General features: G+C 39.9%; 32 protein-coding genes and 1 pseudogene. 3 read left to right on the top strand and 30 right to left on the bottom strand.

The window, feature by feature from the left end; all coding sequences use genetic code 11:
- Positions 1-223: 223 nt before the first annotated feature.
- The 11 genes from VRK28_RS11665 to VRK28_RS11715 all read right to left on the bottom strand — a co-directional run bounded on the left by VRK28_RS11665 (position 224) and on the right by VRK28_RS11715 (position 14,773).
- Positions 224-1,981: a HEAT repeat domain-containing protein gene (locus tag VRK28_RS11665; protein ID WP_062564986.1), complete on the bottom strand. Its 1,758-nt coding sequence runs from the start codon at positions 1,979-1,981 to the stop codon at positions 224-226.
- Positions 1,982-1,999: 18 nt separating this feature from the next.
- On the bottom strand, positions 2,000-3,841 hold the full coding sequence (locus tag VRK28_RS11670) for a hypothetical protein (protein WP_138519670.1): 1,842 nt from the start codon (positions 3,839-3,841) through the stop codon (positions 2,000-2,002).
- Between the two features lie 500 nt (positions 3,842-4,341).
- Positions 4,342-5,346 carry a hypothetical protein gene (locus tag VRK28_RS11675; RefSeq protein ID WP_062564984.1) on the bottom strand — a complete coding sequence of 335 codons (1,005 nt, stop codon included), beginning with the start codon at positions 5,344-5,346 and terminating at the stop codon, positions 4,342-4,344.
- 684 nt (positions 5,347-6,030) lie between these two features.
- On the bottom strand, positions 6,031-6,363 hold the full coding sequence (locus VRK28_RS11680) for a DUF6488 family protein (RefSeq protein WP_332393980.1): 333 nt from the start codon (positions 6,361-6,363) through the stop codon (positions 6,031-6,033).
- Between the two features lie 27 nt (positions 6,364-6,390).
- On the bottom strand, positions 6,391-6,915 hold the full coding sequence (locus VRK28_RS11685) for a hypothetical protein (RefSeq protein WP_332393981.1): 525 nt from the start codon (positions 6,913-6,915) through the stop codon (positions 6,391-6,393).
- A 43-nt stretch (positions 6,916-6,958) separates the two neighbouring features.
- Positions 6,959-7,654: a HupE/UreJ family protein gene (locus tag VRK28_RS11690; RefSeq protein ID WP_128583186.1), complete on the bottom strand. Its 696-nt coding sequence runs from the start codon at positions 7,652-7,654 to the stop codon at positions 6,959-6,961.
- Positions 7,644-10,787, bottom strand: a complete 3,144-nt coding sequence (locus tag VRK28_RS11695) for an efflux RND transporter permease subunit (RefSeq protein WP_332393982.1) — start codon at positions 10,785-10,787, stop codon at positions 7,644-7,646. Before VRK28_RS11695 ends, VRK28_RS11690 begins: the two co-directional genes overlap by 11 nt.
- Positions 10,788-10,797: 10 nt before the next feature.
- A complete protein-coding gene (locus VRK28_RS11700) occupies positions 10,798-12,030 on the bottom strand; it encodes an efflux RND transporter periplasmic adaptor subunit (protein WP_332393983.1) in 1,233 nt (410 codons plus the stop codon).
- A gap of 16 nt (positions 12,031-12,046) precedes the next feature.
- A complete protein-coding gene (locus VRK28_RS11705; RefSeq protein WP_332393984.1) occupies positions 12,047-13,384 on the bottom strand; it encodes a TolC family protein in 1,338 nt (445 codons plus the stop codon).
- Positions 13,385-13,397: 13 nt separating this feature from the next.
- A complete protein-coding gene (locus tag VRK28_RS11710; RefSeq protein ID WP_028834939.1) occupies positions 13,398-14,387 on the bottom strand; it encodes a M56 family metallopeptidase in 990 nt (329 codons plus the stop codon).
- A gap of 2 nt (positions 14,388-14,389) precedes the next feature.
- Positions 14,390-14,773: a BlaI/MecI/CopY family transcriptional regulator gene (locus VRK28_RS11715; protein ID WP_028834938.1), complete on the bottom strand. Its 384-nt coding sequence runs from the start codon at positions 14,771-14,773 to the stop codon at positions 14,390-14,392.
- Positions 14,774-14,857: 84 nt separating this feature from the next.
- Here VRK28_RS11715 and VRK28_RS11720 point away from each other — a divergent pair, with 84 nt between their 5' ends.
- Positions 14,858-15,211, top strand: coding sequence for a DUF3147 family protein (locus VRK28_RS11720; protein WP_028834937.1), 354 nt, complete (start codon positions 14,858-14,860; stop codon positions 15,209-15,211).
- A 398-nt stretch (positions 15,212-15,609) separates the two neighbouring features.
- Here the strand turns inward: VRK28_RS11720 and VRK28_RS11725 are convergent, their stop codons facing one another.
- From VRK28_RS11725 to VRK28_RS11770, 10 genes are all read right to left on the bottom strand, one after another.
- A complete protein-coding gene (locus VRK28_RS11725) occupies positions 15,610-17,805 on the bottom strand; it encodes a DEAD/DEAH box helicase (protein ID WP_332393985.1) in 2,196 nt (731 codons plus the stop codon).
- Positions 17,802-19,121: an ATP-binding protein gene (locus tag VRK28_RS11730; RefSeq protein WP_332393986.1), complete on the bottom strand. Its 1,320-nt coding sequence runs from the start codon at positions 19,119-19,121 to the stop codon at positions 17,802-17,804. Before VRK28_RS11730 ends, VRK28_RS11725 begins: the two co-directional genes overlap by 4 nt.
- A gap of 4 nt (positions 19,122-19,125) precedes the next feature.
- Complete coding sequence (locus VRK28_RS11735) at positions 19,126-21,387, bottom strand: tellurite resistance TerB family protein (protein WP_332393987.1); 2,262 nt, start codon at positions 21,385-21,387, stop codon at positions 19,126-19,128.
- Between the two features lie 84 nt (positions 21,388-21,471).
- Complete coding sequence (locus tag VRK28_RS11740; protein WP_332393988.1) at positions 21,472-21,648, bottom strand: hypothetical protein; 177 nt, start codon at positions 21,646-21,648, stop codon at positions 21,472-21,474.
- A 1-nt stretch (position 21,649) separates the two neighbouring features.
- Positions 21,650-23,098: a TnsD family Tn7-like transposition protein gene (locus tag VRK28_RS11745; RefSeq protein ID WP_290442236.1), complete on the bottom strand. Its 1,449-nt coding sequence runs from the start codon at positions 23,096-23,098 to the stop codon at positions 21,650-21,652.
- Positions 23,095-24,057: a TniQ family protein gene (locus tag VRK28_RS11750; RefSeq protein WP_332393989.1), complete on the bottom strand. Its 963-nt coding sequence runs from the start codon at positions 24,055-24,057 to the stop codon at positions 23,095-23,097. The genes VRK28_RS11745 and VRK28_RS11750 overlap by 4 nt, the downstream gene beginning before the upstream one ends.
- A complete protein-coding gene (locus VRK28_RS11755; RefSeq protein ID WP_251604174.1) occupies positions 24,050-25,501 on the bottom strand; it encodes an ATP-binding protein in 1,452 nt (483 codons plus the stop codon). The genes VRK28_RS11750 and VRK28_RS11755 overlap by 8 nt, the downstream gene beginning before the upstream one ends.
- A complete protein-coding gene (locus tag VRK28_RS11760; RefSeq protein ID WP_332393990.1) occupies positions 25,491-27,674 on the bottom strand; it encodes a hypothetical protein in 2,184 nt (727 codons plus the stop codon). The genes VRK28_RS11755 and VRK28_RS11760 overlap by 11 nt, the downstream gene beginning before the upstream one ends.
- A complete protein-coding gene (locus VRK28_RS11765; protein ID WP_332393991.1) occupies positions 27,671-28,495 on the bottom strand; it encodes a TnsA endonuclease N-terminal domain-containing protein in 825 nt (274 codons plus the stop codon). The genes VRK28_RS11760 and VRK28_RS11765 overlap by 4 nt, the downstream gene beginning before the upstream one ends.
- Positions 28,496-28,900, bottom strand: a complete 405-nt coding sequence (locus tag VRK28_RS11770; RefSeq protein ID WP_332393992.1) for a hypothetical protein — start codon at positions 28,898-28,900, stop codon at positions 28,496-28,498.
- Between the two features lie 414 nt (positions 28,901-29,314).
- On the opposite strand from VRK28_RS11770, the gene VRK28_RS11775 reads away from it, so the two are divergent.
- Positions 29,315-29,656 (top strand): hypothetical protein, encoded by a 342-nt coding sequence (locus tag VRK28_RS11775; protein WP_332393993.1) that lies wholly within the window; start codon positions 29,315-29,317, stop codon positions 29,654-29,656.
- 153 nt (positions 29,657-29,809) lie between these two features.
- Here the strand turns inward: VRK28_RS11775 and VRK28_RS11780 are convergent, their stop codons facing one another.
- The 9 genes and pseudogenes from VRK28_RS11780 to VRK28_RS11820 all read right to left on the bottom strand — a co-directional run bounded on the left by VRK28_RS11780 (position 29,810) and on the right by VRK28_RS11820 (position 40,707).
- The gene (locus VRK28_RS11780; RefSeq protein WP_332393994.1) at positions 29,810-30,721 is read right to left on the bottom strand and encodes a hypothetical protein; all 912 of its coding nucleotides are present in this window, start codon (positions 30,719-30,721) and stop codon (positions 29,810-29,812) included.
- Positions 30,721-31,914 carry a DUF3644 domain-containing protein gene (locus VRK28_RS11785; protein WP_332393995.1) on the bottom strand — a complete coding sequence of 398 codons (1,194 nt, stop codon included), beginning with the start codon at positions 31,912-31,914 and terminating at the stop codon, positions 30,721-30,723. The genes VRK28_RS11780 and VRK28_RS11785 overlap by 1 nt, the downstream gene beginning before the upstream one ends.
- 113 nt (positions 31,915-32,027) lie before the next feature.
- Positions 32,028-32,771, bottom strand: coding sequence for a hypothetical protein (locus tag VRK28_RS11790; RefSeq protein WP_332393996.1), 744 nt, complete (start codon positions 32,769-32,771; stop codon positions 32,028-32,030).
- 8 nt (positions 32,772-32,779) lie between these two features.
- Complete coding sequence (locus tag VRK28_RS11795) at positions 32,780-34,417, bottom strand: RNA-directed DNA polymerase (RefSeq protein ID WP_332393997.1); 1,638 nt, start codon at positions 34,415-34,417, stop codon at positions 32,780-32,782.
- Between the two features lie 84 nt (positions 34,418-34,501).
- Positions 34,502-34,909: pseudogene (locus tag VRK28_RS11800) on the bottom strand (tyrosine-type recombinase/integrase); the annotation flags it as partial.
- A gap of 172 nt (positions 34,910-35,081) precedes the next feature.
- Positions 35,082-37,973 (bottom strand): aminomethyl-transferring glycine dehydrogenase, encoded by a 2,892-nt coding sequence (gene gcvP, locus VRK28_RS11805; RefSeq protein ID WP_062564961.1) that lies wholly within the window; start codon positions 37,971-37,973, stop codon positions 35,082-35,084.
- Positions 37,974-38,403: 430 nt separating this feature from the next.
- Positions 38,404-38,793 carry a glycine cleavage system protein GcvH gene (gcvH, locus tag VRK28_RS11810; RefSeq protein WP_054551324.1) on the bottom strand — a complete coding sequence of 130 codons (390 nt, stop codon included), beginning with the start codon at positions 38,791-38,793 and terminating at the stop codon, positions 38,404-38,406.
- Positions 38,794-38,844: 51 nt separating this feature from the next.
- Positions 38,845-39,927 (bottom strand): glycine cleavage system aminomethyltransferase GcvT, encoded by a 1,083-nt coding sequence (gene gcvT / locus VRK28_RS11815; RefSeq protein ID WP_062564960.1) that lies wholly within the window; start codon positions 39,925-39,927, stop codon positions 38,845-38,847.
- Between the two features lie 180 nt (positions 39,928-40,107).
- Positions 40,108-40,707 carry a hypothetical protein gene (locus VRK28_RS11820; protein WP_054560756.1) on the bottom strand — a complete coding sequence of 200 codons (600 nt, stop codon included), beginning with the start codon at positions 40,705-40,707 and terminating at the stop codon, positions 40,108-40,110.
- A gap of 124 nt (positions 40,708-40,831) precedes the next feature.
- Between VRK28_RS11820 and VRK28_RS11825 the strand changes: the two genes are divergently transcribed.
- Positions 40,832-41,677 (top strand): LysR family transcriptional regulator, encoded by an 846-nt coding sequence (locus VRK28_RS11825; RefSeq protein WP_054551321.1) that lies wholly within the window; start codon positions 40,832-40,834, stop codon positions 41,675-41,677.
- Positions 41,678-41,911 lie beyond the last annotated feature (234 nt).

A 41,911-nucleotide genomic window follows, 5' to 3' on the forward strand; every position in this document is an offset into this window, starting at 1 on the left:
ACGACTGATACCTAATATCTCCATTTTTTGTTCGGCGTTAAAACGCCTCCTACAACTCGTATCTCGTTCCTCGAAACTCGTACCTTTACCCTTTCCCCTTGTAACTCGCTAACTTGGGTATTTTAAATTTGAGAACGCGGGGTAAACCCTCTGCTACCTGTTCGGCGTTAAAACGCCTCCTACAACTCGCCCCTCGTATCTCGTATCTCGCTAACTTATGCTTTTACGAACCATACAGCGCTTTCATCAATTGGCGCAGGTTCTTTTGATTAGTTTCCGTCTTAACCAGCGCTTTTAAACGGCTTTTAACCTCTGGTTTTGACTTCGCTTGTTGACTTAACGCCGATATAGCGGCGCTGCGAATATCTCTTGGGTGACTAGGGTCAGCAAAGGCATAAATACTATCGACTTGTTCTGCGTCTAACTCATTATTACCCATAGCCTTTAATATCGCCCCTTGCGTTTTACTATCAGTTTCTTGATTTAGTTGATTACTCAAGTAATTCAAACTGGTTTTACTTGGCATTTTTGCCAAGGCCTCTGCCGCATTTAGTCGTAATCTTGCACTGTCGCCAGCTAAATAATCACCAATAAGCTGTTGATGATCATAGTCTCCACTATTACCTAGTGCGGTGATTAGGGCTGATGCTTTTTGCTCCGTTGCACTAGAGCTCAATGAATCAGCTAATTTTTGGGTTAACTGAGTTGAAAACTCACTGCCCTGCTGATTTTTTGCTATTGCCCCCATTACCATTAAAGCACTATGAGCCAGCTTTGAATTTTCTTCATCAAGACCATATGACATGGAATACTCAAAAATCGCCTCAACCTGTAAGTCAGTTAACGGTTTTTCACTGTATTTTAGTGCCATTAAACTTCTAAAGCGCTGATTTGGAGAAAATAAACCAGGCTCAACAAATACCTCTGTCAGTAATTGTTTTGAATTAACTGAGTCATGCTTACCTAGGTACATAAACAATTTACTTTCCAAAGGATCTGCAATTGATTTAGTTGAAATAAGCTCTTTTAAGCTCATCAAATACTGATCATTGTCATAAAGAAATTGCAGAAGCGTTTTTCGGTCTCCCTCTAGCCAATCCATACTTTTTAAAGCTGTGATAAACGTTTCAGTATTTTTTAAGGGTTGAGGCGGCGCTTTAGGGTAAACCCAATCTGTGCTTAAATTCTCCCATTGATTAGGGTCTTCAGGTAATTGTAGTAATCTTGCATCACTGGGTATCGATTGATTCGAGCGATTTAAACTTAGTGTTTGCAGTACTTCAATATTCATACTTCCATCACTACTACTGACTTGAATATGACTATTTCCGAGGGTTTTTGTTAACCAGCATTTATCGTTTTCAAAGATAAACTCATCACTAATAATGTTCGCCGTTTCTAACTGCATTAGCTTTTTCGCTGCGTTAGTACTTTGCCTAGAGTCAGTTGGTTCTAAATAACTGAGTTTATTTCGCTTTAGTTTGTTATCAGCTAACACTGTGTAGAGTGATTTGTACTGACCGATATCGTCACGCTCTTTAACCCAGTACTTATCCCCCTGTAAATTTTCAGGGGGTTTTGCACGGTGAAAGGCACGGTATAAAGCAATCAGCTTTTGTTGATCGGCCACTTTTAATTTAGCGTTAAACCGATAATCTAAAACTTCACCTGAGTTATTGCTAATTTTCACAGCAAAAGGCACTGCATACTCATTGCTGGTACTCACTGTTTTATTCAACTTTGCTTGAGCTTGGTACAGCTCAAAACCCAACCAGTGAAATTTCTCTGCAACTAACAAAGGCCGATAAATTAACCGCCCTAGCAAGTCAAACTGGCTTTTTGAGGGGCTATTCATCGAAACAATATTAGTATCTGCTTTTGATTGAAGTTCACCCCAAACAGTACAATGAGGCACTGCATAAGCGGCCGAAGCATAGCCTAATAAAGTGCCAAATAATAAACTCAGTTTAATTAAACGCATTATACCTTTGCCTTCATACTAATAATTTAAGGTTGCTGATTCGTCTAAAATTGTCCAGCTTTTATCGTACAAGGTACTGGTATCGTAGATAGTTTGAGTTTTGGTTTTTGTCTTAATCTTGCAACACCACTTGTATTTAGGGTATTTCACATAAACATAAAATTCACCGGAAATAGCCTCAATATCATTTGTTACATCAATTCCTAAGGTTATTTTAGAATCAGTGATAGCTTTAGCTAAATCCGCATAAAGTGTGGCATTAAATGTATCTGCAATAATCAAAAAGTCTATACCAACACCGCCACTTGCAACGCCCAAATTTATTTCTGCAGTGGCATACGCATCCATGCTGGCAGTAACAATATCTCCCCCTAAGTCAATTCGGCTATTGCTATAAGTTAAACCAACTCCTAAATCCAAGCTGCCAGTGACGCCAGCCTCCACTGTAACCGGAACAATTACAATGGTGAACGTCGTTTCAACCACTTTTTGCTCTTCGCTCCAGCTATATCCTAAAGACTTGTCTAAGGCCGTTAACGTGTCGCCCTCGTCAATTAAAGTGTCACCCAGCACACTAAAGTTTGCTGCATAAGTAATCTCACCATCACTTACATTTGCACTCGCTTCAGCACTGGCACTAACCAAACTCGCTGATTTATCAAATAGGTAAAGATCTAAATCTGCTTCAACTAGCCCCTCAGCAGAACCACCATTACTAGAAGAAACATTCATATAGCTATAAAAAGAAGGACTGATTGCTACAGCGTCACTGTCACCATAAGTAGCACTCCAACTGCCAACTTTTGCCAACGTTGTTGCTGTAGCAGCAGTAGTCTGCATCGCTGATGCTGAAGCTATTGTTGTTTTATTACTATTTAGCTCTACCGATTCTGCAGTACTCACTTCATCATGATAAAGCGCATAAGGTACTTCAACAGTAATACTATTATTTTCGCTATGAGCTTCAATTTCATCAGAGTTGTCGTGGAAGGTAAATGTCATGCTAAAGCTGTTTTCGCCACCATCGTGATCAAAATTATCGTGTATCGCTTTGAGCAATACGCCATTTACTGCAACATCCCAAGGAAAGTAATGAGATTGCTCATGATCAGGAAACTTAATACGCATCGTCTCCATATAAGCTTGCGCTTGCTCATTCCATAAGTGAGCATGATAAGTCGTTTCGCCGATGGTTATTGTTGCACTGATGTCAGCCTCGTTTACTGAATTACCAAATTTGGTGGCATTAATAAAACCTATTAAATCAGGTACTTTCTGTGTTGGTTCACCAGTACCTGTGGTATCTCTTTTACCCGGGCCAGGAAAAATAGCAAAGCCGTCGCCTACTTTAAGTTTATCTAAAACAAAATCATGGTAATGACCATCGCTAATGGTTACTGAGCTGTAGGTTGTTTCGTCACCAGACTCAATGCCACGCGACTTATTATCTGTAACATCAACTTCACTTGAGATCACACCACTTGTATCAACAAAAGCGGCAATAATAAATTCACCCGCAGCGAGATCTTCATTTGGCAAAATTAGTGTTGCCGTATGATTTTGCTCGCCTTCTTGTAACTGCTCAATATAAAACTCACCCAAATCGTAGCCATCAGGCTCATCTTCAGTTTCGAGCTCAGCGACTTTACTTCTTTCAATTAAAATAAATGAAACACCAACATGTTCATTCGTTAATAAGGCTGTTTCGGTACTGAAATCAACTGTGATCTGTTGTCCTGGTTGATAAACGTCATCAGAGACTGGGCTCATAGATTTCAACGCTACATTAGCAACAGCTTCTTGTTCGGTAGAGTCATCATCAGAACACCCAACTATTGAAAGTAGGGATAAAGCCAACACAGCACTAATCCTTTTACACTGATTCATATTACGATTCCTAATTATTGATTGTAATTTCGACAAACTATTAATTAATAAAACTCATACTTCTACTCAAAGTCCGACCGACTTATTTTCGAAACGGTTAAGCTTTAACCCACCCAAACTGGGGTACAAAAGGTTCATATTTCAAAGGGTAAATCACAATAATGGATGAATTATGGAGGGATAAAAATTTTTAATAGGTGCGAGGGACGAGGAAGGAGATAATAGATATCAGTCGTTAGAAGTCAGATTAGATTGTGCCTACGCATACTTAAATTGGAATGCTCATCCGTAGGCGTGAAATTTATTTCGCGCGATGAACATAAGAGCATCAGCTTGTAGGTTGGTTAGAGCGGAGCGAAACCCAACATTTGTAGCTATCAGATTACGAACACAAGTTTGCGAGTTCGGGGAACTTTCCCCTTTACCCTCGCTAACTTATCGAGTTTCGCTGTGCTCTGCCCAACACGCTGTTATTAATACCCTTCAAACCTTGTTGCACAACCTATGCCTATGCACTCAACACCACTGTCGAGTTCTAACAGCTCTAAATTATAGCTTTTGCTTACATCTACTTTTTTTAGTGGATTATTAAAAAGGCTGATATCTACTAAATTTGCATGTTCACGTAAATCAATGTTTTTTAATTTGTTATTTGACAAAAAGAGCACTTGAAGCATGGGGTTTGCTGTTAAATCGATAGTGCTTAAGTGGTTATTACTGGCGTAAAGTGCAGTTAACTTTTTATTATGGCTTATGTCTAAAGAGCTAAGCTGGTTGGCATCTAGGTTTAGTTCGCTGAGCATCTTGAACTTGCTTAAATCTAGGTTTTTTAACTGATTATTTGCAAGCTCAAGGTTACGAATGCCACTCGGTATATTTACTTTTGTGAGCTTATTGCCCGACAGGTTAAGTTGATATAGTTCAGAATTAACAAGCGTCAATTCGCCTGTCAGCTTATTATCTTTAAGATCAATCCATGTAAGTTTACTGTTATTGCTTACATCAAGCTTTGAAAGCTTATTGCCACTCAGCATTAAAGTCTCTAACTCTTCGTTGTTACTTACATCAATACTCGTAAGGTTGTTTTGGCTTAAATCAACAAGGAAAAGCTGGCTGTTACGGCTTATGTCGATTTCGGTCAGTTGGTTTGGCACTTTCTTATCGGCAGGCCTACTTGTAATGCCGCCAATTTCACCAACTATGAAGCTATCCCCTTCATTACTGAGGACGAGTTTTGTTAAGTTACTAAAATGCTCAATCCCTTTGGCTGAAGTAATACCTCGATCTCTGCAATGTATTTTTGTCACCTCACCCACAGTTTTATAGCCACTTTCTTGTAAACACGCTAAGAAATTAGCATCTGCAACCACGTCCTCTGTTGGTGTATCGTCATTAGCCGAAGCACTAGCAACCCCAAGATTTAATACAAACAAACAGGCCAAAGCCATGTTCATGCTCACAAAGTTCCCTTTTAGCATTATTTCACCTTAAATTTTCAACAACATAATCAGGTGGTTAAGTAAGAGGTTTCGCCACCCAACAACAAAGCATGCATAATACAGGTTTTTTGATGGTTGTACCCATATAAATACACAGGTTGTTTCAAAGTTGTCATTTAAGGCTTTTCGCGAGAAATAAATTTCACGCCTACAGTATCGAGTTTAACCGCAGCAATATGCAGGCACGTCTAACTTCAAACTTGTGGCTTAAAGCTCCTTTACTCTTTCCCCTCGAAGCTCGCTAGCTTGAGTATTTTTAATCTAACTTCTAATCACTGATATCTGATAACTCTTTTTTCAGCGTTAAAACACCTCCTACAACTCGCATCTCGTTCCTCAAAACTCGGATCTTTCCCCTCGCAACTCGCTAACTTGTGTTTTTAATCTGACAGCTGACGGCTGAAAGCTGATAGCTTTTCTCCAACAAAAAAGCCGTTACATTGCTGCAACGGCTTTTTGGCATTTGAATTTAATTGTCGTGCTCGAATAAAGTTTGTGAGTCGGGTGTCTAATTTATAAGGCTTTCTTGAGGCCAAAAATTGAATAGAGTTTGTGACTATCCCAATAACTCAAAAGGTTTTGACCCAACTTATTTTAATAAAGTTTGTGAATCACGGCAGGTTCAAGGCTTCTCTTATGTTGCAAAGAGGAGCCTCTTGTTCATCAAAATTCGTTTTTATCTTTAACAGCTATAACTTGACCGTTTTTAGCAATTTGGAAATAAAGCTTATTTTCATTGCTAGGATTAGACGCACTAACAACGTAGAAATTGTCTTCAACACTAGTAATCGAAAGTTGCGATTTATCAATGTTTTTCCATGATTCATCTAACTTACCAACTTCAAAGCCCGCGTCTTTAAATGTCATTTTTTTGATCAATGTCGCTGATATATTTATCGCTCTCTGACCACTAATAACGCCATGACCATCATGTGCCTGTACATTACTAGTAAGCAAGGCACCACAAAGTGCAACGATTGATATTAGCTTGTTCATTTTAGTCTCCATTTCTTGTTGAATTCGTTATTTTTTAAGGCCAATAACTTCATATTGCCCTTTGACCAGTAGCTGCACTGAAACAGGCTTATCTGATTTATTTTTCCAGTACCAACCATGAGAGCCACTAAATGGCGTGGTATAGCTGCCTTTCATTTCATTAGTTGTAGCAATGGCGTAGCTCTCAAAATATCCCGTTGTGTCGCCTTCAGGCTCACCATGTAAATCGAAGTACAATGAAGCACCGTCGGTTAACCATTCATAGGTCATTTTTTCATGCTGTTTCATATAAAATTTATATTCGATGCCGCGTCCCGCTGGAACGGTCACTTCTATTGTTTGAAACTCATCGGTGCCTTTAGTCGTCTCTAATGACGTTGTTTCCATTTCAGCCGCTTGTGCAAGTGCTGTTAAACCTAACTTGTTTCCAATACCTGTCGGATCGATGTTGTACTCTGCTGGTAAGATAAAGGTAACCAGTGCAATAGCCGCGACAACGACTGCTGAAATACTCGCTTTAACGAGTGTTTTGGTACTAACTGTATGTTGCATAAAATTCTCTTTTATTTCTGTATTTCTATAAGTTAAAAATCGATTAAATAGTAAAGTAACCAGTAAGTTGTAAGCCCATCAACATCACACCAGCACTCATTAGTGCAGTATTCGTGACTGTCGAAAAATGTTGAAATGACGGCAGTTTTCTCCATGCATTTATCATGATCAAAATAAGTGCGAGCGCAGCAAATTGACCAAGTTCAACACCTAAGTTAAAGGCAATCAGGTTGGTAATAAGACCTTCATCAGCTAGGCTAAATTCTTGTAATTTGGTAGCTAAACCAAAGCCATGAAATAGACCAAAAATCAGCACCGCCCATTGGGTATTAGGCTGCCAATTAAAACAACGCTTAAAGCCACCTAGATTATCGAAGCCCTTGTAAATTACGGAAAAACCGATAATGGCATCAATTAAATAAGCGTTGACCTGTATGTCACTTAACACACCAAATAACAGAGTTGTACTATGTCCAATAGTAAACATGGTGACGTACAACAGTACGTCACGGCTACGATATAAAAAGAAGATAACACCCACTAAAAACAATAAGTGGTCATATCCCGTTATCATATGTTTAGCGCCTATGTATAGGAATGGAATAAACTGAACACCTGTATTCTGTTCCAAAAACGCTCTGGTTTTATCATCAACACCGTGAGCAAAGGCTTCAATGCTAACAAGTGCCAGCAACGCAACTGCCAAATAGGTTAACGCTTTAATCATATTATTTGGCATCTTGAGACTCCAATACTTCAACATCAGTCAAAATAGACTCCTTTTCTTTGTGTAAAATTCTGTATAAGGCAGGAATGACAAACAGAGTCAAAATCGTTGACGAAATAATGCCACCAATGACTACTGTTGCGAGAGGTCGCTGAACCTCTGAGCCAATCCCTGTATTTAAAGCCATCGGAATAAAACCTAATGATGCGACCAAGGCGGTTGTTAATACAGGGCGAAGTCGAGTAAGTGCACCGTCAAATATTGCTTTATCAAGTGCCAATCCATTTTTACGTAACTCTCTAATGAACGACACCATAACCAGTCCATTTAGAATTGCTATGCCCGATAAGGCAATAAAACCAACGGCTGCCGAAATTGAGAACGGAATATCACGTAACAATAGAGCAGCTATACCACCTGTTAATGCTAATGGAACACCTGTGAAGATGATCATTGCATCTTTAAATGAGCTAAGCGCTAGTATCAACAATCCGACAATCATAATTAAGGTGACTGGTACAACAATACTCAGTCGCTCAGAAGCGGATTGCAGTTTTTGGTAGGTGCCGCCATATTCCACCCAGTAACCAGCCGGAATTTCAACACTTTCATTAATTGCAGTTTGGATATCCGCAACAAAACTTCCTAAATCTCTTCCGCGAACATTGGCAGTAACCACAACCCTACGCTTACCATTTTCGCGGTTAATTTGGTTAGCACCAGATACAAGCTCAATTTCAACAAGTTCTTGCAGTGGCACTGAATGACCGTCAGCCAACATAATCGGTAAATAAGGAAGTTCATCAATATTATTTCGTTTTGATTCTGCTAGGCGTACTACAATATCAGAGCGCACATCGCCTTGATAAAACTTACCTGCGACAGTACCACCCATCGCAGTTGCCACTTGAGATTGCACTTGGCTAATACTAATACCAAACTGCATCAATTTTTCACGCTTTGGTACTAAGTTAAGCAGTGGTAATCCCGTTGTTTGCTCGACTTGAATGTCTGCAATGTTATCAACTTGCGAAATAGCACCTTCTATCTCATCACCTAATGCGGTTAAAGTTTCAAAATCATCACCAAATACTTTAATGGCAAGCTCGGCTCTAACCCCAGCTAATAGCTCATTAAAACGCATTTGAATGGGCTGTAAGAACTCATAGCGGTTGCCCGGAATTGGCTCTACTAGCGCGGCCAGCTCTTCTACGATTTGTACTTTAGTTTTGTCAGGATCAGGCCATAACTCGCGAGGTTTCAAGATAATAAAGTTATCAGCGACACTTGGCGGCACGGCATCGGTTGCAACATCGGCTGTTCCTATTTTGGCAAAAACGCGCTCAACTTCTGGCATTTGCTTAATTTTATCTTCTAAGGATTCCTGAAGCGCGATTGCTTGAGACAGTGATGTACCCGGAATCCGCAGCGCGTGCATGGCAATATCACCTTCATCCAGATTAGGCGCAAATTCACTACCTAACTTAGTCGCTTGATAGCCAGAAAATATAACTAAAAGTGATGCCGCAATTATCACTAACCAACGTGCTTTCAATACCCATTTCAAAGCAGGTTTATAAAGGACCGCAGCGCCACGAATAAGTGGACTGTGCTTTTCTTTTACTGGCTTTTTAAATAGTAAGGCAACCATTGCTGGTACGAAGGTTACCGAAAGCAACATAGCACTCAGTAATGCAATAACTACAGTGATCGCCATTGGATGGAACATCTTTCCTTCTACGCCTTCAAGAGCGAAGATAGGCAGATAAACTACGGTGATAATAAATACACCAAATAATGCGGGACGTATCACTTCTCTTGTTGCTTCGAACACTAACTCTAAGCGTTCTTTTAGCGATAACGGGTTATTTCCAGCCTGACTTAGCCTGCGGAGACAATTTTCTACGATAATAATGGCACCATCGACTAACAAACCAAAATCTAACGCCCCCAAACTCATCAAGTTTGCACTCACCCTTGTATGCACCATACCTGTTACTGTCATCAACATGGCAAATGGGATCACTAATGCGGTTAAAAATGCAGCCCTGAAATTGCCTAGTAGTACAAAGAGCACAACAATAACCAAAATGGCCCCTTCAATTAGGTTGAGCTGTACGGTTTTTAAGGTTTTATCAACTAATTTAGTGCGGTCATAAACAGCGGTTGCGACAATCCCTTCTGGTAAAGTGGCGTTAATTTCTTTGAGCTTTTCTCCCACGGCATGGGCAACGGTGCGGCTGTTTTCGCCAATAAGCATGAACACTGTACTCATCACCACTTCACGACCATTTTGTGTAGCAGCACCAGTTCTTAGCCCTTTACCGTTTTCAATATCGGCTACGTCTTTTATATAAATTGATGAACCATCAAGCGACTTAAGCGGAATATTACCAATGGCAGTCATATCAGTAACCTGACCGGGCAGCCTTAATAACCACTGTGCGCCATTTTGCTCTATAAAGCCTGCGCCTTGATTTTGATTGTTTTGTGCGATGGCATTAACCACATCGGCTTGTGATAGTCCAAAAGCAAGTAGCTTTTCAGGTTTAAAGGCGACTAAAACCTCCCGTTCAAATCCGCCTATAGGGTTCACCTCTACAACACCGGGTACACGCATTAACTGTGGTCTTATGGTCCAGTCATGTACGGTTCGTAAATCCATTGGTGTAATAGGCGTGCCATCAGCATGTGTTGCATCAGGCTCAGCATCAACCGTGAACATAAAGATTTCACCAAGACCTGTAGCTATTGGCCCAAGTTGAGGCTCTAAGCTTTGAGGCAACTCAGCTCGTGCCGCAGACAAACGTTCATTGACTAGCTGACGGGCAAAATAGATATCCGTATCATCGCTAAATATCGCTACCACTTGCGATAAACCGTAGCGAGAAACCGAACGCGTATAGGTTAAGCCCGGTAAACCTGATAACGCAGTTTCTAACGGAAAGGTTACTCTTTGCTCAACTTCTAACGGAGTAAAACCAGCCGCTTCGGTATTGATCATGACCTGCACATTGGTGATATCGGGCACTGCATCAATGGGTAGTTTGGTAAAGTTCCAGATACCAAGCCCTGAAACAGCAAGTACCATCACCATCACAAGGAATTTGCGCTTTATTGAAAAGCGTAAAATTGATTCCAACATTGTTACGCTCCTAGTGATCGTGTGATGCGCCAGACTTTTCAATGTCGGCTTTTAATATGTAGCTATTATCGGTCACGTATTCGGTTCCCGCTTTTAAGCCACCTAATACTTCAATCCATTCGCCTCCAGCGCGGCCCAACTCAAGCATACGAACTTCATACTGCTCACCCACTTTGGCGTAAACGACAGTAAAATCTCTAAATCCTTGCAAGCCAACACGTTTAACTGCCAGTGGCACATCAATAGTGGCAATTTCTATGTCAGCTTTAACAAAACTGCCTTCAGAAAAGAGGCCATCAGCTAATTCGACCCAAACTATTCTTGCCTGATCATCTCTCACGCTAGGCTCAATAAATGACACCTGACCTGCAAGGGTTTCCTCATGACCTTCAACGTTTAACGTTACTGGCGTTTCCAGTTTCACCTTGGAATAATCCGAGGGATAAACCGCTAATTTGGCAATATGGCGATTAAAATTGGTAATGGTGAGTAAGGTTTTACCATTGGTTTGCTCACCCGCGTTTGCGAATAACTGGGTAATAACACCATTAATGGGCGCTTTAATAACGTAGGGCTTAAGACTTTCATTACTTTCTACTGTGAATAGCGTTTGCCCTTTTTTAACGATTTCACCGAAATTGACGTGTAATTTGGTGATTTCACCATCAAAACGCGCTGCAATGTTTCGCTTAGCGCCCACAGGTAAACTTAATTTTCCATAAGCAGGAATGGTTTGATGAATTGTCGCAGGGCCTGCAATTTCAGTGTTGATTTCCATTGCATCGGCAACTGCCTGTTCAATTGTGGTGCGACCCTCGAAGTTGTCATATCGCCAATTGTACTTTTTACCCTGATAAGTTGCTTCAATGGCAACGACAAAAGAGTGAGGCTCATAAATCACCATATCACCGCGAAGAAAGTCACCTTGGGCATTGAAGTTAATATCATCAGTGCCATCGCCTAGACGGATTAACTTTACGTTTAAACTAACTTTCGCTGGGTCAATAGGTTGCCCTTCATTTGTTGCCCAAACACGAAATTCTGGCGGCACGCCTGTTTCAAAAATAGAGAGTTCAATTGCAAAATCACCTTCTCGTAACATGCGCCCACGGTGTGGACCTTTCTCTGGTTCAGCTTGCTCAGCCGCAGGTGATGATGCCGCAACAGCATTAGGTGCGACGACGCCTGTTAATGAGATAAGTATCGCCAAACTCAATGACGACAGGATATTTTTATTTTTCATAAGTTTGCTCACGGTTCTACTCGCTATCACTAACGGACACGCCAGTTAGGCGTTGAATTTCAATATGTTGTAAGTGCAAAGATTGATAAGAATCAAGTAACTGATTTTGGGCGCTGAGTAGCTCTCTACGGATATCACTCCACTGGTTGTAGCTAAGTTTGCCGATATCAAATGCCTGACTTGCTTCAGTCAATGCGGTTTCTAGTACAGGAATAATTTCAGCTTGAATCGTTTCAATGACATGGTGGGAATGCGCCATTTCTTGCAATAGCACATAAAGCTGTGCATCAAGTTTCTGCATTAACGCTTGTTGCTGACTTGCCAGAACATCTTGTTTTGCGCGTAAGGCAGCTATTGTTCCTGCATTTCTATTGTCATTCCCCCAAGGAATAGAGACACCCGCCACTAAACCAAAATCATTGGTCGTTTCATATCGTCTTAGTCCAGCAGTGAATTGCCACTGAGGTTTGGCTTCAATACGTGCGAGTTCCATTTGAGACTGGGCGATACGTTGTTCATTAGCAAACTGCTGTATTTGCGGGATTTGCTTAAGCTTGTTTAGTTGGCTTTCTACAGATGGAATTTCCGGCTTAAGCATTAAATTCCCCGTTAACTTAAGCTCTGCCTGAGGCTTACCCCATAAGGATGACAGTTGATAATGGCTGGCTTTTAATTCGTGCTCTAAATCTTCGACAGCGAGATTTCTTCGAATTAGCTCAGCTTGAGCCAAGCGCATTTCAACAGTAGAACTTTTGCCTGCTTTTACTCTTTTGGCAATAGCGTCAACCACTTCCTGTGCCTGAGATACCGCTAATTGATTGAGTTTCAGGCGCTCTTGTTTTATCAAGATTTCAACAAACTGCTTAGCAACAATCGCAGATAAATCGAGGGCTTTTATTTTTTGCTCGACTATTACTGCACTTGCTTGGCTTTTTGCCGCATTAACTCTGCCATCAATTTGATCTTGTTGAAGCAACCAAGAGTAGGTGAGCGTTGATTGCATACTTTTTAATGCACTATGCTCACCAGTCCCTAACGCATCTTCAATCATTAAACCTATTTGAGGACGCTCTCCAATTCCAGCTTGCTCGATATTACCTTGCCACAAGGCTTCTTGAGCTATCAAGGCTTTTAATTCAGGATGACTTTGTAGAGTCATGGTCACAGCCTTGCTTAAATTTATAACCTGATGTGATGACTGTGATTGCTGCTGGATTTGCGCATTAGCCAAAAAGGGAGTTGATGTTACTAAACCAGCCCCCGTTGTTAAAAATAGACCAACAGCCAAAAACCGATTGCCGGTCGGTTTTTTTCTGTTGCTTTTACTCTTGTTTTTATATGGGTTAAATCTCATTCCATATCCTTAATTAATGGATGAAAAAAGTTTCGATAAAGTGATGAAAACTATCGACAGTGGATGCCGCTAGTACTGGCATAGTTGCCAATAATGCTAGAGTAATGATGAAAGTAGTAAGTGACGGTTTATTAATTGGATTTAATAAACCTTCAACACGAAGACTCGTGTAATCATGTCCGAAGTAGCTAACAGACGCCTGATCGCAATCCGTAGGAAGTGCTTTTTGAAGTCTAGCGACATCAATTAATGTCTGTGCGATATCAAGGTGGTCGTATTCTTTTGTGACCTCATTGTCGGCCATCTTTTCCGTCATTAAGACATATTGCTCGATTAGGGTTTGTTTTATACGTGACGGATAGAAGCTGGCAAGTGCCGTGAAAAGCACTTTAAATAACGGGTCTCTTGCCGTTACATGAGCCAGTTCATGATTAACGATGATATTAAGTTGTTCATCGCTAACTTGGGTTTGTAGTCCGGTTGATACATATATCTTGGGAGATATAAAACCTGTAGTAAAGGCAACAGGCACTTTAACAGGCATCAATAAATATTGATTGCCATTAGTCGTCCTAGCATCTTGTGCATCAGTAAAGCTTAGTAAACTCGATAATGCGATGGACTGTTTGGTTCTAGCAAAGGTAGTCTTAGTTACGCGCCAAGCTAAATAGATTAGTGCTAAAAGTAAGGTTAACGCGTGCCAACTTGAAAAGCTAAAAATATCGATATGGTGCCAATGGGCAAAATCTTCGAACCAGCTTATGTTAAAAACTTTATCAAACCCTAACGAGTAAGGCATAAAGTAACTAATACAAGAAAAGGCTATCCACCAAGGTGCACTCACTAGTGACCACAATATAAACTTTTGACTATTAAAACTGACTTGTTCGAGTCTGAACAACACAAAACGAGATACGACAGCAACAGTTGCAATACCTATCACAAATGCAAGCACTGAAACACTGAGCAAATTTAGAACGATTGCCATATCTCCAACTAACATAATTAAGCCCGCTCCTTTCTAAGCTGGCGTTGTTTCTCGATCATTTTTTCTAATGTATCGAGTTGTTCGTCATTAAGCTGTGCCGAAGCAGAACTGAACGCAGCAATTAAGCTATTTTCACCATCATCAACAAAGTCACTGGTTACATTTGAAATAAGTTGAGCAATTAAGCCTTCACGATCTACTCTGGCTGAATAACAATACGCATGGCCTTGTTTAGTGCGTTTAAGTAATTCTTTTTTAAATAACCTATCAAGCGTACTTTGGATAGTATTTAACGAATTACCACGAGCTAACCCCAGTACTTTATGTACTTGCTTTGCATCCGCTTCTTTCACATTCCAGAAATGTTGAAGCACTAACTTTTCTAGTTCACCTAACTGCATAACACTTTACTCTATTTAATTCGTTGGCTATATTGTCACAACAAAAACCGATAGGCAATCGGTTTTTTCATTTAAGGACATTATATGGGTTGGCTAATAACTAAGTATTTGATCACCGCTACGGTCATTGTCGCGGCATCAGAGCTAGCAAAACGAAATGATAAACTAGGCGCACTAATAGTGGCCTTACCGACAGTCACAATTTTAGCCATGATTTGGTTATATGTTGAAAAGCAGCCGTCAGAGAAAATAGCCAATCACGCTTGGTACACCTTTTGGTATGTACTTCCCACATTGCCCATGTTTTTACTTTTCCCCATGCTGATGCAGCGCTACAGTTTTTGGCTATCGTTACTCATCAGCTCATTAATAACTGTAATTTGCTTTTGGCTGTTTTCTTTATTGCTGAAGCAGTTTGGAATAGATTTGCTTCCTTGATTACATACAATAAGCTCCGAAATTAGCAAAGAAGCATAGAGGTTAGGTACTAAGCTGCTGTCATACGAATTTAAATGTTCAATCTATTGCTTCTTGTTTAGACCAATATTTGATGAATTTATGGCTCGTTCTAATTGCAGCTTTTCACCAGCCTCTCGCTCTTCTTTACTTTTGTAATCACCTCTTAAAAAGTTAAAGCTAGGCCCATTGTCAGAGACAAATTCATTAACTTGTACCTCTGTATAAATGATTCATTTTTCTCCTGTTTGTAGTAATTTTAAAATCCATTTAAGTAATATATTTATCTTCTAACTCAATTCCGTAGCTCCATTCGCTAAGAAGGTACTGTTACATTGGGACTAGGAATCACTTAGCATTATTTATTTCTTCGTTACTCATCAACAATTATTAGTCAACCAACTTTTCGTATCAGCTATATCAAATGCTCTACTGCCATAGCCAATGTTCAATAAGTCAATCGGTAAAAACTCATCAAACTTTTCGATATTTTTTTCTACAACTGAAGCTGCTAAATCAGACTTACTAGGTAACGGCTTTGCATTTAACATGGACAAAAATCGTTTTACCTCTTCCACATTGGACTTTTCAACTTCAATCACGCCACCAAATGCCCCTACTTCAAATCCATGTTTATTCAACAACGCCACCAAAGTATTAATAACTTTGTCGCCCATCCAAGTAAAAATGCATGTGGTTTTACCATGCTGTACAACACAAATTTCAGCTAAATTAGCTTGCTGGAAATAGTCAACCGCCTCGTCGAAAAGAACTTTAGCCTGAGGATCTATAAAATCGACTTTATGTTCACCAACTGAAATTCTATAATCTCCTTCAGTGAGGATTTGAAACATTTCTTGTCGTACACGGTTATGAATAGACATGCCTTCCCCGCCAAACTTGGGTGGTTTTCCGCCTTTGGTTTTTTCAACATGAATTGTTTTCTTTTCGGTATCGACATCTACAACTTTCCACCTACGCCCGCTAAATACAATATGTTGACCTTCCAATACCAAAGAGTCTATTGGCAATGTTCCTAAAGTTTTGTTGCCGACTATAATTCGATATTCTTCTGGCGTTTTAAATACAGCATAGAACGAATAATGATCTACTAAGCGTTCACCTTTAATCCCCAATACAAGTTCACCGCTAGAGATTTGTGTTAATAATTCTTGGCTTCCCATATGTTGTAACAAAGATTTGAAATGCGAAATTGTTGTATGTTGAAATGGGCCATTCTTACAAAGGAGTTCAAATAGTTGATCTGCCCTGACTCCTCCCCATTGTGCTACTAAAGCTAGTACTTGATGAAGCAAAGTAGAAAAGTGCATTAATTGATTGTCAGCAGGTTCAAACCACTTGCTACTTATCAATAATCTAATCATTGCTAATGACTGAATTAGCTCTAATCGCAGGCAATCAACAATATTAGAGTTTTCATTTAATTCATTTTCAGCAATCAACATACGCAGAACTGCGGGAGAACCTCGTCTACCTGATCGACCCATTCTCTGTCTCAAGCTTGAAACTGAATGCGGTGCTGTAACCTGAACAACTGAGTTCACCTTTCCTATATCAATACCCAATTCAAGTGTCATTGTACAAATCGCGGTAGTTGGAAGCGTTTCTTTTTGAAGGCGAGCTTCTAGCTCTTCCCTACTTTCTTTAGCCAGTGACCCGTGATGAGGAAAAAATTCATTAGGTACTAGTTGTTGTTCACAAAAATCACTAAGCTGCACCGCGATGCTTTCTGTTCGCTTTCTGCTATTGGCGAATACTAAATGCGAGTCTCCCCGACACAGTTCAAATAGCTTTTGGCAGATTTGGTATTCTGCTGAATAACGCTGGTCATCTTCTTCAGTAGTTATTGGCTCTATATAGCCGTGAACTTTAATGCTTAGTTGAGATTTATGCTTTTCATCTGTAATCAATTCACAAGGCAACGCTCCATTAGGGCGAAGCAAGGGAGGGACTTTTTCCAACGCCCCTAAAGTAGCACTAAGTGCCACTCTTGGCACCGGATTACTATATCTTCCCAATAAGTGCTCTACCCTATTTAAGAGAGATAACAACTGATGACCCCTTTCAGAGCCGATAAAAGCATGAAATTCGTCAATGACAATATATTTTAAACTACTAAAAGCACTCTTTACCCACTTAGGGTCTCTAATTAATAAAGATTCTAAAGACTCTGGTGTTATTAATAAAACGCCTCTAGGGTTCTTTTTAGCTTTATTTTTCAGGGATTGTGAGCTATCCCCATGCCAAGGAACTACTGGCATATCTAGTAAATCGCAAAGACTTTCAAGTCGCCTATATTGATCGTTAATTAGCGCTTTTAAAGGACTGATATACAAAATGCCGAAACCATCGATGTCATCAGCGATTGCGCTGCAAGCAGGTAAAAAGAATGCTTCTGTTTTACCTGCCGCTGTAGAAGCGCTGATCAGAACATCAGATTTACCTGCGAGAATTGGCGATACAGCCTTCTTTTGAATTTCTCTTAAATCCGACCAACCTTGTTTGAAAAGCCACTTCTGTACTCTGTGATCAAGTAATTTGTATGCTTCAATCATAAAGAAAAGTTAGCCAAGTCATCTGATTTTGCATCGCTCTCATCATGAAATTCAATATCTAGATCGCTTGGTTTTTCTTCCTCGACGGTTAACTTCTTAACTAAATCAGACCACTGTATATTTGGATTTTGATCCATTACTGCTAGCATATCTAAAAACACTTTAATGGTATTTCTTGGAGTTCTAAAATAAGCATCACCAATTGTCTGACTGCAATGATGCAAGAATGATTTCAACGCATCATCAGGAACAAGGTACTTTTCAACCTCTCCACTTGCATATACGTGGCGCAAATTCTTAAGGAGAATATACAGCTCTTCTGGCGTTAAGCTTGCTAAATGAAGTGCGGGAGAGGAGTAGTCAATAACACCAGCTTTTTGAGCAAAAGTGTTTTCAGCTAAACGAGATTGCAGAGCCTCATAACTGTATAATCCCTTTCTAGGGTCTAATAAAAATTCAGGTGTCCCGCCCAACAAGAAACCCAAATGCTCAGCACTTCCTTGCAGGCAGTCGTTCAGGATTCTTAATATTTGTTCATAATTTGATGTTCGAGCTTGTGTGCTATTCAACTTATACAAGTTAACCATTTCATCTAGGTTAACGAGTAATCCTTCATAACCTGCTTGACGCACAAATAGACTCATAAGTTTTAGTGAGTCATAAAAAGTTGCATCTGAAATAATCGTCCTAACATCTAAATCCTTTCTAGCATCAGTTTTTGTGGAGTACTCGGCTCTTAGCCATCGAATTGCATTCGCTTTGAGCTGCTCGTCGTCATACTCATGACCTCTCCAGTATGCTTCTATCACTTTGGCGAAATCGTAACCTCCTACTAGCTCAGACAGCAATGCCAATCTACTATGGATTACATTTGAAACTTTATCTTGTTTAGCATCAGCTTCTTTTACCGCCTCTGTAATAAACTTTTCAACAACGCTAGTAAGTGCATTTCCATCTGGCTTGTTGCGAGTTGAAAGGTTACGCATTAATTCAGAATATAAATTTCTAGCTTGCCCTGCTGATGCATGGATTCGTCTGTCGGGAGATAAGTCAGCATTTACAGTTACTAACTTTTTCTCAAGTGCAATTGAACGTACAACACTTAAAAAGAACGTTTTTCCTGAACCATATTCGCCTATAATTAATCTAAAAGCAGAGCCTCCATCACAAATCTTTTCGATGTCACTGTAAAGGGCTTCTAACTCTTTTGATCGACCTACTTGAATATGCTGAATGCCAATTTTAGGAGTGACGCCAGATTTCAATGATTGAATGATTGCATCTCGCTCTTTTGATCTAATACGCTTTGAAACCATATTATTATCCCTTTAATTCTTCGACTATTTCTAAGTCTACATATATGTCATCGTCATCATCTAATACAGGGGCTTCAACTGCCTCATATGACCAATCATTTATCGTCTCTATAGCCCCATCAAGCATAAGCTCAAGCTTACGACATAACTCAATAACATCATTTCTAGCCCATACATCTTTTGTTGCAAGTTCTTGGTAGAGATTTTCATGCTTATTATCAAGTCCTGTTTTAGATTGAGCTTGAACAGGTTCTACGACACTATTCTCTTCAACTAAAGGGGCATCCTCGACAAATATTGCACTTAACATACTTTGTACATCACTAGTTTCAGATTCATGTAAAGCAAGTAGCTCTTCATCAAGAGCAAAAGATTCAACGTGGCTTTGTGTTGATTCTTTTTGAGTTGAAACTAGAGATTTTCTTGACGAAATATTATGAATATCACTCGTAACAAGTGATTTATCTAGACCCAATGCAGCGTAGAGTTTTTCCAGTTGTTTTATCTCGGTAGGATCAATTTTTCCATCTGCCAAAGCGACAGTAACCAAAATATGGCTGACTAAAGATTTAGCTTTTTCATCCAACTTCTCCAGTCTAGCTTTCAATCCGTTCATATTCGCTGGAGTATTTAGTCGCCAAGTAACATAGGCTTTGAGTGATTTTTTCTCAGTTGGCGAAAGTTTTGGATCGTGTTCTATGAGGCGGTGCAGCACTGTTAATTCATGTTCATCCACATGAGAATCGATTGTCGCTACCATAGCTCCTAGTCTAAGAGCCATCGCTACTTCGTTAAAAGACTTGGATGGCTCAAAGTAGTCTCCATGTCCTTCACTAAATAAAACCAAATTTCCATCTAGTGTGGGTTTAGCGTGGTGATAACGAGGATCAGGAGCAAAGCCAAATCCTGATTTACTGGCAAGGTTTTGGATTAATTCCATTTCTTTTTTGTTCAACTTTTCAGGAAGACTTTCACCTGTCATCTTCCAGAAGTCACTCAAGGATACCAAGCCAGAATTATGCTGAATTGCATCGTTTGCCCAAGTTTTAAAACTAGCTAATGCTGACGAAGAACTGCTACTAATTAATTGTTCTGGCAATAAAAGTAAAGCTGCTATGTCATTGCTTGATGTATCCTTTTTCCCAAGATAACGGCTGTATTGTTCTAGTTCTTCTGTACACACATCTGCGATGGCTATCAATTTATTGGTTGGGCCTTTCAACATGCTTGGATCGGGGAGGTCGTCTTGATTAATTTGCACACTACTTAACGTGCTACTGGCAGGCCAATAACTGATATTTAGCTTTGTTTTGTTGGGCTTGACAACAAAGCCGTTTCCATATTTTTCCGCATATCTAGTTTTAAATAGAGCTGCAAATTCTTTTGCGCATCTTCTCGCAGGAGTTCTAAACCTATATTCTGGATAAAATTTAATCCAAGACAAGGCCAGTTGTGGGGAAATTGCTTGTCCTGATGCCACAACTTTAGATAATTCAAATTTAAACAATAGTGAATCATTTGCGAAGGAAAAACTTTCAGCATCAATCTTGCAAACATCAGGGCGTTGTAGACACATGAACTCAATTAAACGTGTTGCATAATTGAAAAATGATCGACTCTCTCCGTAAACCTCTTTCAAACGACTCACTTCTTCAAACAGTCCTAAATATTCGCTATCTAAAACCTGCTTACTATTTGCATCGTGAATGACTCGACGTTCAATACCATAAAAATAAATAAAAACATAACCAATAGGAGCATCGGGGTGATTTCTATCACTAGCTAACCAATTTAAGTAAGCCCCTCTTGCTTTCGGTGATAAGGAAATAAATTTAGGCCAATAAGCCAAACTTTGATCTGTATAAGAGAAATCTGCTGGAGTAATTTTAAGAGAGTCATCTATTAGTGATGCTTCAGTTTCCTGATTGCTAAAATAGCTTCGCTCATTATCAAGAGCTTTTAATGTACCGCCATAGTAAAAGTTGCCGCGTAACTGAACCCCGTTAAGATTGATAGATTCATTGCCGGAAATCCATTTTCCGGGGGTTCTATTTTTACTCTTTTCTTCTTCATGACCGTAAGAAATCGTGAAAGTAACTAGTTCATCTTCGCCTTCTTCATCATCAAAATGGCGATTAGAATTACTGGTATGAACTACTTTTGGGTTTCTATTGGTTACTTTAACTTCATGTTTAGGTTTTGGCTTTGTACTGCCAAATACTTTGTATAGAACATAACAAACAGCGATAAATATGAGTAATTCCATGCAAATCCCTTTATTATTATCGTTTTAATAGAGAAAACAGATTACCACTTATATATCTGCTTTCCAATCAACTACCAATTTACTTCATTCCTTTAATCTAGCTTCGTGAGGTACTTGCATTTGCTTCATTTTCTCTCGCACTGCCACTCGCTCTTCTTTACTTTTGTAATCTCCTCTTAAAAAGGGAAAGCTAGGACCATTCTCAATGGTTAACTCTTTAGGAATGCCTTTAACATTAAATTCGCTTTTTTCATCAGTCATTTTATTTCTCCGGTTTTTTGTATTGCTTGCGGGTTGGTAGATGTCGATACAGCCAGTTTTTGTCATGCTTAAAAAGCCACATGTAACTGGCGTTAAATTTGTTCTTGAGTTGATTGCGGGTGTATCTAGGAAACTTCTTCATTGCTAGGGACAACGATTTACGGTGATGTACTAGCTTTGCTCTAAAACGAAAGTGCTTACGCTGTTCAACAAGTTCTGGGTGTTGAGTTAACACTTGTTCAATAGCGCCTGTACTTAAGTTAAGTCCTTTTGCAATATCCTTTGTTGGGGTGCCCATCATCAGTTTGCGCAATATTGCTCTCCGGTCATTTTCAAAAATTTTAGATGCGCGGCTTTTCACCTTTCCTCCACCAGCAACAACCTTTGATTTTACCGCTGTCACACTAAGTTTTACTTGCTTGGCAATATTACGAAGGCTTTTACCTTGGCTAAACAAGCTCAAAATCAACTTACTTTTTAAGGTATCGTTTTTGTGATCTCGAATTGAAGCATTGGAGTTAAAGTGTGACTCTAAATCTTTGTTGGCGCTGTGATACTTTGATAGAAATGACTCAGGTGTAGAAAATAGATACGCCATCAAAGCCAGATGTTTTGCTGGGTGAAAATGGCAATCATGGTAGTTATAAAAAAGCTGGCATGGATAAGGGTATGTTTTATTGGTTGAGAATAACGCTTGCCATGCAGCATGGTTCAATTCTGCGGCATAATACCCCTGCAAATCTTCCCTTAAACACTTCTGCCTAATCCTAAGGCTTTTGCAAGCAAACTCTTTATTAAAAAGCTCAATGCGATAACAGTTTGTGAGCTGTTCATAATCAAACATATCAATGTCTGTTTGTAGAAGCGCCCAAAGGCTAAAACTTGAAAAATGATTGTGAAGCAACCCGTCTTGGTGACCTATCTCATTGTGGCGTTGAGGTGGTAACGCCACTTCTCTTCGCGTGACCTTTACTTCCAGCAACTGTTGAGCATGTGCTGGGCAGGTTATCAATCCATGTAGTTGATGTGTTCGATGCCAATATGCCACACCATATTGCTCCAAATCGTCATTCACACACTCAGGGCAATAGTACAGGCTCCCACTCTCTTTCACCCGGTTTGATGTTATTCCCAACCACTTTTGTACGAACTCAACATCACCAGTTAGCAATGCCTGTTTTACCAGCTCGTATTTGCTTTGACCTAGATATGGCTTGAAGTAGTTTAGACATGTATGGTTGTCTAATAGCTCAACTGGGTGTATGCCAAAGTTGTCAGAAATCCACGGTATTAAACTAGGAAAATTAGTGTTTAACTGTAAGTTATGATTCCCCCACAAAGATTGCTGCGCTACTCGGCATGAAGGACACCCTGACGCCATAACTTGTCGTGACAAGAAACTGCATAATGTTTCGTCAGGGAAAATCTGCTCCCATGCAAAGGCAGTCATAGCAAAGCCTGTGATATTTCCTCTTTACTACAGAAAGCTGTCAACGCAGCGAAATAGCAAATAGGATGGTAATTTCCGTCTCGATACATCAAGTGAATGAGATTTAACGAGTATGGATTTGGCGGTCTCCCACCTTGATGATCCACAAGGCAAAAATATGGTTTGTACGCACCTTTATCTACCCAATGATTTAAATAGTCCTGCGCTTGTCTAAGCTGAGTTCTATCAACCTTTGTAAGACTACTTTCAGTCATTGGGCAATTTAATGCATAGCGAAGAATAGAGGCAACAGTTGCACGACAGCCTAACCGTTTTGAATCCAGTAGTTTTTTTGAAAAACATTCGAGCCAATGTTGTTCATCGCTTAATGAAGTACGAGATGGTTCGATTCTCATACTACAGCGGGGGCAGGCATTACCTTTTGGTGACAGTTGGATTTTGACTAGACTGGCAGTGAAATAGCCACAATGAGCGCACAATCCCGATAAAGGTAAATTATGTTTGGCACACATCAACATAGACGGAATTTGATGCTGTGTATGCCAGTACCGAAATCCTTGTGTGTCATAATCGTCTTCGACACACATTTCACACCAGCGCCAATATTTAGAATGCGTTATGTTTGTAGTGCCGTTAAAACTTAAAGCTTGGTCTAGTTTTCTATTTTCGATGTTATTACATTGTTCTGTAAATAAAAATTTAGCGTCAAAATAGTATGGGGTGTGCCACGTTAATAGCTCTTTACGATCAAGAATGCCTCCATAAAATGACCATAGCTTGTCAAATTCTGGTCTCCATGCTGCTTTTAGATTGATCTGCCTGCTGCCACCAAAAACATTTCGAATCGTTAATTGCATATCCTGTGAGGATAAAATCATATAATGATATCGAGCAAGAATACTAAATATATGTTCTCCGGGTGCAGGGAGAGGGAAAAAGGATAACATTTCATTAGTCATTTAAAAGATCTCCCCCAATGTTTATGTCATCATCTTCATCAATATCTATACTTTGCTCAGTACCTTTTATTGATGGGGCACGTACAGGCTTTTTATCCGAAACTTCATTAGCTTGGCTTGAGGGATGTTCTTGATCATCATTGTAATCTGGTCGCCCATTGGCTTTCGTGGGTATTGAGTTTTCAAATGCAACTAGATTGTTTTTGCGTAAGTGCTTTAATGCTGGTCCCCAGCGATGAAACTGTCTTTTGAATATATCATCCAATACGGCTCTATCATCTATGCGTTCAACATTATGCTTGTCATTGGCTGCACGAATTATCATTTTCTTTATGTGGAGCCGCGCAAGACGCGTGATTATCGATTGCAAACCACCAGTTAAGTAATGAAAATACGCTTTAAACTCGTCACTAGGCTTTATGCCATTTATACATATACTTGTTTGATAAAATGCCTCAAAGAGTTTATCGAATTCCTTGCTTCCCATCCTATATGGGGAAAAGTGATCCTCTCGCTCACTAATCATTCTTCTAAGCGTTTGTATTTTTGGCATTTCATTTGGCTCATCCTCAATCGGATCAAAAAGCACAGTCCCCTCTGGGGTACAACTCAAAAATACTGGGATTCCCAATTTATTAAACAAACTTTCAATAATCTGTAAGTTAGGAGAATTCGACGATTTAATAAATTTTAAGAAAAACTGAAGCTCATCGAAATGAATAAGACCGATATGGTATTTCGTTGCAAGTTGTTGCATTACGCCATAAAGATGTTCAACGCCAATGCGATCTCTATTTTGATATTTGGGAGCATATTTAGGCTCGCCCAACGCAGCATCTAAAGCTCTAAAAAAAGAAAGCGCTAACGCCTTTGGTGACGCTGTTGCCGGGCAATCAAAGCTCAACCAAACTATTTGGGGCTTCTTGAATGGCTTACCTTGATACTCTGTATGGTCAATGACCTGTGGGATCAACGATAATATATTGCGAATAGTTAATGTTTTTCCTACGCCAGAAGCCCCTGAAATAAGACTAGACTGAGCAGTTGTAATACCGGGAATATTTGATAAAACAGGCAAATAATCTTCCTCTTTCACTTTCTCTGCAATAGTCATTGTTAATCTATTTTGGTTAGCTGAAAAAGGATTTCTGTGCTTGTAGTTGCATAGTATTTGTTCAATAAATTCATAATATAAAAAGGGAGTTAAAGTTGAGTGAGGTACAAATATTTCAAGCAATTGACTCAATTGTGTTTTCTTGTAGATGTTATTCAATTGCCAAAAGTTAGGCTGCATTTCAGGTATATAGGTAAGCTGTTTTAATATCTCGCTTTCATCTTCAATAACTCGCAATGCTTCTGTTAGGGGGTTATTGTTTAGGGTTTTATCGTCATGTGTCAGATAATTAGCATCCACCCTTTTAGGTGCAAATTTCTCAAAACTCATAATCATCCTCGTCCATACTGTCATTTGCAATAAACTCAGTAATACCACCACTGAATTGCTCGGCTATCTGGATTGCAATATTTAATTTGTCTATCTCACCTTGTTCCGCCCTGCGCTCCTTTACACCTTTCTGTGGAGCCTTAGTCGTTGTTTTCAGTGCTTCTTCAATTTGCTTAAGATTTAAGTCTCTTAAATCATCAACTTCGGAGTCTTTTTTTAGTTTCTCAAGACGTTGCATTACTTTAAGACGGTTCCTTATTGACTTTTCTTGACTCTTACGATGCTCGACCACCTCCCAAGGTTGGTTGCTAAAGCGGTGGGGTTTATTAGTAGAAGACTTTAAGAAAAAAAGAACATATTCCCCATCTGTAGTTTGATAGATAATGAATGATGCAGACGCTAATGTTCGTCTAAACGTTGCTGGGAATGCGCCTTCAAGTTTGGCTTTGGTGTACCAATTCGCTTGTTTAGCATAGTCTGAGTGGTATGCTTCGCGCTTATAATAAACACCATCTCCTCGAACAGTGACTACTATCTCAGCCATAAACGGCCAAATATAATCAGACATTCGTTCTGGAACAGTTGGACGACCACCATTCATTTCTTCATCAATATTGGACTTCCAAATATCTAGCGGAGTGAACCCATGAAGCTCAGATGCCATGCGAAAGTCATGCAAGTGAAGTCTGTCAGCATTATTGTTGTGATATTTGATTTCTAAGATAATGGCGGCATATAAAGATTTGATATCCCATAGGGACTCATTGCTTGGGTGTATATCTTCGCGCTTGAAATCCTTTAGGTTTCCGGGTTCATGCTTAACAACTTCATTGGCAATTACGCCAAACTTACGTTCTACAATCCCTTTACAGTCGCCTCTGAAAACAGCAACATAATTAACGGTTTCAATAGCTGCAACGCTACTTTTTAAGACGCCCGACATATGACCTAAAGAATACTCAACTCCATTGTCAACGGTTAGCTCATAACAAATATGATGACATGGCCAATCTTCGTCCTTCAGTTCAATACTGTATCGTGCAGCAAACTCAACTTTATTTGAAAAGGCATTGATCATTGCTTCGCTTGCTCCGGTCCAATCAGGGCCGTGAAAGCCAATGTACATTCCCACCACGACAGTTGAGTAGACATCAATAACAAGATATAGGACAGGCCGCCCCATAGAGAAACGCCCCGTAGTATCGTAGGGGTAACGAACGTAGATATCTAAAACGGTTGCATCTATTTCATATCGAAATGACGGGCCGATTACTCCGTCTCGTGAAATCCCCTGTCTATCAGCATAGTCTTTTTCGTATGTGACATGACCGTGCCAATTCTTAAGCTTGTCTTTCATCGAAAGTGATAAGTTGAAGTGGTAACTAAGTTGAGATTCAGAAAGTTGATCTTCTTCGTCTACCGTTGATACGTGTTTACGAGTTCCATAAGGTGTTTCAATATACTCGGTGATTTTTTCAAAGTATTTTCGGTAACCAATATCAAAATTGGCGGGTGTTAGTTTGATCTTCCCTTTTTTTAGTAATTTTATAGTGGTTAAAAAATTACGTTTGTCTTGCTTTGTAACTCCACGTGATTTTGAATCTGTTTTTGAATTGTCTGATTTTCCGCAACCTCGTTTAACATTTTCAGGACCGTGTTCTTCAGGCCAAAAATAGTTACTACCAACGTTCTTTAACCCCACAGGGAGTAAGGCATTTTTATTACAGCCCCATACAATATAACGATTGATGATATTGTAGTAAGCCCCAGCAGTTTTATATGGACCTGTTGAGTTGATCAACTCACGTATTTGAATGCCGATACCATCACCAAACAGATATAGCTCTATATTTGTCGTGCTAACTAAAGACTCAACGACTTCAAATCGGGCATCTCGTTTCTTTATCCAATGTTGCTTTTTTTCTCTTATTAGTCTGTCTTCTGAGTACCCCATTTCCACAGGTAATTTATAGTCTTCAACTTCATAACCATTTTGTTCTGCAAGCTTATAAAGGTCGTCAAATTTGTAAATTTTAGGCTTTCTCGCATTAGCACTTTCTTTAGCCCATGTCATATCTGCAACAGCAGCAAGTGAGTCTCTTGTATTGATTGCGCAAACTCGCAACGAGACATTTAAAGGTTTATTGAAGATATGCATGTTCACATGGATCATGGCAGTACCTTCAAAGGCTCACGCAGGAAAATACGCTGAGTTAAATCTAGCTTTAGTATGCGGTGAAGTGCAGCTTGCTTAAACACGGTTTGACTGCGTTTAAAGTCTAACGAAAGTTGGTTTCCAGCATTAATAATGTGGTCTACACAGTTAAGAAATTTATTTTCATACCAAGAGTCATAAAAGGCTTGGCTAAACTCTAGTTTTTCGCTGTCAGATACAATGGCATTAGCTTCAGTAGCAAACCAATCAAGGTTCCAACATATCAACTTCGTTGCTTCTCGCTCTGATATGAGAAAGAGTTTTATTCCTCTACGCTTCCAATAAATCTTCTCAATTTCAATTTTCTGCCATACTCGGTAATGCTTTTTTTTCAGCCTACCGTTTTCATCAATTGTCCAAAGCTGATTCCAATACTTAAAATTGTATGCCCGTTTTACTAGTTCTCCGCTATCAAAAATAACATGCTCAGTATAAAAATCAGTGGACATAACGTGTGCAGCTTTAGTTTTGTAATCTCCCGAATGCAAAAATCCAAGCTCATTCGCAATATCTAGTGTTTCGTTAAGATCCAACGGGACTTGCTCTTTGACTAACAAGGTATCTGGTCGCCAAACTAAAACTTTATAAGCTCGCTTTTCACCATCACTTAACAGGTGTATCTCACGTTTTTGCTTCGGGCATCTGTGCAAGTGACGACGACCAACCTTGTTAACATCTTTAACGGTTACCCAAGGATGGTGGTGCCTACGCTTTTCCAACTCAGCGTTCCACTTGTCGATACTTTTAACTATCTCTTCGGTGATAATTCGCTGTTGCATTTACTTCACCCAGCGATTACTGAACCCATGTCTTACCTGATAGATGCGTCCAGCAATAGTTATTTCATTAAAATCCTCCGGAATATGGCGGTCTAAAGTAGTGATGTAGGTGTTTCCATCCTCAGTTTTTTCTTCATAGAGAATGGTTAAGTTTAAATCTTTCAAAATCCCATATAGCGGAGTTGTTAATACTCTTGAAACGGAATTGTATGGCACCAAAATGCTATCGATTTGGTTTAAGGTGATAACACTTTGCATTTTATCAAACAGAGTGTCTTTCGAGATCATGTCAGTATCTAAGCACTGAGGTAACATTTTTACGTTAAGTTGAGAATGAGTGATAACGCTTCGGCATAATTGCTTAAGACTAGAAAAAGAATGTTCGCTTAGTTTGAGTGTATTCATGATTTCACCTTACGCTTTTAATCACTTAAAACAAATAGAACACACAAACACAAAAATCAAGAACACAAATTACATAACCCATTGTTTTTTAACATAATTAATAAATGCTAAATTATATATTTATTTTAGTATTTATTATTTTACAACTAACTAACTTATTGTTTTAATAGGATTTAATTTAAATATATTTTTATATAAATTATTTATTACAGGCAACTCAAAACAAAATAAGCTAGAAACCCACTCAGAAAAATTTTTATGATTTTTTTCGATTCGTGTTTGAAATTAAAAAGCAGAGCAAAGATATGAAATTATCTAAATGCAAATAATCCATATTACGTCCATGCTTTTGCCTATATCTTTAAAAAATACTGAGCTAGGATTTACGAAAACCAACACTAGAGCGAGCTTATTATGGCGACAACGACCGTTTACGATTGGATTATTGTTTCCGTGTATGACCGCTATGATAAAAATGACGATAATACGTTCGTGGGTAAAGTTTTATATGGCTTTGTACTAGATGACCAAACTTGTAGGTTTGCTCAACATGATTATGTCACCACCTCTCGGATCGAAAAGTGTGACTTAAAAAGAGGTATTGTTGAAACACACAGCGGCAGCGTCTATGTGCTTCAGGGTGCGGGAACAGATGCAACGATTGATTTTCGTGATTTTGAGTTGCTGCGAATGGGCTACAGCCCAACACAGATCGCTCAATTAAATTCTGCTGCATCCAACGGAATAATTCATTAAAACAGTAATGTTTGAAAATTGAGGTATTCCGCCCTCGAAGATCAATGAGTTCTAGTAATAGATTCATTATAAAGGATCATAGTATCGTGCCTGCATATAAATTAGTACGAACTACGATCCTACATACTTCAATTTAGTACATAGACTGGCTTCTTATAGATAATCTTCTATATTGAAGTCCTTCAATGGGTTTAAAGTATTAACGGTTGCTTTAGGCCAAAGTTTCTTAGCAGCATCTTCATTTGGATACGGATCGATCAACAGTACCTGAGTTATATTTTCACCACTTTCTTTCAAAAAATTTAGAAGTGCATAATCATAAGCATTAAATGCGAAACCAAATAGTATAATTCTTTTACTATTTGATAATATTTGGTCTCCTAAGGCCCATACATTTGCTAGCTCTGGTGGTGGTGTTTTCTCTGGTGCAGGTGGAACAATAAGAGCCTTGCCAGCTCTACCGGGTTTGCCACTTGTATACTTGATATCTGAATCCCAAGAAAGTGAGCCGTGCAGTTTAGCAAAAGGTATATTACCTGTTACATTTACATGTGCATTTTGCCAAGGAAATTGAGGATTTAAGCCTCTACCAAATAGTTGCTCTCCTTTAACTCCATAATTAAAGCCTTTAGTTCCTAAAGCACACTCGACTAAAGTATCGTAATTACAAGTTAGTATTCCTCTTAATCCAAAGCTAGCTATAGAATTTATAAAACCCTTAATCTTAATTATTTGTTCATTTTCTCTAACAACTCGCTCATCGAACATAGCCGAGGTATACGAACCTTGGATTCTAGTCATGAATGGTTCTGTTAAACGCCTATTCACATACCAAATAATTCGGCTACGCCTGTGTGATGACTTGTGCAAACACCAATAGATAAATTGCTCTTCCGTAGCAGTGAGATTTTCGTTTTTCCATTTGCTCCAGTCACTTTGCAATAATTCTAGTTTTCTATTTTCCGTTTCATTTGTTGGTTCAATATCAAAATCAAACAGTTGGTTGACCAGTGGTAGATCAAATGCCCATTTAGAAAACCCTGCCCCCAAAAATAATGTAATCATTAGTTTTTCACTCTTTTCGATGGCAATGATTTTTCTAGCCAATTGGGATGAGCTAAGTTCATCAAAAACCAATCAATAAATAACTCTGAATATCTAGGTCTATCTGTATGATCGAAAAAAGTCGGTTTACTCTTAACTTTATGTTTTTTCACCACCGCTCTAAACGAATAACTAGTAATACAATGAGTCGATTGCGCAGCATTTATTCTTTGAATTGCAGCTTTCTCATAAAAGGGGTGTGTTAATTTAAGGTTTTTGGGTCGATCTACAAAAACAGTATGAGTCCCATCAGGGCCAGCACCAAAAGTTAAGTCACCATCTCCCGGCTTTTTAGTCAAGGCAAGCTTATATTCAATGTTAATTGCGAAGCGATTAGAGTTATGCTCTTGCTCAAGTTTGGTGAATTTCTTCAAAAACTTTATTACTTCATCTGTAGTTCTTTTACCGTATTCATCTTTTAAAATAGCCATATCTGGTTCTGGACCATCAATCACTAAACTCAACATGCCTACACTTTGATCAGAAAGAGGAGCATACCCCTCTTGATGAGCAAACTCTTCTTGATACAATAAAACTGATGTTTGAAATAGCCTAGACAATTGCGGCTGAATTTCTGGTAAAAGTAAATGAACTGCATCGTTTCTTAATGAAACTAGTTGATTTAAATTATCCTTATCTGCGCTTTTACTTGGATATCGAAAGTCAATTGCTTGTCCAACAGGGATGCTTCTTCCATTTTCTTCAAATAGTGAATCAAACCCTTGTGCCTTTAGTATTTGCGCTTTAAGTAAAAGTTCCCAAGCATTAGTCATCATAATAGCAAAGGCTTCAACTCTATTTTCTAAGCTTGGTCGGTTATAAACCTCCAAAGCAACTGTAAAGGCGTTTAGGCTTCTTTTGATTAGTTTTTGGTATAGCTTTTCATCATCACTAAGAACCTTAGCTTGTGTGCTTTGAGAAGTTATTCTGAAGAAATCATCGTCACTTAAGGAAAGTAACCCTTGGCTGTACCAATAGGGCCTTTTGTTTTGAAATATGTACTTTCCCTTGAGGTTCTCACTAACAAATTTGCTAATGGAGTCTGATTTGTATCCAGTTTCAGCGGCAGCTTCAGCATACGTGAAGTGTGTTTTATTTTTCTCTTTTTCACGAAAAAAATTTAAAAGCTCACTTCTCTTATCCTTTTTTTTCATACTCATCCGTCCTTGTAATATTTTTTTACGGCTTACTTTAATGTTCACATAATAATTAAGTACTTAATAACATAAAATAAATCAGACAACACGGGCATGTGTGATTTCATGCCTCAATAATTGCCAAATGAGTCAATAGATAGCTTTGAAGAATATTCGGATACAACCGACCTAAATAGCTCTAACACCTCTACTTTAGAAGCACCACCTGTAACTAGGTGAATTAGCTCATCGAAATCAAACTCAACAAAGTGATTTAACCTTGGGTTCAATAAAACTCCGCGCTTCCATTCAATAGTGTTTTTTTCAATTGCCGATGCATAACTGAGCAACCAGTAAATTAATAATTGCCTGTAGTCATTAGAAGAGAATCCCTTTGACGTACATTTTACTTCAATTAATGTACTACCAACCGAAAAATCGCCAACTCCATTGGATATCCATTCAAAACCACATATTTTTGGAGAAGTTACAATATTGCAGCCATCAGATAACATATTTAAGCTTTTAACCAAGTTGTCTGATGTCTTGCGAATAATGGATAATTCTATTTCTGTTAGCTGAGAAGGTGTACTTGCGTCAAAATATTTCGATTGTCTTTCTATGGCAAGTTGAATGCAATTTTCAATATTTTCTGGGGATTGGGAAAGTGTCTGTTCGGCTTTCGCAAAAGCAACTTCAAATAACATTGCCGCGTTTGTATTTATGCAAAGCATATCTTGAGACCTTATTGGATTAACTCCACCAAACGATTGTGACTTTCGATTTAATAACGCAACCAGCCCCGGCAACAACCGGGGAAATAATATGTCGCAAACCCCCGGAATATCTCTGGCGACAGTTCTAGGGTCTCGCATGGGGAGTCTTAAGAATCGCATTTTTCGGCCCATTGTTTGAATAATTTCCCAAAGGAAGTTCCCGCTTTACTCTCAACACCAAGCGCCCAATAATTGTCTGTAGCGTTATTAACTTGGTTCCTAAAATGAAGTCCGTCATCACCAAATTTATACGATGCTAGCCACAGCATTCTTTGAACCTCTACTCCTTGGGTGGACCATGCATTTCTCACTGAAATGAATGAAGGCCGATCATTCCAATGTCTCCAACAATCAATACAAGCTCTTTTGACCGTCTCAAATTTAGTTTTATTAAAAACATCACTAGCCACGAAAACGCTTCTAGTTTCCGTCTTTTTAAACCTTATTGCCCTTAGAAAATGTAAACAGTTAGACTCAGGTAAAAGAAGGTGTTTTGAATGTGAAATAACTTCATCTAAACAAACATCTAAAGTAGCGTGTATGGAAGAGAAATTGGAATCACTTCTAAGTGAAATAACACCTCTCATGATAGTAGGCCACGATGCCCTAAACGCATTTAAATTTTGCACGGACAGCAGAGTTCTACATAATTGAAGCGCTGTCATCGGTGTTTGCAGTTTTAAAGTTCTACTGATTTGTGACACTAAATACGCATCCGGTTGGCTTTTACTGGTTTCAGCCGCTAACAACGTTTGAAGATCAATCTCTTTTACAGTTTGTTGTAAGTCTTCATAATCCTGACGAGGATCATCTGTATAAGGATCAAAATACAAATCGATCTCTTTCAACTTACTTGCTTGATCATCACTTGCAAATAACTGTGCAGTTACAAAATCTTTATAGTGCTTAGCACTAAGTAACGTTGTTTTACTTCTATTTAATGACAGTCCATAGTCAGCTAAAACATTGGAAAGAATCGAGAGAGCCTCATAGGCTTTGGCTTGACTATCCGCAACCAAAGTAAAGTCGTCAACATACCGATGCCAAATGATCCCATTTTGGCTAAGCAATGAATCTATTGATGTCATCAATAGCTCCGCAAGAACCCTTGCACATTGCCCACCAACAGGAAGACCGAAGGAGCGACCAGAACTTAGTTGATTCAAAATTCGATCAATTTGAGTACCGACAGTATCATTTTCTCCGAAGAGATCATCGACACAATTTTCAACCCTGTGGTGATATATATGTTCGTAAAAACTAGAAATGTCAGTTTGAATTACAACAGTGTTAGGCGAATCTAATAGTGGTTCGTTTAGAGTAGCTTCTTTATAGGCTCTCCAAGATTTACTTCTGTCGAAAAACTCAACTGTATCTTTAGAATATCTATATGAATGTGCCCTAGAATTTCGATAAGGCTCATTAGCATCTGCAATTGCTATCGCCAAACCATTTAAATAAATATTCCAAAAAGGGTGTATTTTTGTGGATGTCCTGAATCCATATGCCCCCGTAGGCGTCAATAGCCTTTCATTAAAAATTTGAAGTGAATTTAATTGATTAGCGGCATTCTTTTTACCGCTTTTATTTAACCTTTCAAAATATTCAAACGCGATTTTTGCTAACTGTGTAGGCTTTTCAGCAATGAATCGATTATCAATATTAAATGGCAAAGTATCATTATCTCCGTGCTTACCAATCTCTTCAGCAGCTCTTTGAAAATGTTCTAATTGTATAGTTTGCAAAATTCACCATCCTTGATTACTTTTCATCAATTCATTTATTTTAAATTTAACTAATTATACCAAATTAAGATACTAATTTTCTCATCAAAACAACCCACTACCACCCTCAGCAGAAGGATGAGTTGCTTCATAAACTTCAGATAACTTCTTACGGCTTACATGAGTGTATAACTGTGTGGTGAGTATGCTGGCATGGCCTAGCATTTCTTGGATGTGGCGTAGGTCAGCGCCATTGTCTAACATTGTTGTCGCAGTGTTGTGTCGGTAAAGGTGACACGCGCCACTACGATCAAACCCCGCTAGTTTCACGTACTGTGATGCCATATCAGACAGCTTACTCGGCACATAGCGTTTGCCATTGTTAGCCAAAAACAGCGCCTTTCCAGATCCGATGAATGCAAACATTGGTCTGATCTTGCCAATGTAGAATGCTAACCACTCACATCCTCGCAAACTAATTGGCACCAAACGCTCTTTCTTACCTTTGCCGTGAACTCGAACTAACTTACATTAGCGTAAAGGTCAACTTTGTATCAGTCAAAATAAAAAAAGGTGAGCACTCAGCTCACCTTTTCAATTCTCGATGTGTCACAAACTTAATTCTAAGTCACAAACTTTATTAAAACGTTCACAAACTTAATTAAGCATCGACATTAATCAAACCTTAGTCACGGTATGTCTCTACCGCTGGGCATGAACAAACTAGGTTACGGTCGCCGTATACGTCATCGATACGGGTTACTGTAGGCCAGAATTTGTCTTTTGCTACGCTTGGTACTGGGAATGCTGCGTAGAAACGGTCGTATGCACGATCCCATTCATTGCCTAGTACGTCTGCTTGTGTGTGCGGTGCAAACACTAGCGGGTTGTTTTCAATTGACCATTCGCCAGATGCGATACGGTCGATTTCTGACTTGATTGACACCATTGCTTCGATGAAACGGTCGATCTCAACTTTAGACTCAGACTCAGTTGGCTCAATCATTAGCGTGCCAGCTACTGGGAATGACATAGTTGGTGAATGGAAGCCGTAGTCTTGTAGACGTTTAGCTACGTCCATTTCTGTTACGCCTGTTTGCTCTTTGATTGGGCGTAGGTCAACAATACACTCGTGCGCAACGCGGTTGTTACGGCCACGGTATAAAATTGGGTAGTGTTCACTTAGCTTCTCAGATAAGTAGTTAGCGTTCACGATAGCCATTTCTGTTGCTTGTTTTAAGCCTTCAGAGCCCATCATGGCAATGTATGCCCACGAGATTGGTAAAATAGCTGCTGAGCCGTAAGGGGCAGCAGAAACCGCACCGTTACCGATGTTTGTGCCAGCAACATTAATTACGCTGTGGTTAGGCATAAATGGCGCTAGGTGAGATTTAACACCGATTGGGCCAACACCTGGACCACCACCACCGTGTGGAATACAGAATGTTTTGTGTAGGTTAAGGTGCGATACGTCAGAACCAATTGAACCTGGGCTTGTAACACCTACTTGCGCGTTCATGTTTGCGCCATCCATGTACACTTGACCGCCGTGCTGGTGCACGATGTCACAGATTTCACGAATTGTTTCTTCGTAAACACCGTGTGTAGATGGGTAAGTGATCATGATACAAGATAGGTTTTCAGATACCTCTTCGGCTTTCGCTTTAAGGTCTGCCATATCAACGTTACCGTTTTTATCACAGTCAACAACCACGATTTTCATGCTTGCCATTTGTGCAGACGCTGGGTTTGTACCGTGCGCTGAACTTGGGATCAAACATACGTTACGGTGACCTTCACCGCGTGACTCGTGGTATTTACGAATCGCGATTAAGCCTGCGTATTCACCTTGTGCACCTGAGTTAGGTTGTAGTGAAACAGCATCGTAACCTGTGATGTTTACTAACCAATCATGTAACTCTGTCATCATGATTTGGTAACCCGCAGCCTGATCAAGTGGGCAGAATGGGTGTAAGTTTGCAAACTCAGGCCAAGTGATTGGGATCATCTCAGCTGTCGCATTAAGTTTCATTGTACATGAACCTAATGAGATCATTGAGTGGTTAAGCGCTAAGTCTTTGTTCTCTAGGCGCTTGATGTAACGCAACATTTCAGTCTCGCTGTGGTACGAGTTGAAGTTAGGGTGCGTTAAAATTTCGTCATCGCGTACTAGGCTTGCAGGAATTGAGTTGCTGCCATTTACTTCGATTTCGTTTGCAAGTGCATCAACGCTTAGGCCGTGATCTTCACCTAAAATGATGTCGAATAGCTCAGCTACGTCTGCACGGGTTGTTGTTTCTGATACAGAAATTGAATATTCACCTGCGCGGTTAGACGCAAAGTTAACACCGTGCTCTACTGCACGTGCAACGATTTCGTCTTTGTTATCTGCAACAACAGTCAGTGTATCGAACCATGTGTCGTGCTTAAGGTTTACACCTTTCTCTTTTAAGCCTGCTGCTAAGATGTCTGCAAAACGGTGGATACGCTCAGCGATAGTTTTAAGGCCTTGTGGACCATGGTAAACCGCGTAGAACGCTGCCATGTTCGCTAGTAATACTTGCGCTGTACAGATGTTTGAGTTGGCTTTTTCACGACGAATGTGTTGTTCACGTGTTTGCATTGCCATACGTAGTGCGTCGTTACCTAAACGGTCTTTAGAAACACCGATAATACGACCAGGTAGTGAACGCTTGTACTTGTCGCGTGTTGCGAAGAATGCAGCGTGTGGACCACCGTAACCCATAGGTACACCAAAACGCTGTGCTGAACCAAGTACTACGTCTGCACCTAGTTTACCTGGTGCTTTAAGCATTAATAAGCTCATGATGTCTGCAGCAACACAGGCAATCGCTTTTTTGTCTTGTACTTGTGCGATTAGGTCAGTTACGTCAGTGATTTCACCGGTTGTTGATGGGTATTGGAATAATGCACCAAAAATCTCATGATTAGCCGCTTCGCTTGCAGGACCAACTACTACTTCAAAACCAAACTGGTCTGCACGTGTAGCAACAACGTCGATAGTTTGTGTGTGTACGTCATCGGCAATGAAGAAGATGTTTGCTTTTTTAGCTTTAGCAACACGCTTTGCAAGGCCCATTGCTTCTGCAGCAGCCGTTGACTCGTCAAGTAATGACGCGCTTGCTAAATCAAGACCAGTTAGGTCTAGGGTCATAGTCTGGAAGTTTAATAATGATTCTAAACGACCTTGTGCAATCTCTGGTTGGTATGGTGTATACGCAGTGTACCAGCCTGGGTTCTCAAGTACGTTACGTAAAATTACGTGTGGTACGTGAGTTGGGTGGTAGCCTTGACCGATGTATGATTTGAACACTTTATTTTTGCTTGCTACTGATTTTAAGTAGCTTAGTGTTTCAACTTCAGTGCGGCTTTCGCCAATTGATAAACCTTGCTCTAAGCGAATGCTTGCAGGTACCGTTTGACCGATCAGCTCTTCAACACTCGATACTCCAAGAGCGCTCAGCATGTCGCTTACTTGCGCTGGGCTTGGCCCAATGTGACGGCGAATAAAATCTTGCTTTTGCTCTAATTGTTCAAGAGATTTGGCGTTTGACATTTGTCCAGATTCCTATGATCCAAAAAAAAGTGGTTACTGCCAATGGGTAACTGGCAATAACTTAAAAACAGGTTGATTCAGTAACTTACAGCGTATGGAAAAGTAAGCTATAAAATCATAAAAGCCCCAACTGGATACCCAAACCGCTTGATAATACTTTATTCAGGGCGATGTGAGCATTTTCAATTCAAGGCATATTGATGCAGGAATGGCATTCCCTTTTAAATCAATATAACGATGAAGTGATATTGCTCACACGCCCCGGAACGGTGGGTTTTAAATTGCTTTATTCTGCGTTAACTGATTTCGATTTAGCCCACTAGATCTTCAATCAGTCGCCTTGCCAAAAGCAATTTAAATTCCCACTGAATTTTGTATATTCAAGTGGTTTGGGTATCTCTGGGGCTTTTTAGTCGGCGTGACTAATTAATTAGTCTTCGTCGATTGTGTTAGCGTAGCCTTCAGCGTCTAACAGGTTATCAAGCTCTGATGTGTCAGATGCTTTGATACGGAATAACCAACCGTCAGTGTACGGGTCGTTATTTACTGTTTCAGGCGAATCTTCAAGCTCTTCGTTGATTGCAACGATTTCACCGCCGATTGGTGCGTAGATGTCTGATGCTGCTTTTACAGACTCAGCTACTGCGCAGTCTTCACCCGCGTCAACTTCATCACCAACTTCTGGTAATTCAACAAATACCATGTCGCCAAGAAGTTCTTGTGCGTGCTCAGTGATACCTACAGTAAACGTACCGTCACCTTCGTCGCGAACCCACTCGTGTGAAGTAGCATATTTTAATTCGCTTGGGATATTGCTCATCTTTTTGTTCCTTTGGTTTATATTGGGTGATAACACCAAATTTTTTATAGTTTAGATAACTGATTTGCCGTTACGTACAAAGCAAGGTTTAACAACCTTAACGTTAACCAGTTTTTTACGCATCTCTACTTGGGCTGTTTCGCCAGTTGAACGCGGAACGCGTGCTAGCGCAACACTGTGACCAAGGGTTGGTGAGAATGTACCAGAGGTAATCACCCCTTCACCACCTTCAACGATGACTTTTAAACCGCTACGCAATACGCCTTTTTCTTCAAGCACTAAACCAACTAGTTTGTCTGTGCACTTATCAGCGCGTTGCTGTTCTAATACTTCACGACCGATAAACTTACGATCTTCTGGCTCCCATGCGATTGTCCACGCCATGTTTGCAGCAAGTGGAGAAACACTTTCGTCCATATCTAGGCCGTAAAGGTTCATACCCGCTTCAAGACGTAACGTATCACGTGCACCTAGACCCGCTGGCGCTACGCCTGCGTCTAGAAGTTGTTGCCATAAATCAGCAGCTTGATCGTTAGGCACTACGATTTCATAACCATCTTCGCCAGTATAGCCTGTTGTCGCAATAAATAAATCACCTGCTTGCACACCAAAGAAAGGCTTCATACCTTCAACAGCAGCTTGTTGCTCTGCGTTAAGTACTGTTGCTGTTTTAGCACGTGCATTAGGGCCTTGAACGGCAATCATTGCAAACTCAGGACGCTCAGTAACCGTTACGGCGAAATCAGCTGAAACTTTAGCTAAATGCGCTAAATCTTTTTCACGTGTTGCTGAGTTAACTACTAAACGGTAGTTCGTTTCTGAGAAGAAGTAGATGATTAGGTCGTCGATTACGCCGCCTTCTTCGTTAAGCATACCTGTGTAAAGTGCTTTACCCGGTACAGTTAACTTAGCAACGTCGTTTGCAACTAGCTTACGTAAGAACGCTTGTGCTTGCTCGCCTTGAATATCGACAATAGTCATGTGAGATACGTCAAACATACCTGCATCTGTGCGAACCGCATTATGCTCTTCGATTTGTGAGCCGTAGTTGATTGGCATTTCCCAGCCGTGGAAATCAACCATTTTTGCGCCAGCTTCAAGGTGCTTAGCATGTAAAACTGTTTTAGAAGTCATAATATTCCTTCACTTTTAAATTAACCCACAAGTTGTGGGGCGTGGCCTCAATTTAATGAGGGGGAATAACATGGGCGGCGATTATACATTAGTTGCACAGTTGTCACACCCAAATTGCGATTTTGTAACTAAAAAACAGCTAAACACCCAAGTGCGTAGCTGTTTTAAAAATTTTATCTTTTAAGCAACGTTGGCTAAGGCTAAATCAAAGCCGAGCTGCTGTAAGTGCGTTTGCCATTTATCAAGCTCTGCTTGGCGCGCCACCAGCTGAAATTGCTGTGTTGCTTGGTTATCTATGGCGGTAATAAATACCTCACCACTTTGTGCACCATAACAACTGCGCATGTCTGATAAACGCAGCCCCGGCGTTAGCTTAAAGCTGTCGACCAAGGCATCAAACGCTTGCTCACCACTTAGGGTTAGTGCGCTTAAATCGTCACGCATTACATAATCAATGTCGTAACGTAGTTGTTGCTCATTAATAAGCGACTGTAATTGCACGCTGGCATCTTTACCTAATACAAAACGAAATGCAGTTTCGTTAAAGTAATACAGGGCATAAGCGTAGCTGCTTGTTAGGTCATCGTCTAATGAACTACGTAAGCCTAAACCACTGGCGGTTAGCTTATTAATATCAAGACCTAAAATAGCCGTTAAAAATGGGATTGCTTCAGTGCCACTAAAATCCATAATGGCAGTATCGCTATTTGCTTGTAGCACGTTGTCTGCTGGGGTCTCAGCTTGGCTGTGGCGAGCAAACATTATTGGCGTAAAAGTCATATGTGACACCTATCAATCGTTAATGCTTGAAGTATATTGCGCCGTGCTGGCAACAACAAATTGTAATTATTTATCAATTGATAAATAATGCTTATATACATAGCCCTATAAATAGAATTTTTTAATGAAAAACATTTCTACCGATAGTTTACGTACTTTAGTCACTGTTGTTGAAGTTGGCGGATTTGCCAAAGCTGGTGAATTATTGGGGCTATCGCAACCGGCTGTGAGCTTACAAATAAAGCGCCTAGAAGACATGCTGGGCCATAAGCTTTTTAAAAAGCAAGGCCAGCGCCAAGTGCTTAATCAATATGGCGAATTGCTTATGCCATTAGCTAAGCAAATGCTGCAACAAAACGATGCCATTTTGCAGCAGTTCACCAGCGAAAACGTGACCGGTAAAGTGCGCTTGGGGATCCCCAGTGAATTTGCTGCACGTATTTTACCGTCGATCATTGGTGACTTCGTGGCCCTATACCCTGACGTATCGCTCGAAGTGCGCTCTCGATTGAGTAAACATTTGTTGTCGGTCTCGCGCCAAGATCAATTCGATTTAGTGCTGGCATTAAACGAAGAGCTAGAATCAGCTAAGTTCCCTATCTTTATGCAAGACCAACTAGTATGGGTGGGTGATTTAAACCTTGCACAGAACGATGTGGTAACGCTTGTAACCGCCCCCGAGGGATGTATTTATCGCCGCCGCGCAATCGAAGCACTACAAAGTGCGGGTATTAAATACCGCATTGCTTACAGTAATGCCGACTTAACTGGCCTAACTGCGGCATTAAAAGAAGGCTTAGGCATTACGGTGCTTGCAAAAAGCACCGTACCGAATGAGCTTAATTACCAAATACAAACCAAGGACCTCCCCGAGCTTGGTCAAATCGGTATTAGTTTAATTAAACGTACCGACGACCCCGGCACCGCCGTAGACAAACTCGCCGAATTCATCGCCCTACGTTTGACTTAGGATTGAGTTGCGAGTTGCGAGTTGCGAGTTGCGAGTTGCGAGTTAGCAAGTTAGCAAGATTGTAGCAGCGATTTTATATCGCGTAGGAATTTAGCTAGGTGCTAGGTGCTAGGTGCTAGGTGTTAGGTGCTAGGTGCTAGGTGTTAGGTGCTAGGTGCTAGGTGCTAGGTGCTAGGTGCTAACAGCATAGACTTTTTTCGGCGTTAAAACGCCTCCTACAACTCGCATCTCGTT

This window comes from Pseudoalteromonas sp. P80D2 (genome assembly GCF_036680945.1).
Classification (GTDB): domain Bacteria; phylum Pseudomonadota; class Gammaproteobacteria; order Enterobacterales; family Alteromonadaceae; genus Pseudoalteromonas; species Pseudoalteromonas shioyasakiensis.

Coding starts and splice junctions, on each gene's coding strand:
- VRK28_RS11665 (WP_062564986.1), bottom strand. CDS start 1,981: ATGCGTTTAATTAAACTGAGTTTATTATTTGGCACTTTATTAGGCTAT.
- VRK28_RS11675 (WP_062564984.1), bottom strand. CDS start 5,346: ATGCTAAAAGGGAACTTTGTGAGCATGAACATGGCTTTGGCCTGTTTG.
- VRK28_RS11680 (WP_332393980.1), bottom strand. CDS start 6,363: ATGAACAAGCTAATATCAATCGTTGCACTTTGTGGTGCCTTGCTTACT.
- VRK28_RS11685 (WP_332393981.1), bottom strand. CDS start 6,915: ATGCAACATACAGTTAGTACCAAAACACTCGTTAAAGCGAGTATTTCA.
- VRK28_RS11690 (WP_128583186.1), bottom strand. CDS start 7,654: ATGCCAAATAATATGATTAAAGCGTTAACCTATTTGGCAGTTGCGTTG.
- VRK28_RS11695 (WP_332393982.1), bottom strand. CDS start 10,787: ATGTTGGAATCAATTTTACGCTTTTCAATAAAGCGCAAATTCCTTGTG.
- VRK28_RS11700 (WP_332393983.1), bottom strand. CDS start 12,030: ATGAAAAATAAAAATATCCTGTCGTCATTGAGTTTGGCGATACTTATC.
- VRK28_RS11705 (WP_332393984.1), bottom strand. CDS start 13,384: ATGAGATTTAACCCATATAAAAACAAGAGTAAAAGCAACAGAAAAAAA.
- VRK28_RS11710 (WP_028834939.1), bottom strand. CDS start 14,387: ATGTTAGTTGGAGATATGGCAATCGTTCTAAATTTGCTCAGTGTTTCA.
- VRK28_RS11715 (WP_028834938.1), bottom strand. CDS start 14,773: ATGCAGTTAGGTGAACTAGAAAAGTTAGTGCTTCAACATTTCTGGAAT.
- VRK28_RS11720 (WP_028834937.1), top strand. CDS start 14,858: ATGGGTTGGCTAATAACTAAGTATTTGATCACCGCTACGGTCATTGTC.
- VRK28_RS11725 (WP_332393985.1), bottom strand. CDS start 17,805: ATGATTGAAGCATACAAATTACTTGATCACAGAGTACAGAAGTGGCTT.
- VRK28_RS11730 (WP_332393986.1), bottom strand. CDS start 19,121: ATGGTTTCAAAGCGTATTAGATCAAAAGAGCGAGATGCAATCATTCAA.
- VRK28_RS11735 (WP_332393987.1), bottom strand. CDS start 21,387: ATGGAATTACTCATATTTATCGCTGTTTGTTATGTTCTATACAAAGTA.
- VRK28_RS11740 (WP_332393988.1), bottom strand. CDS start 21,648: ATGACTGATGAAAAAAGCGAATTTAATGTTAAAGGCATTCCTAAAGAG.
- VRK28_RS11745 (WP_290442236.1), bottom strand. CDS start 23,098: ATGACTGCCTTTGCATGGGAGCAGATTTTCCCTGACGAAACATTATGC.
- VRK28_RS11750 (WP_332393989.1), bottom strand. CDS start 24,057: ATGACTAATGAAATGTTATCCTTTTTCCCTCTCCCTGCACCCGGAGAA.
- VRK28_RS11755 (WP_251604174.1), bottom strand. CDS start 25,501: ATGAGTTTTGAGAAATTTGCACCTAAAAGGGTGGATGCTAATTATCTG.
- VRK28_RS11760 (WP_332393990.1), bottom strand. CDS start 27,674: ATGATCCATGTGAACATGCATATCTTCAATAAACCTTTAAATGTCTCG.
- VRK28_RS11765 (WP_332393991.1), bottom strand. CDS start 28,495: ATGCAACAGCGAATTATCACCGAAGAGATAGTTAAAAGTATCGACAAG.
- VRK28_RS11770 (WP_332393992.1), bottom strand. CDS start 28,900: ATGAATACACTCAAACTAAGCGAACATTCTTTTTCTAGTCTTAAGCAA.
- VRK28_RS11775 (WP_332393993.1), top strand. CDS start 29,315: ATGGCGACAACGACCGTTTACGATTGGATTATTGTTTCCGTGTATGAC.
- VRK28_RS11780 (WP_332393994.1), bottom strand. CDS start 30,721: ATGATTACATTATTTTTGGGGGCAGGGTTTTCTAAATGGGCATTTGAT.
- VRK28_RS11785 (WP_332393995.1), bottom strand. CDS start 31,914: ATGAAAAAAAAGGATAAGAGAAGTGAGCTTTTAAATTTTTTTCGTGAA.
- VRK28_RS11790 (WP_332393996.1), bottom strand. CDS start 32,771: ATGCGAGACCCTAGAACTGTCGCCAGAGATATTCCGGGGGTTTGCGAC.
- gcvP (WP_062564961.1), bottom strand. CDS start 37,973: ATGTCAAACGCCAAATCTCTTGAACAATTAGAGCAAAAGCAAGATTTT.
- gcvH (WP_054551324.1), bottom strand. CDS start 38,793: ATGAGCAATATCCCAAGCGAATTAAAATATGCTACTTCACACGAGTGG.
- gcvT (WP_062564960.1), bottom strand. CDS start 39,927: ATGACTTCTAAAACAGTTTTACATGCTAAGCACCTTGAAGCTGGCGCA.
- VRK28_RS11820 (WP_054560756.1), bottom strand. CDS start 40,707: ATGACTTTTACGCCAATAATGTTTGCTCGCCACAGCCAAGCTGAGACC.
- VRK28_RS11825 (WP_054551321.1), top strand. CDS start 40,832: ATGAAAAACATTTCTACCGATAGTTTACGTACTTTAGTCACTGTTGTT.